Annotated in this window: 63 protein-coding genes and 1 riboswitch; of the genes, 45 read left to right on the forward strand and 18 right to left on the reverse strand. The window is 59.5% G+C overall.

Features of this window, described 5'->3' with window-relative positions; genetic code table 11:
* Positions 1-308 precede the first annotated feature (308 nt).
* From rpsJ to rplQ, 27 genes are all read left to right on the forward strand, one after another.
* Complete coding sequence (gene rpsJ / locus DOU54_RS04875) at positions 309-617, forward strand: 30S ribosomal protein S10 (RefSeq protein ID WP_003507767.1); 309 nt, start codon at positions 309-311, stop codon at positions 615-617.
* 168 nt (positions 618-785) lie between these two features.
* Complete coding sequence (rplC, locus tag DOU54_RS04880; RefSeq protein ID WP_004442604.1) at positions 786-1,427, forward strand: 50S ribosomal protein L3; 642 nt, start codon at positions 786-788, stop codon at positions 1,425-1,427.
* A gap of 12 nt (positions 1,428-1,439) precedes the next feature.
* Entirely contained in the window at positions 1,440-2,060 is a 621-nt protein-coding gene (gene rplD / locus DOU54_RS04885) for a 50S ribosomal protein L4 (protein WP_003495173.1), read from the forward strand.
* Complete coding sequence (locus DOU54_RS04890) at positions 2,057-2,350, forward strand: 50S ribosomal protein L23 (protein WP_003521003.1); 294 nt, start codon at positions 2,057-2,059, stop codon at positions 2,348-2,350. Before rplD ends, DOU54_RS04890 begins: the two co-directional genes overlap by 4 nt.
* A 43-nt stretch (positions 2,351-2,393) precedes the next feature.
* Positions 2,394-3,230 carry a 50S ribosomal protein L2 gene (rplB, locus tag DOU54_RS04895; protein WP_003521004.1) on the forward strand — a complete coding sequence of 279 codons (837 nt, stop codon included), beginning with the start codon at positions 2,394-2,396 and terminating at the stop codon, positions 3,228-3,230.
* Positions 3,231-3,245: 15 nt separating this feature from the next.
* A complete protein-coding gene (gene rpsS, locus DOU54_RS04900) occupies positions 3,246-3,524 on the forward strand; it encodes a 30S ribosomal protein S19 (RefSeq protein WP_003507772.1) in 279 nt (92 codons plus the stop codon).
* A gap of 2 nt (positions 3,525-3,526) precedes the next feature.
* On the forward strand, positions 3,527-3,916 hold the full coding sequence (gene rplV / locus DOU54_RS04905) for a 50S ribosomal protein L22 (RefSeq protein ID WP_003521005.1): 390 nt from the start codon (positions 3,527-3,529) through the stop codon (positions 3,914-3,916).
* Entirely contained in the window at positions 3,916-4,647 is a 732-nt protein-coding gene (gene rpsC, locus DOU54_RS04910) for a 30S ribosomal protein S3 (RefSeq protein ID WP_004442600.1), read from the forward strand. Before rplV ends, rpsC begins: the two co-directional genes overlap by 1 nt.
* A gap of 38 nt (positions 4,648-4,685) precedes the next feature.
* A complete protein-coding gene (gene rplP / locus DOU54_RS04915; RefSeq protein ID WP_003495190.1) occupies positions 4,686-5,099 on the forward strand; it encodes a 50S ribosomal protein L16 in 414 nt (137 codons plus the stop codon).
* Positions 5,100-5,111: 12 nt separating this feature from the next.
* Positions 5,112-5,312 (forward strand): 50S ribosomal protein L29, encoded by a 201-nt coding sequence (gene rpmC, locus DOU54_RS04920; RefSeq protein WP_003495193.1) that lies wholly within the window; start codon positions 5,112-5,114, stop codon positions 5,310-5,312.
* Between the two features lie 11 nt (positions 5,313-5,323).
* A complete protein-coding gene (gene rpsQ, locus DOU54_RS04925; protein WP_003495195.1) occupies positions 5,324-5,560 on the forward strand; it encodes a 30S ribosomal protein S17 in 237 nt (78 codons plus the stop codon).
* 234 nt (positions 5,561-5,794) lie between these two features.
* Positions 5,795-6,163 (forward strand): 50S ribosomal protein L14, encoded by a 369-nt coding sequence (gene rplN / locus DOU54_RS04930; RefSeq protein ID WP_003495199.1) that lies wholly within the window; start codon positions 5,795-5,797, stop codon positions 6,161-6,163.
* Positions 6,164-6,175: 12 nt separating this feature from the next.
* Complete coding sequence (gene rplX / locus DOU54_RS04935; protein ID WP_003521006.1) at positions 6,176-6,484, forward strand: 50S ribosomal protein L24; 309 nt, start codon at positions 6,176-6,178, stop codon at positions 6,482-6,484.
* On the forward strand, positions 6,477-7,031 hold the full coding sequence (gene rplE / locus DOU54_RS04940) for a 50S ribosomal protein L5 (protein ID WP_003495201.1): 555 nt from the start codon (positions 6,477-6,479) through the stop codon (positions 7,029-7,031). Before rplX ends, rplE begins: the two co-directional genes overlap by 8 nt.
* Before the next feature lie 33 nt (positions 7,032-7,064).
* Positions 7,065-7,370, forward strand: a complete 306-nt coding sequence (gene rpsN, locus DOU54_RS04945) for a 30S ribosomal protein S14 (protein ID WP_004442591.1) — start codon at positions 7,065-7,067, stop codon at positions 7,368-7,370.
* A 12-nt stretch (positions 7,371-7,382) separates the two neighbouring features.
* Positions 7,383-7,781, forward strand: a complete 399-nt coding sequence (gene rpsH / locus DOU54_RS04950; protein WP_004442588.1) for a 30S ribosomal protein S8 — start codon at positions 7,383-7,385, stop codon at positions 7,779-7,781.
* 43 nt (positions 7,782-7,824) lie between these two features.
* Positions 7,825-8,358 carry a 50S ribosomal protein L6 gene (gene rplF, locus DOU54_RS04955; protein WP_003495204.1) on the forward strand — a complete coding sequence of 178 codons (534 nt, stop codon included), beginning with the start codon at positions 7,825-7,827 and terminating at the stop codon, positions 8,356-8,358.
* Between the two features lie 12 nt (positions 8,359-8,370).
* Positions 8,371-8,733, forward strand: a complete 363-nt coding sequence (gene rplR, locus DOU54_RS04960; RefSeq protein ID WP_003507787.1) for a 50S ribosomal protein L18 — start codon at positions 8,371-8,373, stop codon at positions 8,731-8,733.
* A gap of 119 nt (positions 8,734-8,852) precedes the next feature.
* Entirely contained in the window at positions 8,853-9,422 is a 570-nt protein-coding gene (rpsE, locus tag DOU54_RS04965; protein WP_004442585.1) for a 30S ribosomal protein S5, read from the forward strand.
* An 11-nt stretch (positions 9,423-9,433) separates the two neighbouring features.
* On the forward strand, positions 9,434-9,640 hold the full coding sequence (rpmD, locus tag DOU54_RS04970) for a 50S ribosomal protein L30 (RefSeq protein ID WP_003495212.1): 207 nt from the start codon (positions 9,434-9,436) through the stop codon (positions 9,638-9,640).
* Between the two features lie 16 nt (positions 9,641-9,656).
* Positions 9,657-10,136, forward strand: a complete 480-nt coding sequence (gene rplO, locus DOU54_RS04975) for a 50S ribosomal protein L15 (protein WP_003521009.1) — start codon at positions 9,657-9,659, stop codon at positions 10,134-10,136.
* 328 nt (positions 10,137-10,464) lie between these two features.
* Complete coding sequence (gene secY / locus DOU54_RS04980; protein ID WP_004442582.1) at positions 10,465-11,805, forward strand: preprotein translocase subunit SecY; 1,341 nt, start codon at positions 10,465-10,467, stop codon at positions 11,803-11,805.
* Positions 11,802-12,392 (forward strand): adenylate kinase, encoded by a 591-nt coding sequence (locus DOU54_RS04985; RefSeq protein WP_003507790.1) that lies wholly within the window; start codon positions 11,802-11,804, stop codon positions 12,390-12,392. The genes secY and DOU54_RS04985 overlap by 4 nt, the downstream gene beginning before the upstream one ends.
* A gap of 299 nt (positions 12,393-12,691) precedes the next feature.
* A complete protein-coding gene (rpsM, locus tag DOU54_RS04990) occupies positions 12,692-13,060 on the forward strand; it encodes a 30S ribosomal protein S13 (protein WP_003516122.1) in 369 nt (122 codons plus the stop codon).
* 138 nt (positions 13,061-13,198) lie between these two features.
* On the forward strand, positions 13,199-13,588 hold the full coding sequence (gene rpsK / locus DOU54_RS04995) for a 30S ribosomal protein S11 (RefSeq protein ID WP_003495225.1): 390 nt from the start codon (positions 13,199-13,201) through the stop codon (positions 13,586-13,588).
* 195 nt (positions 13,589-13,783) lie between these two features.
* Positions 13,784-14,794: a DNA-directed RNA polymerase subunit alpha gene (locus DOU54_RS05000; RefSeq protein ID WP_003495228.1), complete on the forward strand. Its 1,011-nt coding sequence runs from the start codon at positions 13,784-13,786 to the stop codon at positions 14,792-14,794.
* A 118-nt stretch (positions 14,795-14,912) separates the two neighbouring features.
* Positions 14,913-15,338 carry a 50S ribosomal protein L17 gene (rplQ, locus tag DOU54_RS05005; RefSeq protein WP_003521014.1) on the forward strand — a complete coding sequence of 142 codons (426 nt, stop codon included), beginning with the start codon at positions 14,913-14,915 and terminating at the stop codon, positions 15,336-15,338.
* A gap of 82 nt (positions 15,339-15,420) precedes the next feature.
* Here the strand turns inward: rplQ and DOU54_RS27110 are convergent, their stop codons facing one another.
* The 3 genes from DOU54_RS27110 to msrP are packed head-to-tail and all read right to left on the reverse strand — an operon-like array spanning position 15,421 to position 17,347.
* A complete protein-coding gene (locus tag DOU54_RS27110) occupies positions 15,421-15,741 on the reverse strand; it encodes a hypothetical protein (RefSeq protein WP_004442573.1) in 321 nt (106 codons plus the stop codon).
* On the reverse strand, positions 15,738-16,403 hold the full coding sequence (gene msrQ / locus DOU54_RS05010) for a protein-methionine-sulfoxide reductase heme-binding subunit MsrQ (protein WP_113381311.1): 666 nt from the start codon (positions 16,401-16,403) through the stop codon (positions 15,738-15,740). Before msrQ ends, DOU54_RS27110 begins: the two co-directional genes overlap by 4 nt.
* Before the next feature lie 2 nt (positions 16,404-16,405).
* Positions 16,406-17,347 carry a protein-methionine-sulfoxide reductase catalytic subunit MsrP gene (gene msrP / locus DOU54_RS05015; RefSeq protein ID WP_037092978.1) on the reverse strand — a complete coding sequence of 314 codons (942 nt, stop codon included), beginning with the start codon at positions 17,345-17,347 and terminating at the stop codon, positions 16,406-16,408.
* Positions 17,348-17,659: 312 nt separating this feature from the next.
* On the opposite strand from msrP, the gene ilvD reads away from it, so the two are divergent.
* Positions 17,660-19,495: a dihydroxy-acid dehydratase gene (gene ilvD, locus DOU54_RS05020; RefSeq protein WP_006697627.1), complete on the forward strand. Its 1,836-nt coding sequence runs from the start codon at positions 17,660-17,662 to the stop codon at positions 19,493-19,495.
* 451 nt (positions 19,496-19,946) lie between these two features.
* Positions 19,947-20,948: a serine hydrolase domain-containing protein gene (locus tag DOU54_RS05025; protein WP_107339401.1), complete on the forward strand. Its 1,002-nt coding sequence runs from the start codon at positions 19,947-19,949 to the stop codon at positions 20,946-20,948.
* A gap of 5 nt (positions 20,949-20,953) precedes the next feature.
* Here DOU54_RS05025 and DOU54_RS05030 read toward each other — a convergent pair whose 3' ends face one another.
* Positions 20,954-21,304: a lysozyme inhibitor LprI family protein gene (locus tag DOU54_RS05030; RefSeq protein WP_004442563.1), complete on the reverse strand. Its 351-nt coding sequence runs from the start codon at positions 21,302-21,304 to the stop codon at positions 20,954-20,956.
* Between the two features lie 169 nt (positions 21,305-21,473).
* Between DOU54_RS05030 and DOU54_RS05035 the strand changes: the two genes are divergently transcribed.
* Entirely contained in the window at positions 21,474-22,880 is a 1,407-nt protein-coding gene (locus DOU54_RS05035; protein ID WP_022556525.1) for a DegQ family serine endoprotease, read from the forward strand.
* The gene (locus DOU54_RS05040; protein ID WP_022556524.1) at positions 22,877-24,193 is read left to right on the forward strand and encodes a replication-associated recombination protein A; all 1,317 of its coding nucleotides are present in this window, start codon (positions 22,877-22,879) and stop codon (positions 24,191-24,193) included. Before DOU54_RS05035 ends, DOU54_RS05040 begins: the two co-directional genes overlap by 4 nt.
* Positions 24,194-24,272: 79 nt before the next feature.
* Here DOU54_RS05040 and DOU54_RS05045 read toward each other — a convergent pair whose 3' ends face one another.
* Positions 24,273-24,587 (reverse strand): DUF1883 domain-containing protein, encoded by a 315-nt coding sequence (locus DOU54_RS05045; RefSeq protein WP_004442557.1) that lies wholly within the window; start codon positions 24,585-24,587, stop codon positions 24,273-24,275.
* Between the two features lie 252 nt (positions 24,588-24,839).
* On the opposite strand from DOU54_RS05045, the gene DOU54_RS05050 reads away from it, so the two are divergent.
* The 5 genes from DOU54_RS05050 (at position 24,840) to DOU54_RS05080 (ending at position 31,207) form a co-directional block, all read left to right on the forward strand.
* Positions 24,840-26,654 carry a methyl-accepting chemotaxis protein gene (locus DOU54_RS05050; protein ID WP_113381312.1) on the forward strand — a complete coding sequence of 605 codons (1,815 nt, stop codon included), beginning with the start codon at positions 24,840-24,842 and terminating at the stop codon, positions 26,652-26,654.
* A gap of 174 nt (positions 26,655-26,828) precedes the next feature.
* The gene (locus DOU54_RS05055; RefSeq protein ID WP_113381313.1) at positions 26,829-28,097 is read left to right on the forward strand and encodes an extensin-like domain-containing protein; all 1,269 of its coding nucleotides are present in this window, start codon (positions 26,829-26,831) and stop codon (positions 28,095-28,097) included.
* Between the two features lie 498 nt (positions 28,098-28,595).
* Positions 28,596-29,417, forward strand: coding sequence for a sulfite exporter TauE/SafE family protein (locus DOU54_RS05070; RefSeq protein WP_004442551.1), 822 nt, complete (start codon positions 28,596-28,598; stop codon positions 29,415-29,417).
* Between the two features lie 105 nt (positions 29,418-29,522).
* Complete coding sequence (locus DOU54_RS05075) at positions 29,523-30,449, forward strand: ABC transporter ATP-binding protein (RefSeq protein ID WP_077986243.1); 927 nt, start codon at positions 29,523-29,525, stop codon at positions 30,447-30,449.
* Positions 30,446-31,207 (forward strand): ABC transporter permease, encoded by a 762-nt coding sequence (locus tag DOU54_RS05080; protein ID WP_004442548.1) that lies wholly within the window; start codon positions 30,446-30,448, stop codon positions 31,205-31,207. The genes DOU54_RS05075 and DOU54_RS05080 overlap by 4 nt, the downstream gene beginning before the upstream one ends.
* Positions 31,208-31,286: 79 nt before the next feature.
* Here the strand turns inward: DOU54_RS05080 and ribB are convergent, their stop codons facing one another.
* From ribB to DOU54_RS05100, 4 genes are all read right to left on the reverse strand, one after another.
* A complete protein-coding gene (ribB, locus tag DOU54_RS05085) occupies positions 31,287-31,928 on the reverse strand; it encodes a 3,4-dihydroxy-2-butanone-4-phosphate synthase (protein ID WP_004442547.1) in 642 nt (213 codons plus the stop codon).
* A gap of 120 nt (positions 31,929-32,048) precedes the next feature.
* A riboswitch (FMN riboswitch) is annotated at positions 32,049-32,198 on the reverse strand.
* A 158-nt stretch (positions 32,199-32,356) separates the two neighbouring features.
* Complete coding sequence (locus tag DOU54_RS05090; protein ID WP_113381314.1) at positions 32,357-33,064, reverse strand: TIGR02281 family clan AA aspartic protease; 708 nt, start codon at positions 33,062-33,064, stop codon at positions 32,357-32,359.
* On the reverse strand, positions 33,061-33,252 hold the full coding sequence (locus DOU54_RS05095; protein ID WP_004442545.1) for a DUF1289 domain-containing protein: 192 nt from the start codon (positions 33,250-33,252) through the stop codon (positions 33,061-33,063). Before DOU54_RS05095 ends, DOU54_RS05090 begins: the two co-directional genes overlap by 4 nt.
* Before the next feature lie 19 nt (positions 33,253-33,271).
* Positions 33,272-34,057, reverse strand: a complete 786-nt coding sequence (locus DOU54_RS05100) for an adenosylcobinamide-GDP ribazoletransferase (RefSeq protein WP_113381315.1) — start codon at positions 34,055-34,057, stop codon at positions 33,272-33,274.
* Positions 34,058-34,210: 153 nt separating this feature from the next.
* Between DOU54_RS05100 and cobT the strand changes: the two genes are divergently transcribed.
* A complete protein-coding gene (cobT, locus tag DOU54_RS05105; RefSeq protein ID WP_113381316.1) occupies positions 34,211-35,245 on the forward strand; it encodes a nicotinate-nucleotide--dimethylbenzimidazole phosphoribosyltransferase in 1,035 nt (344 codons plus the stop codon).
* 8 nt (positions 35,246-35,253) lie between these two features.
* Positions 35,254-35,658: a diacylglycerol kinase gene (locus DOU54_RS05110; protein WP_004442540.1), complete on the forward strand. Its 405-nt coding sequence runs from the start codon at positions 35,254-35,256 to the stop codon at positions 35,656-35,658.
* Positions 35,659-35,718: 60 nt separating this feature from the next.
* Here the strand turns inward: DOU54_RS05110 and pdhS2 are convergent, their stop codons facing one another.
* On the reverse strand, positions 35,719-37,254 hold the full coding sequence (gene pdhS2, locus DOU54_RS05115) for a two-component system sensor histidine kinase PdhS2 (protein ID WP_035211364.1): 1,536 nt from the start codon (positions 37,252-37,254) through the stop codon (positions 35,719-35,721).
* A 108-nt stretch (positions 37,255-37,362) separates the two neighbouring features.
* Between pdhS2 and DOU54_RS05120 the strand changes: the two genes are divergently transcribed.
* From DOU54_RS05120 to DOU54_RS05135, 4 genes are all read left to right on the forward strand, one after another.
* Positions 37,363-37,956, forward strand: a complete 594-nt coding sequence (locus tag DOU54_RS05120; RefSeq protein ID WP_113381317.1) for a thermonuclease family protein — start codon at positions 37,363-37,365, stop codon at positions 37,954-37,956.
* Positions 37,949-38,605, forward strand: a complete 657-nt coding sequence (locus DOU54_RS05125) for a uracil-DNA glycosylase family protein (protein ID WP_162749613.1) — start codon at positions 37,949-37,951, stop codon at positions 38,603-38,605. The genes DOU54_RS05120 and DOU54_RS05125 overlap by 8 nt, the downstream gene beginning before the upstream one ends.
* 67 nt (positions 38,606-38,672) lie before the next feature.
* The gene (locus tag DOU54_RS05130; protein WP_003507846.1) at positions 38,673-39,161 is read left to right on the forward strand and encodes an Lrp/AsnC family transcriptional regulator; all 489 of its coding nucleotides are present in this window, start codon (positions 38,673-38,675) and stop codon (positions 39,159-39,161) included.
* A 285-nt stretch (positions 39,162-39,446) separates the two neighbouring features.
* The gene (locus DOU54_RS05135; RefSeq protein ID WP_004442522.1) at positions 39,447-40,412 is read left to right on the forward strand and encodes an aliphatic sulfonate ABC transporter substrate-binding protein; all 966 of its coding nucleotides are present in this window, start codon (positions 39,447-39,449) and stop codon (positions 40,410-40,412) included.
* A 242-nt stretch (positions 40,413-40,654) separates the two neighbouring features.
* Here DOU54_RS05135 and DOU54_RS05140 read toward each other — a convergent pair whose 3' ends face one another.
* From DOU54_RS05140 to DOU54_RS05160, 5 genes are all read right to left on the reverse strand, one after another.
* Entirely contained in the window at positions 40,655-41,479 is an 825-nt protein-coding gene (locus tag DOU54_RS05140; protein WP_037092968.1) for a class I SAM-dependent methyltransferase, read from the reverse strand.
* An 84-nt stretch (positions 41,480-41,563) separates the two neighbouring features.
* Entirely contained in the window at positions 41,564-41,830 is a 267-nt protein-coding gene (locus DOU54_RS05145; RefSeq protein ID WP_004442513.1) for an usg protein, read from the reverse strand.
* Between the two features lie 169 nt (positions 41,831-41,999).
* Entirely contained in the window at positions 42,000-42,830 is an 831-nt protein-coding gene (locus DOU54_RS05150) for an ABC transporter permease (protein WP_004442510.1), read from the reverse strand.
* Positions 42,827-43,630 carry an ABC transporter permease gene (locus DOU54_RS05155; protein WP_113381319.1) on the reverse strand — a complete coding sequence of 268 codons (804 nt, stop codon included), beginning with the start codon at positions 43,628-43,630 and terminating at the stop codon, positions 42,827-42,829. Before DOU54_RS05155 ends, DOU54_RS05150 begins: the two co-directional genes overlap by 4 nt.
* A gap of 112 nt (positions 43,631-43,742) precedes the next feature.
* Positions 43,743-44,516 carry an ABC transporter substrate-binding protein gene (locus DOU54_RS05160; RefSeq protein WP_004442506.1) on the reverse strand — a complete coding sequence of 258 codons (774 nt, stop codon included), beginning with the start codon at positions 44,514-44,516 and terminating at the stop codon, positions 43,743-43,745.
* Positions 44,517-44,863: 347 nt separating this feature from the next.
* Here DOU54_RS05160 and DOU54_RS05170 point away from each other — a divergent pair, with 347 nt between their 5' ends.
* Complete coding sequence (locus DOU54_RS05170; RefSeq protein WP_113381320.1) at positions 44,864-47,062, forward strand: OmpA family protein; 2,199 nt, start codon at positions 44,864-44,866, stop codon at positions 47,060-47,062.
* 285 nt (positions 47,063-47,347) lie between these two features.
* Here DOU54_RS05170 and DOU54_RS05175 read toward each other — a convergent pair whose 3' ends face one another.
* The gene (locus tag DOU54_RS05175; RefSeq protein ID WP_004442502.1) at positions 47,348-48,271 is read right to left on the reverse strand and encodes a pseudouridine-5'-phosphate glycosidase; all 924 of its coding nucleotides are present in this window, start codon (positions 48,269-48,271) and stop codon (positions 47,348-47,350) included.
* A gap of 28 nt (positions 48,272-48,299) precedes the next feature.
* On the reverse strand, positions 48,300-49,241 hold the full coding sequence (locus tag DOU54_RS05180; protein ID WP_112635826.1) for a carbohydrate kinase family protein: 942 nt from the start codon (positions 49,239-49,241) through the stop codon (positions 48,300-48,302).
* 246 nt (positions 49,242-49,487) lie between these two features.
* Here DOU54_RS05180 and recA point away from each other — a divergent pair, with 246 nt between their 5' ends.
* On the forward strand, positions 49,488-50,576 hold the full coding sequence (gene recA, locus DOU54_RS05185; RefSeq protein ID WP_004442498.1) for a recombinase RecA: 1,089 nt from the start codon (positions 49,488-49,490) through the stop codon (positions 50,574-50,576).
* A 15-nt stretch (positions 50,577-50,591) separates the two neighbouring features.
* On the opposite strand, the gene DOU54_RS05190 is transcribed toward recA, so the two are convergent.
* A complete protein-coding gene (locus DOU54_RS05190; protein ID WP_113381321.1) occupies positions 50,592-50,813 on the reverse strand; it encodes a hypothetical protein in 222 nt (73 codons plus the stop codon).
* On the opposite strand from DOU54_RS05190, the gene alaS reads away from it, so the two are divergent.
* Positions 50,812-53,475 (forward strand): alanine--tRNA ligase, encoded by a 2,664-nt coding sequence (gene alaS, locus DOU54_RS05195; RefSeq protein WP_006698767.1) that lies wholly within the window; start codon positions 50,812-50,814, stop codon positions 53,473-53,475. The two genes, DOU54_RS05190 and alaS, sit on opposite strands and share 2 nt — an antisense overlap.
* Positions 53,476-53,603: the final 128 nt, after the last annotated feature.

Consider the following 53,603-nt stretch of genomic DNA (forward strand, 5'->3'; position numbering starts at 1 on the left):
CGACCGTTGAAATTCAGGCTGGCGGCGGTGCGAACAGCACCGCCGCCGGACTTTTGGTAAAAAGCCTGGCGGCGTTGCATTTTTAGTGCTTGAAAAATTCGGTGAAAGCGCGTAAACGCGCACTCACATTCACCGCTGGATTCGCAAGCGATTGCGGAACGCGATGTTTTTAGCAATACAGACTACTGAAATGATTGGGGTGCGACGCGCATTCCTCTCGATTTTTGAAAATCTGCGGCGCCACGATCAATAGAAGTTCATGTGTTTCCGCGTGCGGAAACGAATAACAAAGAACAAGGACAAGACGAATGAACGGCCAGAATATCCGTATCCGCCTCAAGGCGTTCGATCACCGGATCCTCGATGCCTCTACCCGTGAAATCGTGTCGACCGCAAAGCGCACCGGCGCCAGCGTTCGCGGCCCGGTTCCGCTCCCCACCCGCATCGAAAAGTTTACTGTCAACCGCTCTCCCCACGTTGACAAGAAGAGCCGTGAACAGTTCGAAATGCGGACGCACAAGCGTCTTCTCGATATCGTTGACCCCACCCCGCAGACTGTCGATGCCCTTATGAAGCTCGACCTCGCTGCTGGCGTTGACGTGGAAATCAAGCTCTAAGACCCGGCCCGAACCATTCAAGGTAAGGGCTGAAATAACAAGGAAGGTACGTGGAGCAATCCAACGACTTCCAAACCGGAGACCGGAAACATCGTGAGATGTCGAAGGGCACTCCTTAACAAAGGCCAGAGAGGGTTTTCCCTTCAAGGCTCGCAAGAGGATGAACCAATGCGTTCAGGTGTGATTGCACAGAAAGTGGGTATGACACGCGTCTATAACGACGCAGGTGAACATATCCCTGTAACAGTATTGCGACTGGATAACGTACAAGTCGTTGCCCAGCGCACGGAAGACAAGAATGGCTACACCGCAGTTCAGCTCGGTGCCGGCCAGTCCAAGGTCAAGAACACGACGAAGGCGCTTCGCGGTCACTTTGCCGCTGCCAATGTCGAACCGAAGGCAAAGCTCGTCGAGTTCCGGGTTTCCCCCGAGAACCTGATCGACATCGGTGCAACACTGACCGCAAATCATTTTCAGACCGGCCAGCTGGTCGATGTCACCGGAACCACGATCGGTAAGGGTTTCGCCGGTGCTATGAAGCGTCACAACTTCGGTGGTGGCCGCGCTTCGCACGGTAACTCGATCTCGCACCGTGCGCACGGTTCGACTGGTTCCAACCAGGATCCGGGTCGCGTCTGGAAGGGCAAGCGCATGGCTGGTCATATGGGCCAGACCCGCGTTACGACCCAGAACCTCGAAGTCGTTTCGACTGATGAAGACCGTGGCCTCATCCTCGTGAAGGGTGCAGTTCCCGGCTCGAAGGGTTCCTGGATCATCGTCCGCGACGCCGTCAAGTCGGCTGCGAAGTAAGGGAGCCTTATCATGGAATTGAACGTCAAGACCCTCGAGGGAAAAGACGCCGGCAAGGTTTCTCTGTCGGATGAGATCTTCGGCCTCGACCCCCGCCAGGACATTCTGGCCCGCATGGTTCGCTGGCAGCTTGCAAAGAAGCAGCAGGGAACCCACAAGTCCAAGAACCGGTCGGAAGTTTCCCGCACCGGCGCGAAGATGTACAAGCAGAAGGGTACGGGCCGCGCTCGTCACCATTCGGCTCGCGCACCGCAGTTCCGCGGCGGCGGCAAGGCCCACGGCCCGGTCGTTCGCAGCCACGCCCATGACCTTCCCAAGAAGGTTCGTGCGCTCGCCCTGCGTCACGCCCTGTCTGCAAAGCTGAAGGCTGAAGAACTGATCATCGTCGATCAGCTCGTCGCGTCCGAAGCAAAGACCAAGGCTCTGCTGGGCAGCTTCGCTTCGCTTGGCCTGACCAACGCTCTCGTTATCGGCGGCGCCGAACTTGATGGCAACTTCAAGCTCGCTGCTCAGAACATCCCGAACGTGGACGTTCTGCCGGTACAGGGCATCAATGTTTACGACATCCTGCGCCGTGGCAAGCTGGTGCTTTCCAAGGCTGCTGTAGAGGCTCTGGAGGAGCGGTTCAAATGACGGATCTTCGCCACTACGATGTGATCGTATCTCCTTCGATCACGGAAAAGTCGACGCTGGTATCCGAACAGAACCAGGTCGTATTCAACGTCGCCAAGAATGCTTCCAAGCCTGAAATCAAGGCTGCCGTGGAAGCTCTCTTCGGCGTCAAAGTCACGGCTGTGAACACGCTTATCCGCAAGGGTAAGACCCGTCGTTTCCGTGGGTTCGCCGGTAAGCTGAAGGACGTCAAGAAAGCCGTCGTCACGCTCGCCGAAGGTCAATCCATCGACGTGTCCACCGGACTCTAAAGGTTAGGCCCAAGCGGGCAAAGACCCAAAAGGGAACAATAAAATGGCATTGAAAAGTTTCAATCCGACCACGCCGAGCCAGCGCCAGCTGGTTATCGTGGACCGCGCTTCGCTCTACAAGGGCAAGCCGGTAAAGGCTCTCACCCAGGGCCTCAGCTCCAAGGGTGGCCGTAACAACCAGGGCCGGATCACCGTCCGTTTCCAGGGTGGCGGTCACAAGCGGACCTACCGTCTGGTTGACTTCAAGCGTCGCAAGTTCGACGTTGAAGGCACCGTTGAACGTCTGGAATACGACCCCAACCGCACCGCGTTCATCGCGCTGGTTACGTATACCGACGGCGAACAGGCTTACATTCTCGCGCCACAGCGTCTCGCTGCTGGTGACAAGGTGATCGCCTCCGACAAGGCAGTGGACGTGAAGCCCGGCAACACCATGCCGCTTCAGTACATTCCGGTCGGTTCGATCATCCACAACGTCGAGATGAAGCCGGGCAAGGGCGGTCAGATCGCTCGCTCCGCCGGTACGTATGTCCAGCTCGTCGGCCGCGATGCCGGCATGGCCATCCTGCGTCTCAACTCGGGCGAACAGCGTCTGGTGCACGGCTCCTGCCTCGCATCGATCGGCGCTGTTTCGAACTCTGACCACGCCAACATCAACGACGGTAAGGCCGGTCGTTCCCGTTGGCGCGGCAAGCGTCCGCACGTTCGCGGCGTCGTCATGAACCCGGTCGACCACCCGCACGGTGGTGGTGAAGGTCGCACGTCGGGTGGTCGCCATCCGGTTACTCCGTGGGGCAAGCCCACGAAGGGCAAGCGCACCCGTTCGAACAAGTCGACCGACAAGTTCATCATGCGCTCGCGCCATCAGCGTAAGAAGTAAGAGAGGTAGTCACTAATGGCTCGTTCAGTATGGAAAGGTCCGTTTGTTGACGGCTATCTTCTCACCAAGGCTGAGAAGGTGCGCGAGAGCGGACGTAACGAAGTAATCAAGATCTGGAGCCGTCGCTCCACGATCCTGCCGCAGTTCGTTGGTCTGACCTTCGGCGTCTACAACGGCAGCAAGCATGTGCCCGTCTCCGTTAACGAAGACATGGTCGGACACAAGTTCGGTGAATTCTCTCCGACCCGTACCTATTACGGTCACGGCGCGGACAAGAAGGCAAAGAGGAAGTAATCATGGCGAAGGCTAAGACCGAACGCCGGCTGAAGGACAACGAGGCTCAGGCCGTTGCCCGTACGCTCCGCGTCAGCCCCCAGAAACTGAACCTGGTTGCCGCTCTTATCCGTGGCAAGAAGGTTGATCGCGCTCTCGCCGAGCTCGAATTCTCCCGCAAGCGCATTGCAGGCACCGTCAAGAAGACGCTGGAATCTGCAATTGCCAATGCGGAAAACAACCACGACCTCGACGTCGACGCTCTCGTCGTCGCCGAGGCCTATGTTGGCAAGTCCATCACCATGAAGCGTTTCCACGCTCGTGGCCGTGGTCGTGCTTCCCGCATTGAAAAGCCGTTCGCTCACCTCACGATCGTTGTTCGTGAAGTCGAGGAAAAAGGGGAGGCCGCATAATGGGTCAGAAAATCAATCCGATCGGCTTCCGCCTCGGCATCAACCGTACCTGGGATAGCCGCTGGTACGCTGACACCGCAGAATACGGCAAGCTGCTGCATGAAGACCTGAAGATCCGGGCTTACCTGATCAAGGAACTCAAGCAGGCCGGTATTGCAAAGGTCGTCATCGAGCGTCCGCACAAGAAGTGCCGCGTCACGATCCACTCGGCTCGTCCGGGTCTGATCATCGGCAAGAAGGGTGCAGACATCGAGAAGCTTCGCAAGAAGCTTTCCGAGATGACCAACTCCGAAACGCACCTCAACATCGTTGAAGTGCGCAAGCCGGAAATTGACGCGACGCTGGTTGCCCAGTCGATCGCTCAGCAGCTCGAGCGCCGCGTGGCTTTCCGCCGTGCGATGAAGCGTGCTGTTCAGTCCGCAATGCGTCTTGGCGCCGAAGGCATCAAGATCACCTGCGGCGGCCGTCTTGGCGGTGCTGAAATCGCTCGTACCGAATGGTACCGCGAAGGTCGCGTTCCGTTGCACACGCTGCGTGCGGACATCGACTACGGCACGGCTGAAGCTGAAACCGCATTCGGCATCTGCGGCATCAAGGTCTGGATCTTCAAGGGCGAAATCCTTGAGCACGATCCGATGGCTTCTGAGCGTCGCGGTCTCGAAGGCGACGCACAGGGCCCTGCAAGCCGTGAGCGTGGCGATCGTGGCGATCGTCGTCGCGAAAACGCTTGATTGACGCTGGCGAAAGATAAGCTCGGAGAAGTAAGAAAATGTTGCAGCCAAAGCGTACTAAGTACCGTAAGCAGTTCAAGGGACGCATCAAGGGCGTCGCCAAGGGCGGCTTTGACCTGGCATTCGGTGAATTCGGCTTGAAGTCGCAGGAACCGAACCGCGTCAATGCACGCGAGATCGAAGCGGCCCGCCGCGCGATCACGCGTTACATGAAGCGCGCAGGTCGCGTGTGGATCCGCGTATTCCCCGACGTTCCGGTTACGGCAAAGCCGACCGAAGTTCGTATGGGTAAGGGCAAGGGTTCGGTCGATTACTGGGCATGCAAGGTCAAGCCCGGTCGTATGATGTTCGAGATCGACGGTGTGTCCGAGGAGATCGCCCGTGAGGCGCTTCGTCTCGGCGCTGCCAAGCTCTCGGTCAAGACGCGCTTCGTACAGCGCATCGCAGAGTAAGGAGCAAGGCACATGAAAGCCGATGAAGTTCGCGGCCTCAGCGCCGACCAGCTCAAGGACAAGCTCGCCGATCTGAAGAAGGAGCAGTTCAACCTGCGTTTCCAGAAGGCAACTGGTCAGCTGGAGAAGTCCTCGCGCATCAACGAAGTCCGCAAGGATATCGCCCGCGTTAAAACCATTGCCCGCCAGAAGGCGGCAGAAGCCAAGGCCTAAGGAAGAATAATATGCCGAAACGCATTCTGCAGGGCGTCGTTGTGTCCGACAAGAACGAGAAGACTGTCGTAGTTCGTGTTGAGCGTCGATTCGCTCACCCGCTGCTTCAGAAGACCGTTCGTCGTTCGAAGAAGTACAAGGCACACGACGAAAACAATCAGTATAAGGTCGGCGATGTCGTTTCCATCGAGGAATGCGCACCGATCTCCAAGGACAAGCGCTGGACGGTCGTTTCCGCCCAGGCTTAATTTCATCAGAATCGTGCCGGGTGTCTTGCACTTGGCGCGAATTCCTGTATGAAGCAGCGCAAGGACGCTCGTGACCCGGGCGTCTTTTGCTTTGATGCGCACGGAAGGTCCTTCGGGAAACCACCCTGTCACGATTTTTCCGCGCAAAAAAAGAGATATTCATAAGCTGGAGCAGGGGGCTCGCTCGGGAGAGTTTGCCCAACCGTTCCGGTAACAACAAGAAGGCGACCTGACATGATTCAGATGCAAACAAACCTCGACGTGGCGGATAATTCCGGCGCACGTCGTGTCATGTGCATCAAGGTGCTGGGCGGCTCGAAGCGCAAATATGCTTCTGTTGGCGACATTATTGTCGTTTCCATCAAGGAAGCTATTCCGCGCGGCCGCGTCAAGAAGGGCGACGTGATGAAGGCGGTTGTCGTGCGCACCGCCAAGGACATCCGCCGCGCTGACGGCAGCGTCATCCGTTTCGATAACAACGCAGCCGTTCTTATCGACAACAAGAAAGAGCCCATCGGCACCCGTATCTTCGGACCGGTTCCGCGCGAACTTCGCGCCAAGAACCACATGAAGATCATCTCGCTGGCTCCGGAAGTACTGTAAGGAGCGTATGCGATGCAGAAAATTCGTAAAGGCGACAAGGTTGTCGTATTGACCGGTAAGGACAAGGGCCGTACCGGCGAAGTAATCCAGGTTTTGCCGAAGGAAGACCGGGCCGTTGTGCGTGGCGTAAACATGGTGAAGCGTCACCAGCGCCAGACCCAGGCCCAGGAAGCCGGCATCATCAACAAGGAAGCATCCTTGCACATCTCCAACATCGCCATCGTCGACAAGGATGGCAAGCCGACCCGCGTTGGCTTCTCGGTTGTGGATGGCAAGAAGGTCCGCGTGGCCAAGCGTTCGGGAGAAGTGATCGATGGCTGATAAGTACGAGCCGCGTCTCAAGACGGAATACGTTTCCCGTATCCGTGGCGCCATGCAGGAGAAGTTCTCCTACGCAAACGTCATGATGATCCCGAAGCTTGAAAAGATCGTGATCAACATGGGCGTTGGCGAAGCGACTGCCGACTCCAAGAAGCCCACGATCGCTGCCGGTGACCTGGCTGCGATTGCCGGCCAGAAGCCGGTCGTTACCCGCGCTCGCAACTCGATCGCTGGTTTCAAGGTTCGCGAAGGCATGCCGATCGGTGCGAAGGTTACCCTTCGTGGCGCCCGCATGTACGAATTCCTTGATCGTCTGGTCAACATCGCGCTGCCGCGCGTTCGCGACTTCCGGGGCCTGAACCCGAAGAGCTTTGACGGCCGTGGCAACTTCGCCATGGGCATCAAGGAACACATTGTGTTCCCTGAGATCAACTACGATAAGGTTGATCAGATGTGGGGCATGGACATCATCGTTTGCACGACGGCGACGTCGGACGACGAAGCTCGGGCTCTGCTTACAGAGTTCAACTTCCCGTTCCGTCACTAACCGTAACGACGAGCGTAGAAAAGGAACTCCGATATGGCGAAAACAAGCGCAGTTGAAAAGAACAAGCGCCGCCGCAAGTCGGTCGCCCAGCAGGCCAGCAAGCGCGCGGCCCTCAAGGCGATCGTGATGAACCAGTCCCTTCCGATCGAAGAGCGGTTCAAGGCCACCCTGAAGCTCGCTTCGCTGCCGCGTGACGGCTCGAAGACGCGTATCCGCAACCGCTGCGAAGTAACGGGCCGTCCGCGCGCGTTCTATCGCAAGCTCAAGATGTCGCGTATCGCGCTTCGTGAGCTGGGCAATTCCGGCAAGGTGCCGGGCATTGTCAAGTCGAGCTGGTAAGGAGACGGGCACATGACCATGACTGATCCTTTGGGTGATATGCTCACCCGCATCCGCAATGGTGCTGCTCGCCGTAAGTCTTCGGTAAGCACGCCTGCTTCCAGCCTCCGCGCACGCGTTCTCGACGTGCTGCAGTCTGAAGGCTACATTCGCGGTTATTCCAAGGTCGATTTCGAAAACGGCAAGTCCGAATTCACCATCGAGCTGAAGTACTACGAAGGCGCGTCCGTGATCCGTGAGATCGGCCGCGTTTCCAAGCCGGGCCGCCGGGTTTATGTCTCGGTAAAGTCCATTCCGCAGGTCGCGAACGGCCTCGGCATCACCATCCTTTCGACCCCGAAGGGCGTGATGGCCGATCACCAGGCTCGCGAACAGAACGTTGGTGGCGAGGTTCTTTGCTCGGTCTTCTAAGACTCGAGCAAGGATCTCCATAACGAACAGACAGGATTGAATAATGTCTCGTATCGGTAAAAAGCCCGTTCCGGTTCCCGCAGGTGTGACGGCCAATGTCGACGGCCAGAAGGTTACTGCTAAGGGCCCGAAGGGTGAACTGTTTTTCGTCGCTAACGACGACATTCAGCTGAAGCTCGAAGATAACGGCGTTTCCGTAACGCCGGCTAACGGCACCAAGGAAGCTCGTTCGAAGTGGGGCATGTCCCGCACGATGATCGAGAACATCTTCAAGGGTGTTAAGGACGGCTATGAGCGCAAGCTCGAAATCAACGGCGTTGGTTACCGTGCCGCCATGCAGGGCAAGAACCTGCAGCTGGCTCTCGGTTTCAGCCACGACGTTGTTTACGAGCCTCCGGTCGGCATCACCATTGCCGTTCCGAAGCCGACGGAAATCATCGTTTCCGGCATCAACAAGCAGCAGGTTGGCCAGGTTGCCGCGGAAATCCGCGAATACCGCGGTCCCGAGCCCTACAAGGGCAAGGGCGTAAAGTACGCTGAAGAGCGTATTGTACGCAAAGAAGGCAAGAAGAAGTAAGGATCACGCGAAATGGCTAGCAGGAAAGAAGCACTTGCACGTCGCGCGAGCCGTGTGCGCCGCCAGATCAAGGCGGTTGCCAACGGCCGCCCGCGCCTGTCGGTTCATCGCTCGTCGAAGAACATCTACGCCCAGATCATCGATGACGTTGCTGGCAAGACGCTTGCGTCTGCCTCCACGCTCGAAGCCGATCTGCGCGGCTCGCTCAAGACCGGCGCCGACGTTGCAGCAGCAGCTGTTGTCGGCAAGCTGGTTGCCGAGCGCGGCGTCAAGGCTGGCGTGAAGGATGTTGTATTCGACCGTGGCGCGTTCATCTATCACGGCCGTATCAAGGCTCTGGCAGATGCAGCCCGCGAAAGCGGCCTGAACTTCTGATTTTTTTCCGCCCGGACATCGATCCGGGCGGAATTTCACCGGACCATGCGGATCTCGTCTTCGGGGCCGCTGGTCTTTTCGTTTGCCGTTCCACCCGTAAAAGAAAAAGGACAAGGACAATGGCACAGGATAAAAGAGGTTCCCGCGAAGAGCGTCAGAACCGCGAAGAGCGCGATAGCGAATTCGTCGACAAGCTGGTCGCGATCAACCGCGTTGCAAAGGTTGTTAAGGGTGGCCGTCGTTTCGGTTTCGCCGCTCTCGTCGTCGTTGGCGACCAGAAGGGCCGCGTTGGTTTCGGTCACGGCAAGGCTCGTGAAGTTCCGGAAGCGATCCGCAAGGCAACTGAAAGCGCAAAGCGCGATCTGATCTTCGTTCCGCTGCGCGATGGTCGCACGCTGCATCACGACGTCAATGGCCGTCACGGCGCAGGCAAGGTTCTGCTGCGTTCGGCCAAGGCCGGTACCGGTATCATCGCCGGTGGTCCGATGCGCGCCGTTTTCGAAACGCTCGGCGTTCATGACGTTGTTGCAAAGTCGACCGGTTCTTCGAACCCGTACAACATGGTTCGCGCGACGTTCGACGCTCTGAAGCATCAGGTTCATCCGAAGGACATCGCTGCACAGCGCGGTCTGAAGTATGCGACCCTTCAGGCTCGTCGTGCCGCCTCCGGCAACGCTTCTGAAGAATAAGGAGCTGGATCATGGCCAAGAAAACTACTGAAGCCAAGAAGACTGTTACGGTCGAACAGATCGGCAGCCCTATTCGCCGCCCGGCAATCCAGCGTCAGACGCTGGTGGGTCTGGGTCTCAACAAGATGCATCGTCAGCGTACCCTGGAAGACACTCCGGCGGTTCGCGGCATGATCCGTGCGGTCCAGCATCTCGTTCGCGTCGTTGACGAGAAGTGAGACGGAGTAACCTATCATGAAACTCAATGAAATCAGAGACAACGAAGGCGCCTCCAAGGATCGTATCCGCGTAGGTCGCGGTATCGGTTCCGGCAAGGGCAAGACCGGTGGTCGCGGTGTGAAGGGTCAGAAGGCTCGTTCGGGCGTCGCCATCAACGGCTTCGAAGGCGGTCAGATGCCCATCTACCGTCGTCTGCCGAAGCGCGGTTTCAACAACATCTTCGCTTCCGAATATGTTGTCGTATCGCTCGGCCGCATTCAGACCGCCATCGACGCCAAGAAGCTTGACGCTTCCGCAACGATCGATGCTGCTGCTCTCAAGGCTGCCGGCGTTATCCGCCGCGCCAAGGACGGCGTTCGTATTCTCGCCGACGGCGAGCTGAAGGCTAAGGTCGCTTTCGAAGTGGCCGGTGCTTCCAAGCCCGCAATCGAAAAGATCGAAAAGGCTGGCGGCTCGATCAAGCTTCTCGCAGTTGCAGCAGAAGCCGCCGAGTAATATATAGACTTCAGGCGCCCGGGGCTTGTCGCTCCGGGCGTTTGCGCTCCCTGGCCACTGTTGCTTTCGATCTAAATCGATTTATAGAGCATCAGGGAAATCTCTTCGCGGTGTGCTTCCTTGGCCCCGCTTGCGGCAGAAAGTGCTGCAGGGAGAGCCTCACAGTTCTTGAACTTCCATAGGGGAGGGGATAGGACATAAAAAACAGGGTGAGGCATGATGGCGGCGCAGAGCCGCGTTTGTCCGAAGCCCGGTTTTGACCAGTATCTTTTAGACCTTTCCGCATCGGCCGGTTGCGCTGGCTGGCAAGGGTCATTCGGAGAAATTTATGGCTTCAGCAGCGGAACAACTGGCTTCGAACCTGAATTTTTCGACCTTCGCTAAGGCGGAGGATCTGAAAAAGCGTCTCTGGTTTACTCTTGCCGCACTTCTCGTCTACCGTCTCGGCACCCATATTCCGCTTCCGGGCCTGAACCCTGAAGCCTATGCGCAGGCCTTCCGTGGCCAGGCCAACGGTATTCTCGGTCTTTTCAACATGTTTGCGGGTGGCGCTGTCGAGCGCATGGCGATTTTCGCCCTCGGCATCATGCCTTACATCTCCGCTTCGATCATCGTGCAGCTCATGACCTCGGTCGTGCCTTCGCTCGAAGCGTTGAAGAAGGAAGGCGAAGCCGGCCGCAAGATCATCAACCAGTACACCCGTTACGGCACGGTGCTCCTCGGCACGCTGCAGGCCTATGGTATTGCGGTCGGCCTCGAAAGCGGTAACGGCCTTGTCGTTGATCCGGGCTGGTTCTTCCGCATTTCCACCGTCATCACGCTGCTTGGCGGCACGATGTTCCTGATGTGGCTCGGCGAACAGATCACCTCGCGCGGTATCGGCAACGGTATTTCGCTGATCATCTTCGCGGGCATTGCCGCCGGTCTGCCCAAGGCCCTGGCCGGCACGCTGGAACTCGGCCGCACCGGTGCGCTTTCGACCCCGCTCATCCTGACGGTCGTCGTCGTTGCAATCGGCGTCATTGCCCTTATCGTCTTCGTGGAGCGTGCGCAGCGCCGTCTGTTGATCCAATATCCGAAGCGACAGGTCGGGAACCGCATGTTCCAGGGCGATACCTCGCACCTGCCGCTGAAGCTTAACACGGCCGGCGTCATTCCTGCGATCTTCGCATCGTCGCTGCTGCTTCTGCCGGCAACGGCTGCAGGCTTTGCGGGTAACACTAACCTGCCAACCTGGGCGACCTCTATCATCGCCTCGCTGCAACACGGCCAGCCGCTGTTTATGGCGCTTTATGGCCTGCTGATTGCTTTCTTCGCCTTCTTCTACACGGCGATCGTATTCAATCCGAAGGATACGGCTGACAATCTCAAGAAGCATGGCGGCTTCATTCCGGGCATCCGTCCGGGCGAGCGCACTGCGGAGTACATTGATTACGTTCTGACCCGCATCACTGTGGTCGGCGCGATTTATCTGGTCTTTGTCTGTATCCTTCCTGAGACACTTATCGCACGTACGGGCATTCCATTAGCCCTTGGTGGTACTTCGCTTTTGATCGTTGTCAGTGTAACTCTGGATACGGTTGCGCAGATTCAGGGTCACCTGATCGCCCAGCAGTATGAAGGTCTGATCAAGAAGTCGAAGTTGCGTGGAGGAAAGAGGGGACGATGAGACTGATATTTTTGGGTCCGCCGGGTGCGGGCAAGGGAACCCAGGCCAAGCGGCTCACTGACAAGTACGGGATCCCCCAGCTTTCAACCGGTGACATGCTGCGCGCTGCGGTCAGCGCGGGCACCGAAATCGGCAAGCGCGCCAAGGCCGTCATGGACGCCGGCGGGCTGGTATCCGACGATATCGTCAATCAGATCGTTTCCGAGCGTATCGAAGCTCCTGACTGTGCCAAGGGCTTCATTCTCGACGGTTATCCGCGCACCGTTCCGCAGGCGAAGGCGCTTGCCGACAACATGCGCAAGAAGAACCTGGTGCTCGACGCCGTCATCGAACTCAAGGTGGACGAAGAGGCTCTGATTCGCCGAATCGAAAATCGCGTGGCTGAAACCATTGCCGCCGGCGGTACTGTTCGCTCTGACGATAATCCGGAAGCTTTCCGCAAGCGCCTGACGGAATATCGCGAAAAGACTGCGCCGCTGTCCGCTTATTACAGCGAGCAGGGCGAGCTGGTGACGCTGGATGGCATGGCAGATGTCGATGCCGTCACCGAGGCCATCGAGCGCGTTCTCGAGAAAGCCTCTGCCTGATCGAAGGAATGAATGGGTGAGGACTGCGGTCTTGCCCATCTTCCTTTTCGAAAGGCGGCTGATCCCTTGGATCGCAAAAGAATCTTGGCGGAGCCGGTTGCTTTTTTGCGCTGATTCCGTTAAACACCGCGCCAACTCGCGACATCCCAAGCGACTGGCGCGGATTTCCCTTAGGGAAGGGAGATCCGGGTTCGGTCGTTTTGACTTGTCACGGACATCAATTTGAACTGGCGGTCTTGTCGGCCGCTCGAATGGAATCACCACTTGCCGGATGGCAACTGGAACCAAGGAGAAAAGACGTGGCACGTATCGCTGGCGTCAACATCCCGACTGCGAAGCGCGTTGTTATTGCGCTGACCTACATTCACGGGATTGGTCCGAAATTCGCGCAGGAAATCATGGACAAGGTCGGTCTTCCGGCTGACAAGCGCGTTCATCAGCTGACGGATGCTGAAGTTCTTCAGATCCGCGAAGCCATCGACCGCGACTACCAGGTCGAAGGCGACCTGCGTCGCGAAACGTCGATGAACATCAAGCGTCTGATGGACCTCGGTTGCTACCGCGGCCTGCGTCACCGTCGTGGCCTTCCGGTCCGCGGTCAGCGCACGCACACCAACGCCCGCACCCGCAAGGGTCCGGCGAAGGCTATCGCTGGTAAGAAGAAGTAATTTTCCGGTTCTCCGGAAAGGGGAGGCTGGTGCAGTCCGCGCCAGCCTTTCTGAGTTTGGCGAAAAGCTCGGTTACGGGCTGATTGCCGGTGTAGCCGCTGGTGTTACGGCGGTGAAGAGATCAATGAAAGGTATAAAATGGCCAAGGAAGCCGCACGCGTCCGTCGTCGCGAACGCAAAAATATCACGTCTGGCGTCGCGCACGTCAATTCGACCTTCAACAACACGATGATCACCATCACCGACGCGCAGGGCAATGCTATTGCCTGGTCGTCCGCTGGTGCCAAGGGCTTCAAGGGTTCGCGTAAGTCGACCCCGTTCGCTGCCCAGATCGCTGCTGAAGATTGCGCGAAGAAGGCTCAGGAACACGGCATGAAGTCGCTTGAAGTTGAAGTTTGCGGTCCGGGTTCCGGCCGTGAATCGGCACTTCGCGCCCTGCAGGCTGCCGGTTTCATGATCACTTCCATTCGCGACGTGACGCCGATCCCGCACAACGGTTGCCGTCCGCGCAAGAAGCGCCGCGTCTGACGCGACCGTGGTTCGGAAATTCCGCCTTACCTCAGGTCTGGCGGAATTTTCGTGTATCTGGCGTGTGCGCGTCGATTTCGATCGGCGGACTTGCGCTCAAGAACCCACCGATGAACCGCTGAATTTGGTTCCTCTCGGTGTTTTCATGCTCGGTCCGTCACGATTGGATGGTGGCGGCGAACGGAAGGTTTAAAGATGATTCAGAAGAACTGGCAGGAACTTATCAAGCCGAACAAGGTCGAGTTCACCTCGTCCAGCCGCACCAAGGCAACGCTCGTTGCCGAGCCGCTGGAGCGTGGTTTCGGTCTTACCCTCGGCAACGCGCTGCGTCGCGTTCTGTTGTCTTCTCTGCGCGGCGCCGCTGTTACGGCCGTGCAGATCGACGGTGTCCTGCACGAATTCTCCTCCATCCCCGGCGTTCGGGAAGATGTGACGGATATCGTGCTCAACATCAAGGAAATCGCCATCAAGATGGATGGCGACGATTCCAAGCGCATGGTCGTGCGCAAGCAGGGCCCGGGTGCCGTGACCGCTGGTGACATCCAGACGGTTGGTGACATCGAGATCCTGAACCCCGACCACGTGATCTGCACGCTCGACGATGGCGCTGAAATCCGCATGGAATTCACCGTCAACAACGGCAAGGGTTACGTACCGGCTGAGCGCAACCGCGCGGAAGATGCCCCGATTGGCCTCATTCCGGTGGACAGCCTCTATTCTCCGGTCAAGAAAGTGTCCTACAAGGTTGAAAACACCCGTGAAGGCCAGGTTCTCGACTATGACAAGCTGATCATGACGATCGAGACCAACGGTTCGGTTTCCGGCGAAGACGCCGTTGCCTTCGCCGCTCGCATTCTTCAGGACCAGCTGGGCGTCTTCGTCAACTTCGACGAGCCGCAGAAGGAAGCAGAAGAAGAATCGGTTACGGAACTCGCGTTCAACCCGGCGCTTCTCAAGAAGGTCGACGAGCTCGAGCTGTCGGTTCGTTCGGCAAACTGCCTGAAGAACGACAACATCGTTTACATCGGCGACCTGATCCAGAAGACCGAAGCCGAAATGCTCCGCACGCCGAACTTTGGTCGCAAGTCGCTGAACGAAATCAAGGAAGTTCTCGCTTCCATGGGTCTGCACCTCGGCATGGAAGTGCCGGCATGGCCGCCTGAGAACATCGAAGATCTCGCAAAGCGTTACGAAGACCAGTACTAACAAACAAGAAGGCAGACCTCAAAGACTGCCTTTCCCCGTCAAACAGCAGGTAAGTCACCTGCATGTGCCAGGAAACGGCAGGCCTTAAAGAAGGAACCTGCGTAGAAGGAGAATAGCAATGCGCCACGGTAATTCAGGCCGCAAGCTCAATAGAACCGCCAGCCACCGCAAGGCAATGTTTGCCAACATGGCTGCTTCGCTCATCACCCATGAGCAGATCGTCACCACGCTTCCGAAGGCGAAGGAAATTCGCCCGATCGTTGAGAAGCTCGTCACTCTCGGCAAGCGCGGCGACCTGCACGCTCGTCGTCAGGCGATTTCGCAGATCAAGGATCAGGACGCTGTTCGCAAGCTGTTCGACGCGATCGCAGCACGTTACGCAAACCGTAACGGCGGCTACCTGCGTATCATGAAGGCCGGCTTCCGCCAGGGCGACAATGCCGCTCTCGCCGTCATCGAATTCGTCGAGCGCGACGTTGACGCCAAGGGCGCAGCCGACAAGGCTCGCGTTGCCGCTGAAGCTGCTGCTGCCGAAGCTGCATAAGGTTTGATGCCTTTCGGGTGTCATGAGTTAAAATGCCGGGCGAGAGATCGCCCGGCTTTTTTGTTTGCGTTGTTTTCTGTGTTTAAGGCTGGCGATCGGGCGAATATTGGCTGATTTGACGAATAAGATCGGCAAGTGGCGCCATCAGGGCGACACGGTCCGAAGCATGATGAGCCAGCCAAAGCTTTTGCAGGTCTTCTTCATTGATCTCGCCATTCTCAATGTGTTCGAGAAGCTTTGATAGTGCGTTCCGATGACCGCTGTTCATCGTCCGGGCAATATCAGTGGGGGCGAGAGCCATCCCCATTGCCATGATGCTGAAAATCTCTGAAACAGCCGCTTGACTGGAGCCGGCAATTTTAGGGCGTTGCGAGGTTTTCGGGTTTTGGTCCGTCGGTTTCATGTTTTTGACGGGCGTTGCTGTGCATTGCCAACGGCGCGTCTTCCCCGCTTCCGCGCCATGATCGTCGGCCGCACCAGCCGATAGCCGAGCAATACCACCATGGTGCTGATATAAAACACCGGCTCCAGCGTGATCGATTTTCGCGCCAGCACGAAATGCAGCACGCCGACGATGAGGACGAGATAGACGAGTTTATGCAGCGTGTTCCAGCGGCTTCCGAGCTTGCGGATGGACCACCGGTTGGAAGTGAGCGCCAAGGGCAGGAGCATGACGAGCCCCGCCATGCCGAACATGATATAAGGCCGCTTCAGGATATCACCAGCGATGGAACTGAAGACGAGGCCACGGTCCAGCACCAGATAGACGGTAAAGTGCGCCAATACGTAATAAAAGGCAATCAGGCCCAGCGCCCGACGATAGGCGATGAGGTTGATGTTGAAGAGATCGCGTAGCGGCGTCACCAGCAGGCCTAGACAGAGGAAGCGAAGCGCCCAGATGCCAAGGAGGTGTTCGAAATCCTTGACCGGGTTGAAGCCGAGGCCTCCGGTTGCGGCGAGGTAGAAATACCAGACGCCGGGAGCAAGGCCGATGACATACAGCGACCAGATGGCCGCCGGTTGGTAACGCTTCGGCAGAGAGGGTAAGGTGAAGGCGAAAGCCATGGTCAATAATTCGCCTTCAGGTCCATGCCGGCGTAGAGGCTCGCTACTTCATCGTAGCCATTGAACATCAGGGTAGGGCGGTTCTGGGTGCCAAAGAAGCCGCCTTCGCCGATGCGCTGCTCCGTCGCCTGGCTCCAGCGGGGATGGTCCACATGTGGATTGACGTTGGAATAGAAGCCGTATTCGCGGGCGTTGGAATTTTTCCAGGTCGTTTCCGGCTGTTTCTCGACAAGCGAAATGCGGACGATGGATTTGATGCCCTTGAAGCCGTACTTCCACGGCACGACAAGCCGGATCGGTGCGCCGTTCTGGTTCGGCAACGTCTCGCCATAAAGGCCGACGGCAAGGATGGTCAGGGGATGGCGGGCTTCATCGAGGCGCAAACCTTCGACATAGGGCCATGAAAGGGGCTGGAACAGGCCGCTCTGTCCGGGCATTTCCTCTGGCCGCACCACCGTCTCGAAGGAAACATATTTCGCGCTGCCCAGCGGTTCGACTTTGTCGAGCAGGCTTGTAAGTGGGAAGCCGATCCATGGAATGACCATCGACCAGCCTTCGACGCAGCGCATGCGGTAGGTGCGTTCCTCAAGCTGATATTTCATCAGCTCTTCGATGCCGAATTCCTGTGGCTTGGAAACGAGGCCATCCACTTTCACGGTCCAGGGTGTGGGTTTGAACTTGCCGGAATTTTCCTTGGGGTCGGATTTGCCGACGCCGAATTCGTAGAAGTTGTTGTAGCTGGTGACGGCATCAAGCGGCGTGAGTTTTTCATCCAGCTTGTAAGCGCCGGGTTTCGCCGCGAGCGGAGCAGCAACCGCCTCACGGCCCGCAAGCCCTATTGCCGCAAGGCCCGCCGCTGTGCCGAGGAAGCCGCGTCTGGAAAGGTAGATGTTTTTCGGCGTGATTTCGCTTGCCGAAATATGGGGCGGACGATAGGCGGGCATTGGAACCTCCACAAAAGCCGGGTGCATCGGCGATAAATCGATTATGATAGCCAATACGGCCGCTGCACAGATATGTTTCAATCTGCTGCGGAAAAACAGCGCCGGGCAGACGGAAATCGCGCATTTGTGATAGGCCGTCGTCCGCTCGCCCGCGTTAAGGGAAAGGCGTACCGTACCGAACCGTACTGTTTTGCCCTAAGGTGACAGTGACAGCGCTTGCGGTTTGCGTTAGAAACACCGCAAAATAGGGCAGAGGCAGCTTCCACCGCGTTGCGGGCAGGCGCGCTTCGCCCCGAGATTGAGGAAAACACCATGCCAGCCTATCGCTCAAGAACGACAACCCACGGCCGCAACATGGCGGGCGCGCGCGGCCTTTGGCGCGCCACCGGCATGAAGGACAGCGATTTCGGCAAGCCGATCATCGCTGTCGTCAATTCCTTCACGCAGTTTGTGCCCGGCCACGTCCACCTCAAGGATCTCGGCCAGCTGGTTGCCCGTGAAATCGAGGCGGCCGGCGGTGTTGCCAAGGAATTCAACACCATCGCGGTCGATGACGGCATCGCCATGGGCCATGACGGCATGCTTTATTCGCTGCCCTCGCGCGAGATCATTGCTGACTCGGTCGAATATATGGTCAATGCCCATTGCGCCGATGCCATGGTGTGCATTTCCAACTGCGACAAGATCACCCCCGGAATGTTGAATGCTGCCATGCGCCTCAACATCCCCGCCGTCTTCGTGTCCGGTGGTCCGATGGAAGCGGGCAAGGTTGTCCTGCATGGCAAAACCGTCGCGCTCGATCTGGTCGACGCCATGGTGGCTGCCGCCGATGACAAGATTTCTGACGAGGACGTCAAGGTTATCGAGCGATCGGCCTGCCCGACCTGCGGTTCCTGTTCCGGCATGTTCACCGCCAATTCAATGAACTGTCTGACCGAGGCGCTGGGCCTGTCTCTGCCCGGTAACGGCTCGACGCTTGCCACCCATTCGGATCGCAAGCGACTTTTCGTCGAGGCCGGTCATCTGATCGTCGATCTGGCCCGCCGTTATTACGAGCAGGAAGACGAAACCGTTCTGCCGCGGACCATCGCCAACAAGGCGGCGTTTGAAAACGCCATGTCGCTGGATATCGCCATGGGCGGCTCCACCAACACGGTGCTGCATATTCTGGCTGCCGCGCACGAGGGGGGGGTGGATTTCACCATGGAAGACATCGACCGTCTTTCCCGCAAGGTTCCGTGCCTTTCGAAGGTCGCGCCCGCCAAGCAGGACGTTCACATGGAAGACGTTCACCGCGCTGGCGGCATCATGCGCATTCTCGGCGAGTTGGAGCGCGGCGGTCTGATCAACCGCGATACCTACACGGTGCATGAAGCGACGCTGGGTGACGCCATCGACCGCTGGGACATCACCCGCACCAACAGCGAGACGGTGCGTGAATTCTTCAAGGCGGCCCCCGGCGGCGTGCCGACGCAGGTTGCCTTCAGCCAGTCCTCGCGCTGGGACGATCTGGATACCGACAGCGACAATGGCGTCATTCGCTCGGTCGAGAAACCATTCTCCAAGGATGGTGGTCTTGCCGTGCTTTACGGCAACATCGCGCTCGACGGCTGTATCGTGAAGACGGCAGGTGTTGATGAGTCCATCCTGAAATTCAACGGCCCGGCGGTCGTTTACGAAAGCCAGGACGCGGCGGTTAAGGGCATTCTCGGCAACGAGGTCAAGGCGGGCGACGTCGTCGTCATCCGTTATGAAGGTCCTAAGGGCGGCCCGGGCATGCAGGAAATGCTCTATCCGACCAGCTACCTGAAATCCAAGGGCCTCGGCAAAGCCTGCGCGCTGATCACCGACGGTCGCTTCTCTGGTGGCACCTCAGGCCTTTCCATCGGCCACGCCTCGCCGGAAGCGGCACAGGGCGGCGCCATCGGCCTCGTGCGTCAGGGTGACCTGATCGAGATCGACATTCCGAACCGCACGATCAACCTGAAGGTTTCCGATGCGGAGCTGGCCTCGCGCCGGGCCGAGCAGGAAGAGAAGGGCTGGAAGCCGGAAGCACCGCGCAAGCGCAATGTCACAACGGCGCTGAAGGCCTATGCGGCCTTTGCGTCGAGCGCAGACAAGGGTGCTGTGCGGATATTGCCGGAGTAATCCTGTCGCAGAGTGGGCTGGAAGGTTACGCCTGATGCGTCGCTTTCTTCCCGGAGTGCTCGAAGAGCAATACAAGCACGCTTCGTCACCCCGGAACCGATCCGGGGTCCAGCGCGATCAAGTCCTTGATCGCAAGAGACTCTTCTTACGGCGCAGACGAGCCGTGCCTGATGCCGGATCAAGTCCGGCAGGGCGGAGGAGAAAGCTCTCCACCTCCATTTAAGTTGAGCCGCTCTCTGAGCGGCTTTTTGCTGTCTGAATTTGGAGTGAATTCGGCTCACAAACAGATTCAATTACTTCGCGGGATGATTCCTGGTATCCCTTCAACGTTTTGTTTTTCCATCGTAAATGTGGAGCTGACTGCAGATTGTTTCTGGCGTGGCAGTCACATTGGAGTGATGTTCGTCCAGCGACCCTTTTCCAGAAAGCAGCGATGCCTAACTTCATCACCATGAAAAGACGAACCGCACTCGCCCTCATGGCATCGCTACCCTTCGCCTCACTTGCCCGTGCCCAGAGCGCCGGGAACAACGTCCGTTTCGATCCGTTGCTGAGGGAGGCGGATGCACTGTCCAGCCTCAAGACCGTCATTGTCAGCATCGATGGCGAGGAGATCGCTAGCCGCGCCTATCATGGTGCCGGTTTGAACGGCTCCACCAATATCAAATCGGCCTCAAAATCGATCATCTCCGCGTTGGTCGGCATGGCGATTGATCGCAAGATTCTCCAAGGTGCGGACCAGCCGATCGCGACCATTCTGCGCGGTGAATTTCCGCAAAACCCCGATCCCCGGCTGGAGCGGATCACCGTCGGTAACCTCCTGTCAATGCAATCCGGTCTGGAGCGCATGTCCGGGCCGAATTACGGCCGTTGGGTCGCCAGCCGCAACTGGGTGCGGATGGCCTTGGGGTCGGGTTTCGCCGGAGAGCCGGGTGGCGGCATGCTTTATTCCACGGCGTCGACACATCTGCTGTCGGCGATATTGACGAAGGCATCCGGCCGTTCGACGCTTTCTCTTGCCCGAGACTGGTTTCGGCCCCTGGAAGGGTTTTCCATCGGCGGCTGGGAGCGCGATCCGCAGGGCATCTATCTCGGCGGCAACCAGATGGCGATGACCGCGCGGTCGCTGCTGGCCTTCGGCGAGCTTTACCGCAGAGGCGGCGTGACACCCGGTGGTGAGCGGTTGATTTCACAGGACTGGATCGAGCAATCATGGCGACAGCGCACCAATTCGGTCTTCAACGGCGACGGTTACGGTTATTGCTGGTTCATCAGGGAGATGGCGGGCGAGACGGTCTATTATGCCTGGGGTTATGGCGGGCAGATGCTGTACATCGCGCCGGCAAAACGACTGTCCGTCGTGATGACCTCTCGTGAAGACGCGCCATCGGCCCGAACCGGTTATCGCGACCAGCTGCATGGCCTCATGGAGAACGTCATCCGCGCGGTATGATCGGGTCAGAGCGGCCGGTTGATGCTCTGAAATGCCTCGCCGAGACGTTTCATGCGCTCCTCATAGGCGCCGGTAAGGCAGGCAACGTCGGCTGCGCATTCCTGGCGCTTCTTCAGCCACTGGCTCTGCTCGTCGCGCAACGTGTCGCGGGCACCCATGGCCATCAGCTGGGTTAGGATATCGAAGGTGGTGGCCATCTTCACGTCCTGATCGTTCAGGGCGCGGTTGTCGCAGATGGCCTTTTCATCGGCTGCGAGATCGGATTTCGTGCAGTCGAAACTTGCAGCACCGGCCGTTGAGAGGAGCGAGGAAGCAAAAAGGATGCCGCAGGCGAGGAGGGGCTTTTTCAAATGCATGGCTTGTCTCTGTTAAGGACTGCTGGTGCGGATGAAACCAAAATACGCCTTTGCTGGTTCCATCAGCGGAAGCCGCCGTGCCTGAAACCCACGGTCATCATCTTGCCGCTCTTTGCTTTACAGGCTTTGACGTTATAACTCCATCATACTGATGACGATGAGGAATCACATGCGAAGCGTGTTGAAGTATCTGTCCACCGGCTTTCTCGCCGCGCTTATTCTCCTGCCAGCGGGTGCCCGGGCGCAGGACAACAGGACCGTGCCGTCCAGCCACACGGAAATGCAGCTTTCCTTCGCGCCGCTGGTCAAGCGCACCGCCGGCGCGGTGGTGAATGTCTATGCCGAACGCATCGTGCAGCGGCGGTTGTCGCCCTTCGCCGGTGATCCCTTCTTCGAACAGTTTTTCGGGCAGCAAATGCCGAACCGCACGGAAAAGCAGTCGTCGCTCGGTTCAGGCGTCATCGTCACAGCCGGCGGTCTCGTGGTGACCAACAATCATGTCATTGACGGTGCTGACGACATCAAGGTGGCGCTTGCGGATGGGCGCGAATTTTCCTCCAAGGTTCTCATGAAAGATGACCGGGTCGATCTTGCCGTGCTGCAGATCGATGCCAAGGAGCAGTTCCCGGTGCTGCCGCTCGGCAATTCGGACAAGATCGAAGTCGGCGATCTGGTGCTGGCGATCGGTAACCCCTTCGGCGTCGGTCAGACGGTGACGAGCGGCATCGTCTCGGGCCTTGCCCGCAACCAGGTGACGCAGGGCGATTTCGGCTTCTTCATCCAGACCGACGCCTCCATCAACCCGGGCAACTCCGGCGGCGCGCTGATGAATATGGCTGGCGAGCTGATCGGCATCAACACTGCCATCTTCTCCAAGGGCGGCGGCTCGAACGGCATCGGTTTCGCTATTCCGGCCAATCTGGTCCGGGTTTTTGTGGCTGCTGCTGAACGGGGCGATGCGAACTTCCAGCGGCCCTATATTGGCGCGACCTTCGATCCCGTCACTTCGGATGTCGCGGAGGCGCTTGGCCTGCATCGCGCCCGGGGAGCGCTGGTCGTCAGCGTTGTCAAAGGCAGCCCCGCGGAAAAGGCCGGCATAGAGCCGGGCCAGGTGGTGACTGCGGTCAACGGATTGGAGGTGGAGCATCCCGATGCGCTCGGTTACCGCCTGACCACGGCCGGCATAGGCAAATCTGCTGAACTGACCGTCATGGACAAGGGCAAGGAAAAGAAGCTGACGATTGCACTTGACATTGCGCCCGAAACCGCTCCCCGCGACGAACGGCTGATCGAAGGCCGCAATCCGTTCGCCGGCGCGACCGTTGCCAATCTTTCGCCGAAGCTTGCTGACGAATTGCGCATGCCCTCGCAGGTCACGGGTGTCGTCATCACCGATGTGAAGCGTGGCTCGCCGGCTTATCGTGTCGGTTTTCTGCCGAAAGATGTGATCCTTTCATTGAACGGCGCAGATATCGGCTCCACGGCCGCTGTCGAAAAGGCGCTGGATGACAATCCTGGTTTCTGGCGGGTGGAAATCCTGCGTGACGGGCAGCGTATCCGGCAGTTCCTCCGATGAGCGACGATCTCTTCGCCCCGCAAGTGCCGGTGGAGGTCGCCAACCGGCGGCCTCTCGCCGATCGCCTGCGCCCGAAGACGCTGGCGGAAGTAAGCGGGCAGCCGCATCTGACGGGCGAGGAGGGCGTTCTGCGCCGCATGATCGATAGCGGCTCGCTGGGGTCGATGATCTTCTGGGGGCCGCCAGGCACTGGCAAGACGACGGTCGCCCGACTGCTTTCCGGCGAGGCGGGGCTGGCTTTCGAACAGATATCAGCGATCTTTTCCGGCGTCGCCGATCTCAAGAAGGTTTTCGAAGCGGCGCGTGCAAGGCGCATGAACGGTCGCCAGACCCTGCTTTTCGTCGACGAAATTCACCGTTTCAACCGTGCGCAACAGGACAGTTTTCTGCCTGTCATGGAGGACGGCACCATTATTTTGGTGGGTGCGACCACCGAGAATCCCTCGTTCGAACTGAATGCCGCTCTGTTGTCGCGGGCTCGTGTCCTGACATTTCGGTCGCATGACGAGGACAGTCTCAGCGAGCTTCTGAAGCGCGCGGAGGAGGCGGAGCAGAAGCCCCTGCCACTGACGGAGGATGCACGTGCAAGCTTGGTCCGCATGGCCGATGGCGACGGTCGCGCGGTGTTGACGCTTGCCGAAGAAGTCTGGCGCGCGGCGCGGAAAGATGAAACCTTCGACACGGAAGGGCTCACGCGCATCGTGCAACGCCGTGCGCCCGTCTACGACAAGAGCCAGGACGGCCACTACAATCTCATTTCCGCGCTGCATAAGTCGGTGCGTGGATCGGACCCGGATGCAGCACTTTATTATCTCGCCCGCATGTTTGATGCCGGCGAGGACCCGCTCTATATCGGCCGGCGGCTGGTGCGCATGGCGGTGGAAGATATCGGCCTTGCAGATCCGCAGGCGCTCGCCGTCTGCAATGCTGCCAAGGATGCCTATGATTATCTTGGTTCACCGGAGGGTGAACTTGCGCTGGCGCAGGCCTGCGTCTACCTCGCCACCGCTCCGAAATCGAATGCCGTCTATACCGCCTTCAAGGCTGCGATGCGCGCCGCGAAGGAAAATGGCTCGCTTGTTCCGCCCAAACACATCCTGAATGCACCGACCAAGCTGATGAAGGGCGAGGGATATGGTGACGGCTACCGTTACGATCATGACGAGCCGGACGCTTTTTCGGGTCAGGATTACTTCCCGGAAAAAATGGGGCGGACCACCTTTTACGATCCACCGGACAGAGGTTTCGAACGCGAAATCCGCAAACGTCTCGACTGGTGGGCGAAACTGCGTCGCGAGCGGGAATCGCGTTAGCCCTCATCTTCACAAAATGATTCAGGCGCTTGCCAAAAAGAGTCGCGAAACTGCGCTATCGCATTGTTTTTCAAATAAGTCAGGATGCCTTGCGCTGAGGCGCGGCCTGCGGCTGCGCCGGCAGCATCTTGACCGATGATTCCGCCAGGCCGTTATGCCCGTCGGCATCGATCACCAGATGCCAGTGCATCGTTTCGGGGATGGCGATCCGGATTGGCGACTTTTTCGCGACGCCGCCAAGATACTTGAAATCGAGCAATTCGGTGAAGCGCTGGAAATTCGCGCCCGTCATCAACCGGACATTGTTGATGGCCGAGAGAGATACTTCAATGATCGTGCCCGCCCGCAATTCCTTCAGGTCATAATGCGTGTAGCGGAAATTCGGCCGTGCCATCGCGCGCCTCCAAGTACCGGTATTGTGGCAAAAGAGGATAGGGAGGCAGGGTTAACGCTGCCTTTAAATTCGTGCGGTTTTCATCGAATTACTGGCTGTCCCGCCGGCGGCCAATGGCGATGGTGAGTATTTCAGGCCGTGTTCGACGCCCATGAAGATAATACCAACGTATAATGGGCGTATTTAATCATAATAAATTTTTTCCCCTTAGCATCGGCTGGTCGAAGTGCACTCATCGGCGTTGGGGGGAATATGAAAAACGTCACTATATCTATGCGCCTATATGCGCTCGTCGCATTGTTTCTGGCAATCCTGACCGCAGCGCTGACATTCAGCCTGTTCGAAACCTTTGGCGAGATGGAACGCGAGCGCAAAGCCGGGCTTGCGGCGATGAACGAAACGGCCGTCGCTATTCTCGATCAATATTATCGCCTGGAACAAAGCGGCAGCTTGACGCGGGAGGCGGCACAGCAGCAGGCCAAGGTCACAATCGCGGCCATGCGGTATGGCAACGGCAGCGGTTATTTCTGGATCAACGATATGCACCCCAAAATGGTGATGCATCCGATCAAGCCGGAAATGAACGGAACCGATCTTACCGCCAACAAGGACCCGAACGGCAAGGCGCTGTTCGTTGAGTTCGTGAATACGGTCAAGGCGGGCGGTCAGGGTTTTGTCGATTATTACTGGCCGAAACCGGGTGCCCCGGAGCCGGTGGAGAAATTCTCCCATGTCGCCGGTTTCGCACCCTGGGGCTGGATCGTGGGTACGGGCGTTTATGTCGACGACCTCGAAGCGGTGTTCTGGAGCGACGCGTATTTCAACATCGGCCTGTGCATCTTGTCCGGCCTTGTCGTCATTGCCGTGGCCGCGGCCGTCGTGCGTGGCGTCACTCGACCGATCGATCTCATCCGGCAGAGCATGAAGCAGATCGCCGATGGCGACGGCACCGCCGAAATCCGCTTCGCCGATCGCCGGAACGAAATCGGCGCGATTGCCAAGACGTTGCTGGTGCTGCGTGACAGCGTCAATGAGCGCAGCGCCCTGCAGGCGCGTGAGGCCGACCAGCAGCGGGCGCTGGAGGAAGCGCGTCGCGGCAACGAGATGGTCCTTCGTTCCGCATCCGAGCGGCAGGCCCATGCCATGGAGCGTCTGGGAGAGGCGCTCGAGGCGCTTGCCAATGGGGATCTGACTGTTGCGCTGACAGATATCGGCGACGACTACGAAAAGCTACGCACGGACTTCAATCGGGCCGTGGGTGCGCTCCATAGCGCCATCGAAGCGATTTCCCGGACCGGTCATGTCGTCAATGACAGCGCTGCGGATATCAGCGGCGCGACCGGCAATCTCTCGCGCCGGACCGAACAGCAGGCGGCGGCGCTGGAGGAAACGGCCGCAGCGCTTGACGAGATTACCGCCACGGTGCGCACCGCATCCGAACGGGCCAATGAGGCGCGGCAGATGGTGCAGGACACGAAAAGCAGCGCCGGCCGCTCAGGCGAGATCGTGCGCAACGCGGTCGATGCCATGGGCCGCATCGAGGAATCGTCAAAGCGGATCGGACAGATCATTTCCGTCATCGACGAGATCGCCTTCCAGACCAACCTGCTGGCGCTGAATGCCGGCGTGGAAGCGGCGCGGGCCGGCGAGGCCGGACGTGGTTTCGCCGTGGTGGCGCAGGAGGTGCGCGAACTGGCGCAACGCTCCGCCAATGCCGCCAAGGAGATCAAGACCCTTATCAATCGCTCGGCGGAGGAGGTCGGCGGCGGCGTCGCACTCGTCCGCTCCACGGGCGATGCACTGGAAGAAATCGTGGCGCTCGTAAACCGGGTCGAAGGTCACGTGAATTCCATCGCCACTGCGGCGCGGGAGCAGGCCACCGGCCTCCAGGAGATCAACACCTCCGTTAATCACATGGACCAGATGACGCAGCAAAACGCGGCCATGGTGGAAGAAACGACCGCCGCCAGCCAGACGCTCGCCGAGGAAAGCCGCCAGTTGCGCTCGCTTCTGTCGCGCTTCGAACTTGGACATGATACCGAGCGCGAGGTTTCGCGGGCGGCCTGACTTCAGGCGTCTCGATCTGATGAAGGGCGCGGTTCCGGCTGCGCCCTTTGTTTTGGGCTATCAGAACCAGCCATCCGTTATTTCCCGCAACCAATAAGGTTTCGTTTACCTCATTTCTTTAAAATTTGACCTGTATTGCCGCGGATTGCGGCCGCTGAAGGTACAGGTTCTCGTATGGCGTATGTTTCCCTTCCGCGTCGTCTTGTGACGTTGCTGATGATTTCCACGGTCATGGTGTCGTGTTCGGCGGAGGGCCTCGTGCCACCGGCGGAGGTGGACGGCACCACACGCGTGAGTGCAATCCGTTCCTCGCGGCAACAGGGCTATAGCGCGCCGGCAGGTGCCTTCCATCAGGTTGAGCGGGCCGGACAGAGCAACGATTATCCCACGGCCATATCGCAGCCGATGCCGGAGCCTTATGCTTCGCAGGATCCGCTGCTGCAAACGCGCCAGGCAGGGCAGGGTTATTCCACCCTCGATGCACAGCATCAGGCACGCATGGCGGCTGGCGGTCATGGCAATCTGCCGGTGCAGGCGACGCAAAGCCAGAAGATGCCCCCGCAGCAAATGGCCAGCAGCCAGATTGCCGAGGGCGAAGGCGGCGTGAACATGGATTCCATGCTCGGCGTGGAGCCGGTGCGGGGACTGGCGGAGGAGCAGGATGCCGAAATCGCCGAGGGGGCTTCGGCCCAGCCGGTGGTGGACGGCATCGGCACCGACAATCCGGTTGCGGTTTCTCCGGCGCGGCGCCAGTCCGGGCTCATTCCGCCGCCGCCACCCGGATCGTCCTCCCGCCGCCAGCCGGTGGAAGAGGTGGCCATGCTCATGCCGAATGATCCGACCTTTCGCGGCGGACTTCAGAGCGACCGGTCCATGCCGCCCGGCATCATGCCGTCTTCGGAGGTTGCGTGCCGCGCCGAGCTTCGCCGTCTGGGTGTCGCTTTTCGTGACGTCGCCCGTATTGCCGACGGGCCGACCTGCGGCATCGATTACCCGATCGAACTCAGCGGTCTCGCCAGCGGCGTCGCAGTTCGTCCGGCGGTGAAGCTCAATTGCCAGGTTACGCTTGCCTTTGCGAAATGGGTGAAGTTCGAACTCGTACCGTCCTCGCGTTTCCGCTATCTCTCCGGCGTCGGCCGCATAACGCCGATGGGTGGTTATTCCTGCCGCAAGATGAATTCCCGTTCCAGCAATCCGTGGTCGGAACATGCGCGGGGCAACGCCATCGATATCGGCACCATCACGCTGAAGAACGGCAAGGAAATCGATGTCCGCAAGAAGAGTTTCTTCGCTTTCCGCGAAAAGGCACTGCTGAAGGCCGTCAGATCGGATAGCTGCAAATATTTCTCCACCGTTCTCGGGCCGGGCAGTGATCCCAACCACTGGAACCATTTTCACTTCGACCTGCGTACCCGCAAGTCAGGTTACAGGCATTGCGATTAAGTCGCGCCGTTGGAGGTTGGCGGCTGAGTTTGAAAGCGTCTCCTTTGTCATGCTCGGGCCTGTCCCGAGCATCTGCAACGCCGCTATTGGCGATACGTCGGCAGATACTCGGCACAAGGCCGAGGATGACGTCGAACACGGAGTGCGGCTTGTCATAGGGCTGCCGCCGATGACATAGGCGCCGGATCTTTGGATATGGTCGGAATGACGAAGCTTGAGGATGTTTTGCTGCCGCTAGCTCGATAATCGCCCGCCACATTCCCACAAAAAAAGACCGGCCCGAAGGCCGGTTGAAGAAGACAGCCTTATCGGGGGGATATCGGCGTCTTTGCAAGGGCATGAAATGGGAAGCGATCCCACAGAACGGTCCATCCGGCGCGGATTTGCGGCAAAAGGCGTCGCGCCGTACTGACCTGCGGCCAACATGGCTTGCCGCCCTTTTCTGATACGCTATGAGCGTCACATGTTTGTGACAACGGCCTTCGGGAGCCTGCCTTCATGCCCCCAGTTTCAGAGATAATGATCTTCGCTGCGGCACTTGCTGCTGCGGGTGTGGTTGCGGGCCTTCTGGCCGGCCTGTTCGGTATCGGCGGCGGTGCGGTGCTGGTGCCGGTTTTTTACCAGGTCTTCGGACTTCTGGATGTCCCTGAGGCCGTGCGCATGCATCTTTCTCTCGGAACGTCTCTCGCCATTATCGTGCCGACGTCCATCCGCTCGTTCCTGACGCATCGCCAGAAGGGCGCCGTCGATATCGAGCTTCTGAAAGGCTGGGTCGTCGCCGTGCCGCTTGGCACCGTTCTCGCCTCTATCGTTGCAGCCTATGCCTCGAGTGTGGCGCTGCGCCTGATCTTTGCCTTCATCGCGCTCGCGCTTGCCTTCCGGATGATCTTCAACCGGGCGAGCTGGCATCTCGGTTCCGATCTGCCGCCAAACCCGGCCCGTTTTCTGGTGGGCACCGGCATCGGGCTGTTTTCCGGGCTGATGGGCGTGGGCGGCGGGGTGATGAATAACACCTTCATGACGCTTTACGGGCGCAGCATTCATCAGGCGGTTGCCACCTCTTCCGGTGTCGGCGTGTTGATTTCGCTGCCGGGCCTTGCGGGTTACATCTGGGCCGGCTGGGGCGATGCGGGGCTGCCACCATTTTCCACCGGCTTCATCAACTGGATCGCCGTGGTGCTCCTGATCCCCATTACCCTTGTCGTCGCGCCCTATGGTGCACGGCTGGCGCATGCGCTCAGCAAGAAGCAGCTGGAGCGGGCCTTCGGCTTGTTTCTGGTTTTCGTCGCAGCGCAGTTTTTCTATAGCGTCTACGGCTGATTTTCCGCTCCCGCCGAACGCAGTGTTCAGTCCGCCGGTCTGGCATTTGCAACCTCTGCGGTCTATATGGCGTTCATCTTACTCGGTTTTTCGAAAGAATTCGCCATGAATGCCATTGTTTCGATACGGAATCTGACCAAATCCTACGCAAATGGCTTCCAGGCGCTCAAAGGTGTCAGCCTCGATATCCGGGAGGGGGAGATACTCGCTCTTCTCGGCCCCAATGGCGCCGGCAAGACGACACTGATCTCGATCATCTGCGGCCTCGTCAATCCGGGCGACGGTTCGGTGCTGGTTGGCGGGCACGATGTGGTGAAGGATTTTCGCCAGACCCGCGCCCTCATCGGCCTTGTGCCGCAGGAACTGACGACCGACCAGTTCGAGACGGTTTGGAACACCGTCAGCTTTTCGCGCGGACTGCACGGACAGAAGAAGAATCCGGAGCTGATCGAACGCATCCTCAAATCCCTGTCGCTCTGGAACAAGAAGGACAACATGCTGCGGGAGCTTTCCGGCGGCATGAAGCGGCGTGTGCTGATTGCCAAGGCGCTGGCGCACGAGCCGAAGGTCCTGTTTCTCGATGAGCCGACGGCGGGTGTGGATGTGACCCTGCGCCGCGACATGTGGAATGTGGTCTCCGAGCTGCGCGCCAAGGGTGTCACCATCATTCTCACCACGCATTACATTGAGGAGGCGGAAGAAATCGCCGACCGGGTGGGTGTCATCAATGGTGGCGAATTGCTGCTGGTGGAAGAAAAGACGGCATTGATGAAGAAACTCGGCCGCAAGCAGCTTTTTCTTGAGCTTTCCCAGCCGGTGGAGACTTTGCCGGAAAGTCTCGCGCCCTTCGGCCTCACGCTTTCCGAAGATGGCTGCACCATCACCTATGAAATTGAGGATAATGGCGAGCAGGGACGCATTGCCGATGTCCTGAGCGCGCTTTTCGCCGCCAACATCCATTTCAAGGATATTTCCACGCGGCAGAGTTCGCTCGAAGATATCTTCGTTTCGCTGGTGGGAGGCCAGAAATGAATTTCGAAGCCATCAAGTCCATCTACCTGTTCGAAATGGCGCGCACCCGCCGCACCCTGCTGCAAAGCGTGGTCTCTCCGGTCATTTCCACCTCGCTCTATTTTATCGTGTTCGGCACAGCGATCGGTTCGCGGATTCAGGAGGTTGGTGGGGTTTCCTATGGCGCTTTCATAACGCCCGGCCTCATCATGCTGACGCTTCTGACGCAGTGCATCGGCAACGGCTCCTTCGGCATCTACTTCCCGAAATTCACCGGCACGATCTATGAAATCCTCTCCGCACCGGTGGCGATGACGGAAATCCTTGTCGGCTATGTCGGAGCGGCGGCGACAAAGGGGTTGATGATCGGTACGATCATCCTGATAACCGCGTCGTTCTTCGTGGATATCAGCATCGCCCATCCGTTCATGATGATCCTGTTTTTTGTGCTGACGGCTGTGAGTTTCAGCCTGTTCGGCTTCATCATCGGCATCTGGGCAACGAATTTCGAGCAGTTGAACCTCATTCCCATGCTGGTGGTGCCGCCGCTGACCTTCCTCGGCGGCAGCTTCTATTCCATCGACATGCTGCCACCCTTCTGGCAGACGGTCAGCCACTTCAATCCGGTGCTTTATCTCATCAGCGGCTTCCGCTGGAGTTTCTATGAGATCGCTGACGTCAATCCCGTCATCAGCCTGGCGATGATCACGCTGTTTCTGGCGCTATGCCTCGGTGTTGTCGGCTGGATGTTCAAGACAGGGTATCGGCTGCGCAACTGATCCAGAAACGCTTTCCTGAAAATTGGACGCCCGGTCTGCGCCGGGCGTTCTCGTATTCAAAGCACAACGCGAACGCAGGTCAGGCGACCTGCTTCTGCGCCACTTCCTCGACAACCTCACCCTCGAGATAGGAAACGAGGTCCTTGATCGTCACGACCAGCAGGCCGTGGCGCTCGGCGAAGACTTCGAGTTGGGGCAGGCGGGCCATGGTGCCGTCGTCATTGGCGATTTCGCATATCGTGCCGGAGGGGAACTTCCCGGCGAGACGGCAGAGATCAACGGCGGCTTCGGTATGGCCCGTGCGTCCGAGAACGCCCTGCGGGTTGGCGCGCAGCGGGAAGATATGGCCCGGGCGAGCGAAATCTTCGGGGCGCGAGCCTTCCGATACCAGCGCGCGCACGGTCTTTGCGCGGTCGGCGGCGGAAATGCCCGTCGTGGTGCCAGGAATGTAATCCACCGACACGGTGAAGGCCGTCTTGAGGGATTCGGTATTGCGCGACACCATCAGCGGAATGTCTAGCGCGTCGAGGCGCTCTCCGGGCATGGCCACGCAGATCAGCCCCCGTGCATGGTTCATCATGAAGGCGATCTGCTGGGGAGTGATGCTGTCGGAGGCGGCGATGATATCGCCTTCGTTTTCGCGATCTTCGTCGTCAACCACAATCACCATCTCGCCGCGTGAAATGGCGTTAATGGCGTCTTCAATTCTGGCAACTGTCATTCTATTTCAAGCCTTTCAAGGGTTATGCCGTTTTGCGGCATTTTCGCGCTTCGAGAAGCGCCAAATATCCCTTGGGCGAACAATGCAATACGAAGCCCGCTAACGCGCAGGCGTCCCATGCCTTGTCCTCTTCCATCCGGACTATACCGTCGGCTCCGGCCTCTCACCGGATCTGCTGACCTTCCGGCTTTGGAAACCGGAAGCGCTCGCGGGCTCCGGGAAAGTCCCGATACCGCCGGTGGGGAATTGCGCCCCGCCCTGAGAACAGCAACAACTTAAATTATCAAATGCGAGGGAATCAAGGGGCAATGGCCCGCCGCAGCCCTTGTGCGTGAAAAGAATATCCCGATTGCAGACGCGACGAGGAATTCCTTTCCGGTACCAAGACGTGAGAAAACTCCCCGAAATGAATCTCGAGGGGGCAGTGCTCACCGATCCCGCAACCGCAATTCGTCGGTCTGCATCTGCAGCGAACCAAGCGTCGACAAAAAGCTCATGCCAAGCAGGCTCTGGCCCAATTGGCCATCCTGGGCGACGAGGGCGGGGATGTTGCGCCGCACGATCGGGCCAATGCTGATTTCCGACAGCGTAACGGGTGCTGCTGCCGTGCGGCCATTGGCGGTCATTACCGGTACGGTATAGCGAAGATCTGTGGTGTCGATGCCGATTGCGGTCGCATCCGCATTTGCGAGCACCACGGAGCTGGCGCCTGTATCGACCAGCATGTGGATCGTCCTGCCCTCAATCCCGACATTCGCTTCGAAGTGGCCGCTCATGGATTTGTGCAGCACGATTTCCTGCTCGCCTGCCGATGTTGTCACCACGACGGCGCGGCCGGGCATCAGACCGCCGAGCAGCCGGTCGCCGAAGGATTGCAGGTCGTAGCGATAGAGATAGAGCGAGACGAGGCCGAGGATGATGACGAGCCAGACGGCGAGCTGCCGGATGACGGTGCCGAAGTTGCCGCGTCTTCCCGCCAGAATGCCGGCCGACAGCAGCCCTGCGATGGGCAGAAGATAAAGGACCTGGGCAAACTGATCATTATCGATGCCGAGCGTTCGGCCACCATTGTGATTAACGACGAGCAGGCCAAGGCCGACGGCCAGCAGAAGGAGAACGATGGTCAGTCTGTTCATGCGGTATGTGTCTCCTTGGCGGACTCGGACAGATTTGCCAATCTTTGCGGCAGCGCGCGCATGATCGAGCGGCGCGTCTCGTCGCTATAACCCGTCCAGCCGCCGATTTCATCCAGCGTGCGGCCGCAGCCTATGCAGAGAGTGTGGGTCGTGTCGAGGCGACAGATCTGGACGCAGGGTGTTTCCATGGTGATCTATATCAGGCCCTCATGCCGCAAGGGCAAGTGCGACGAGAATCACGATCTCCGTGATCTGCTGGCAAGCCCCAATGGTATCCCCGGTATGGCCGCCAATCTTCCTCTCGCACAGCCTGCCGAACAGCATGGCCGCGATGACCGCCACCGCCAGCACAAGCGCGATCTCAAACAGTGGCAGCGCGTGCAGCGTGAACAATATGAAGAGAAGAAGCCCGGCGGCCAGCGCGATGTTGCGTTCGCTTTCTCCGGGCTGGCCGGCATTGACGGCGATGCCGGAGGTCTTGGCGGCGGGCAGGGACTGCCAGTGCCACACCATCAGCGCGCGGCTCGTGACAAGCGCTGCAATCAGACAGGCGGCAGCGGTTTTGTCCGGCAGGGTTATGATCAGCGAGGCGAGTGCAGTGGCGCGGAGCGCGAAGGAAAGAACCATGGCAATGGTGCCATAACTGCCGATACGGCTGTCCTTCATGATTTCAAGCATACGCGCCTTGTCCCTGCCGCTGCCGAAGCCATCGGCCGTGTCGGCAAGCCCGTCCTCATGCAGCGCGCCTGTCATGAGCGCCGTCAGGCCGATGGCGAGCCACCCGGTGAGCTGCGGAGAGGCATCGAAGCGCGCAAACACGACAACCAGGAAAGCGGCGGGCAGGGCGATCAGCAGTCCCGCGGCGGGGAAAGCACGGGCGGCCCGGCCCATCGACACGCCCGAGTCGTCTTCGAAGAATCGCGAAGGGACGGGCAGGCGGCTTAGAAAGGCGAGGGAATGCATGACATCTGTTATAAAATCCCGGGCCTTCATGCTCTCTCCGTTGCAGTCGCTGCATTTCCGGTTGTTCCGCGGCGCATCCGCTATTATGAGAGGCGCAACAAAGACCGATTTGCCGGAAAACACAAGTTTCCGGACGCATGAGCCGATGCGAAAGCCAGACCGGCTATGAGAGAGACTGATATCATGAGCATGAGCGGATTGCCCTTCGATGATTTCCGCGCGCTGTTGCGCGAGCTTCCCGGCCCGGACACGCACGCGCTTGTTGCGGCGAAGGAGCGCAATGCGCAGCTGACGAAACCTGCCGGTTCGCTCGGCCGTCTCGAAGAAATCGCCATGTGGCTTGCCGCCTGGTCCGGCCGTTCGCCTGCCGTCAACCGTCCGCTGGTGGCAATCTTCGCCGGCAATCACGGCGTGACCCGCCACGGCATCACGCCCTATCCGACGTCTGTGACCCAGCAGATGGTGGAAAATTTTGCCGCCGGTGGCGCGGCGATCAACCAGATCTGCGTGGCCAATGATCTCGGCCTGAAGATTTTCGATCTGGCGCTGGATTACCCGACTGGCGATATCACCTGTGAACCGGCGCTTTCGGAGCGTGACTGCGCCGCCACCATGGCCTTCGGCATGGAGGCGATTGCCGGCGGCACCGATCTTCTCTGCGTCGGTGAAATGGGCATCGGCAATACCACGATAGCGGCTGCGATCAATCTTGCGCTTTATGGCGGTGCGGCGGAAGAATGGACCGGTCCGGGCACCGGTTCGGAAGGTGACGTCATGGCCCGCAAGATTGCGGCGGTGAAGGCGGCGGTAGAGTTCCACAAGGACCACCTGTCCGATCCGCTGGAAATCATGCGTCGTCTCGGCGGACGCGAAATCGCGGCGATTGCAGGTGCCATTCTTGCTGCGCGCGTGCAGCGCATTCCCGTGCTGATAGATGGTTATGTGGCAACGGCCGCCGCGGCGCTGCTGAAGGCTGCCAATTCCTCTGCGCTCGATCATTGCCTTATCGGCCATGTCTCGGGTGAGCCCGGCCATCTGGCAGCCATCGAAAAGCTTGGCAAGACGCCGCTTCTGGCGCTTGGAATGCGTCTTGGCGAAGGCACCGGTGCGGCCCTTGCCGCCGGCATCGTCAAGGCCGCCGCCGCCTGCCATTCCGGCATGGCGACGTTTGAGGCAGCGGGTGTCGACACACGCATCACCGCGCCCACCAATCATTGAGGCTGAAGATGGACGCGACGCCGCACATGCCACCGCCAGAACCGGTCTTTCGTAAAGAAAAGGGCTGGCGGCATCTGTTCGCTGCCGCGCGCTATTCCCTGCAGGGGCTCGGTCGGCTTTGGCAGGAAGCTGCCTTTCGTCACGAAGTTCTTGCCTTCTGCGTCGGGCTTGGCCTGCTTCTGGTCGTGGGCGCGCCGTTTGCGCATCTTCTCGTTTTCACGGTGTTGATGCTGCTTTTATTCTCGGTGGAAGCGCTCAATACCGCCATCGAGGAACTGGTGGACCGCATTTCGCCGGAAATTTCCTCCGTGGGCCGGCACGCCAAGGATCTCGGCTCCTTTGCCGTCTTCTGCCTGCTGATGGCGAACGGATTTTTCGTGCTGTATTCGCTGGTGACGACGCTGTTCTTCTGAGGTTGCCAGCTTCAAGGCATTTCCAGGTGGAAAGCCGGGCGACGCCTTCCTGTGGGCGCCTTAAGCGAACGACCGTCGGCGTGGCTGGATGGCATGGGTTTCTTCGACCGCCGGCAGGCTCTGGAGCACGCGTTTCGCGGGCAGGATGGCGATGCCTTCCGTGCCCTCACGCAGTTTGGATTTCAGAATGAACTGGCCGTCATGCTTGGCGAGGATGGCCTGAACGATGGGCAGGCCAAGGCCTGTTCCCTGCTCGGCGCTCTTGATCGCGATTGATCCCTGACCGAAGGCTGACAGCACCACCGGAATTTCCTCCTCTGGAATGCCTGGGCCATTGTCCCTGATCGACACATATTGGCCGCCGCCGGCCGTCCAGCCCGCCTTTACGAGAATTTCTCCACCCTGCGGGGTGAACTTGACGGCGTTGGACAGCAGGTTGAGGACGACCTGGCGGATCGATTTTTCGTCCGCCCAGACCTGCGGCAGGCTGTTTTCAAACTGCTGGGAGATCCTGATGTTCTTGGCGCGGGCGCGAAGCTGGATCATGCCGATGCAATCTTCGGCGATTTCCAGCATCGAGATCGCTTCTTCGTTCAGGTCATAACGGCCCGCCTCGATGCGCGACAGGTCGAGGATTTCGTTGATGAGATCGAGCAGATGCTGGCCGGAGCGGTGGATATCGCCGGAATATTCCTTGTAGAGCGGATTGTTGAGCGGCCCCAGCACCTCCGAAGACATGACCTCGGAGAAGCCGAGAATGGCGTTGAGGGGCGTGCGCAGCTCGTGCGACATGGAGGCGAGAAAGCGCGACTTGGCCAGATTGGCCTCTTCCGCGCGTCGCCGCGCCTCGTCGGAAACCGAATTGGCGACTTCGAGCTCGGCGATCAGGTCGTCCTTTTCAGTCTGCGAGGAGAGGAGCTTGATGCTGGTCTGGTAAAGCCGGCTGGTGATGCGGTGGCAGAACAGGATCGCCATGCCGAACATCAGCGCAAGACCGACATCGAATGGATCGCGCGAGAAGACAGAGGTGACGCAGAGAGCCGCCAGCACCGGTAGGAAAGTCATGAAGGTTGCCCGCCGCAGCATGAAATTGGCCGTGGCGGTGAGCGAGAGCGCGATCAGCAGCGTCGAGCCCTTGAAGAAAAGCACGAGCGTCGGGTCATTACGCGTTGGCTCCGCCAGCGCGAACATCGCCCAGATGCACCCGATGACGATCTGCATTCCGAGAAAAAGATTTTTCCAGTGCAGGAGGTTTTCGGCGGTGATCTCTTGTTTTGCAGCCCGTTTGGCGAGCATCAGCGAAATGGCGTGGAAACTCAATGCAGCCAGCGACCAGATGATGAGGCTGATATCGCGGGTTATGTAAACGCCGATGATGGAGGCAAGCACGATGAAAAGCGGCATGATCATCGCGCCCTGCAGGGTCTCGGCGATGTGCATGGTCAGCATCTCGCGTTCATAGGCGTCGCTTGCGCCTGCACCTTGCTGCAAGCGTTCACGCGTCGTCTTCACCGCGTCGAAAACCGCCTTGTTGCGATGTTTTTTCGAGCGGTCGACGATGATCTTGTCGGTGGACGTGCTGACGCTTTTACTCATTGTTACAACGCAGGGTGACATGAACCCTTGCAGACTACGCCCAAAATCTTAAGAAGATGCTGCCGTGAAAGGATTTGTTTGCCATTTCTGACAAGGGTTTGTTGTTACATGAGACGAAATGGAGGCAGGCGCGGGGGTTTTTCCGCAGTCCGCGACGGCGGCCTGTTCCTTGCTACGGTTTTTCTAGGGGTTCTGATTGCCGCCAAGCTTGATCATATCAACAGCGAAACCTATAGCGGCCGCTTCTTCGTGATTGATGGCGACACGCTCTCCAAGGGCAAGGAACGTTTCCGGCTGCTCGGCATCGATGCGCCGGAGCTTGCGCAGACATGTCTGCGCGGGGGCGAAAGCTGGCCATGTGGCGAGGAGGCGCGCCGTGTTCTGCAACGGCTGGCCGCGCCAGCGGATTTCTCCTGCTCCGGCAGTTCCAGAGATCGATACGGGCGACTGCTCGTCTATTGTTCCGCCGGCGGCAGGGATGTTTCGTCGGACATGGTGTCGGCCGGTTTTGCCGTCGCGTCGGGATATTTCCAGTTTTCAGGCGAGCAGGAAGCCGCGCGCAGGCAGGCGCTCGGCATCTGGGCGGGAGAATTCGAAAAGCCCTCGCAGTGGCGGAGGGATCACCGTGCCGCGGATATGGAAACGCCGGCGGCGGGTTTCCTCACCATCATCCGCCATCTTCTGGGGTGGGATCATGGCTGAAGGAGAGAGGGTTGGGCCAGTGCATGATGATGGGCTGGACGGGCTGCGCGGTGAGATTGCCCGCTGTCGTCTCTGTCGCGACATGCCGCTCAAGGGAATGGCTGACCGCCTGCCGCATGAACCCCGGCCGGTGGTCGTCATGTCGGCAAGACCACGCATTCTGATTGCCGGGCAGGCGCCAGGGCTGCGCGTGCATGAAACGGGCCTGCCATTCAACGATGCTTCCGGCGACAGGCTGCGCCAGTGGCTGAATGTCGACCGGGAGACATTTTACGATCCGGATCGTTTCGCCATCGTTCCCATGGGGTTCTGTTTTCCCGGTTATGATGACAAGGGAAGCGACCTGCCGCCACGGCGGGAATGCGCCCCGCACTGGCGCACGCGGGTCATGGCGGCGATGCCGCAGGTGGAGCTGATCCTCGCGATCGGCCAATATGCCCAGGCTTTTCACCTGGGTGAAAGACGATGCAAAACCATGACCGAAACGGTGCAAAACTGGCGCAGCTATCTTCACGCCAATTCCGGCCCCGGCATTCTTCCTTTGCCGCATCCGAGCTGGCGCAACACGGGGTGGCTGAAAAAGAACCCATGGTTTACGGAGGAGCTGTTGCCGGTTCTGCGAGAATATGTGGAAATGCGGCTTTGGTGAAACAATTTTCTGTTTTTCCGCAAAAATTAGTGTATTGAAAGGAAATTAATTCAGGAGGGTAGACGCATTGGATCGCCTAGACCGTAAGATTTTGCGCATTCTGCAAGAGGATTCCACGCTGGCTGTTGCCGATCTGGCGAAGAAGGTCGGCCTTTCCACGACGCCCTGTTGGCGGCGTATCCAGAAGATGGAAGAAGACGGCGTCATCCGCCGGCGTGTGGCCCTGCTCGATCCGGTCAAGGTCAATACCAAGGTCACGGTTTTCGTCTCCATCCGCACCGCCTCCCATTCCATCGAATGGCTGAAGCGCTTCTCCGAAGTGGTTTCCGAATTCCCGGAGGTTGTCGAATTCTACCGTATGAGCGGTGATGTCGACTATCTGCTGCGCGTGGTCGTGCCCGATATCGCCGCCTATGACGCTTTCTACAAGCGGATGATCGCCAAGATCGAAATCCGCGACGTCTCCTCCGCCTTTGCGATGGAGCAGATCAAATATACGACGGAACTGCCGCTCGATTACATGCTGCTGGATAATCCTAAATCCGGCGAAGAGTGATCCGTCGCTGGTCAGTTTTTGATCAACGCCCTTTCCGGCCGCCGGGGAGGGCGTTTTAATTCGTGGGTGGTTTTTTGGGCGCCGGTCGGGCCTGCCTGGGCTGATACTGTCGGAAGGTCCGTCCGGTAGCTGCCGCAGAGGCACGACAATTCTATTTCGCCGGTAACGGCAAATTCGCACATTCAATTCTCTCAACGCCGTCTGCGCGCAAACCAGGATTTTGATAAAATCGCTCGAATATCTACGCTTTTACTGTCGAAGGATGGAATAGCGAGGGATATCCATATGCTGACACGACGCGGAACATTGGGACTGATTGCAGGTGCGACCGGGGCGGTGTTTCTGCCGCATATCCGGCGCGCGAGCGCCGCAACCACGACGTTGCGGATTGGCTGGCAGAAGAATGGCGTGATAGCGCTCGCGAAGAGCCAGGGCGCGCTCGAAGCGCTGCTGAAGGATCGCGGCATCGAGGTCAAGTGGTCTGAATTTTCCTCCGGGCCGCCGCTTCTTGAAGCGCTGGGTGCCGGTGCGCTGGATATCGGCCCGACCGGCGATGTGCCGCCGCTTTTCGCGCAAGCCGCCGGCGGCAATCTGCGTTATGTTGGCACCTACAAGGCGGCGGCAGGCGGATCGGCGATCCTCGTGCAGAAGGATTCGCCGCTGAAGACGCTCCAAGACCTGAAGGGCAAAAAGGTCGCCTTCAAGCGCGGCTCCAGCGCCCATAACGTCACTGTGAAGGCGTTGCGAAAGGCGGGGCTGACCTTGGCAGACATCACGCCCGTCGATCTTGCCCCGCCGGATGCGGCGGCCGCCTTTCGAAGCGGCAGCATCGATGCCTGGTCGATCTGGGATCCCTATTTCGCCGTGGCAGAGAAAGAGCCGACGACGAGGGTACTCTCGACAGCCGAAGGCATCGTCGATCCGTGGAGCTACTTCCTCGCCAATGGCGATTTTGTTGAAAGTAATCCCGATCTCGTGCCGCTGATTCTGAAGGAACTGGCGAATGTGGGTGCGAAAGCGCAGACCAACATCGACGCGACAGCCAAGTCGCTGTCGGCCATCACCGGTGTCCCCGAGGATGTCACGAAGGTCTCGCTGACGCGCCCCGGTGCCGATCTCGGACGGGTCTCGCTGGTTCCGGATGAAGCCATCGCCTATCAACAGGCGCTTGCGGACGAGTTCTACGATCTGAAGATCGTGCCGAAGAAGCTCAAGGTGGCGGATATCGTCTGGCGCCCGAAGGCGAGTTGATGGGCGGAAAGTGGAGTCTCTTCAACCGGCTGGCGGATCTTGCTCAGAGGTTGATTCAGGCCGTTGGTGTTAAATGTGAGGCGATTGGATGCCGCTTGTTTCTTCTCCCCGTGGGGGAGAGGTTCGCGGCAGCGGGATGAGGGGGCGAGGGTAGAGATAGACCGAGAGCCAGCCCCCTCATCCGACCCTTCGGGCCACCTTCTCCCCGGCGGGGAGAAGAAAATTGCCTCAAGGTCACCGCATCAACCCTTGAGCTTCGCAATCACCAGATGACCGGGCGTCGGATTGCCGTCCTGCATGCGCACATTGATGTCGGTCACTTCAATCACCTCGAAACCGGTAGCCGCCAGTCGTTCGCGGACATAGGTTTCGGCATGGGCGAAACGCTGGTGCGGGCCGACCATGTAGGGGCGCCCGGCCATGATTTCTTCGGGCAGGGTCTCCGACGAGAAGATCAGCAGGCCGCCGGCATTGAGGTTTTCGGCGGCGCCGAAAAACAGCGGTTCCAGCGCGCCGAGATAGGGCAACACATCGGTGGCGGTGATGATGTCGAAGGGCTCGTCGTCATTGTCCTCGAGGAAATCCTCGACTTCGGCGACGTAGAGCGTCTCGTACAGGTCCTTTTCATGAGCGATCTCGACCATGTTTTCGGAAATATCGATGCCGGTGATGTCGTCAGCCATATCGCGCAGCGCTTCACCGGTGAGGCCGGTGCCACAGCCGAGATCGAGCAGGCGTTTGAAAGGGCCGAGATTGAGCGTCTGCAGCCGCTGGCGAACCATCATCGGCACGGCGTAACCCAGCTGCTCGACAAGAATGTCCTCGAAGGCTTCGGCATGCTGGTCGAACAGGGTTTCGACATAGGCGTCGGGCGCTTTGGACGGCTGTTCGCCCCGGCCCATGGCGGCAATGCGTACGGCTGCGCCACCGTGGTCTTCCGGATCGATGGCGAGGACCTCCTCATAGGCCTTCACCGCCGCGTCCACATCACCGGCCTTTTCAAGCGCGAGTGCGCGGTTATAGGCCTCGGCGAGCGCCTCTTCGTCGATCTTCTGGTTCTTGGTCATCGTGCCTTATCCGTCAGCGTCTTCAATTGACGTTTGCTGTAAGCCGCATCGGGGACCGGCGCAATGTTTATGTGGCGTGAGGGCTTAGTGGAGGATGAACTCCCCTTTGAGCGCGCGCCATTCCTGCGCCGAGATAACCTGCCGGTGCACATAGCGGACGGAGTGCAGGGGGCCGTCGAGCTTTTCCTGCCAGAACTTGAGGAAGCCGTGCATTTCAGGAAAATCGGGGGCCAGATCGTAATTCTGCCAGACATAGGTCTGGAGAACCAGAGGATGGTCTGGCAGGCGGTAGAATATCTGGGCGGTGGTGAGGCCGTAGCCTCGCAGCATCATTTCCATGTCCTTGTTCATGGTGGCGGTTCCCATATCGATGATGACCGATCACAGCGTTGCCGCTGTATCTTAGATGGGAACACGGCAGGGTTAACCCAACCTTGCCAAAAGAATGGATGCGTCACAAATTTGTTATATTTTTCAAAGTGTTGGCAGTACTCATTGATGAGTGCTGCCAACGTTGGGCTCAGCGCTTGAGGTGACGGGTCAAGCGGGCCTCCAGCCAGGCCCAGACATGGCGCAGCGTCTCGACGATCGCAAGGTAAAAGATCGCAGCCCAGAGATAGGCCTGATAATCGAAGGTGCGGGAAAAGGCGTAACGGGTCTGGCCCATCAGGTCGAAGACGGTGACGATGGAGACCACCGCCGAACCCTTGATCATCAGGATGATCTCGTTGCCATAGGGGCGCAAAGCGACGATCAGCGCCTGCGGCAGTATAATCTTTCGGAAGGTGATGAACTTGGAAATACCGAGCGACGCCGCCCCTTCGTGCTGGCCGCGCGGCACGCTCTGGATCGCCCCGCGCAGGATCTCCGCCTGATAGGCGGCGGTGTTGAGCGTCAGCGACAGGAGGCCACAATACCAGGCTTCGCGGAAGAACCACCAGAGATCGACGGCTTCCAGCGCCGGGCGAAAGCTGCCGAGGCCGTAATAGATCAGGAAAAGCTGCGCCAGGAGCGGCGTGCTGCGGAAGACATAGACGTAGGCATAAGCGAGCGCGCCAATGACGCGATTTTCAGACATGCGGGCAAAGGCGATCGGCACGGACAGGATGGCGCCGAGAATGATCGAGCTGCCGACCAGCGTGATTGTGGTGATGAGGCCATCGATATAACGGGGCCCATACCGTTCAAATTTGTCCCAATCCCAACCCTCGATCATCGCAAATAAAAGCCCGGCGGCGAGAAGCAGCCAGAGCGTAATGACAGCGATGCCGACGACACGGGAGATGTTCAGCGGTTTGTCCGCAACGATGGGCGCTGGGCGTGGCGGAATGAGTTCCTTGATATGGCTCATCGTCTGGCCTCCGACTTGCGCGACCAGCGATCTATGAAACCGATGCCGATGGATGAGAGGAGCGCGAGAATGAGGTAAAGCAGGCAGGCGATGCCGTAGAAAAAGAAGGCTTCCTTGCTGACGCGGGCGGCGATGCCGGTCTGGCGGATGATATCTGCAAGGCCGATGATCGATACGTAGGACGTGTCTTTCAGCAGGATGACCCACAGGTTGGTCATGCCGGGAAGGGCGATCCGCACCAGCTGCGGAATGATGATGAGCACCATGGTGCGGCTGCGGGGAAGTCCGAGTGCGTCACCCGCCTCATATTGCCCCTTCGGTATGGCCTTGAAGGCCGAGAGAAGCACCTCAGACGCATAGGATGAAAACACCACCGAAAGCGCGACCATGCCGGCAACGAAGGCGTTGATTTCGATGGGGCCGGTAATGCCGATGTAACCTGCCACGGATTGCAACAGCATCTGGATGCCGTAATAGACGATGAAGAGCGTCAGCAGTTCGGGCAGGCCGCGGAAGATGGTGGTATAAATTCCGGCGGCCAGCCGAAGCGATTTTTCTTCCGATTGCGCGGCGAGCGCGATCAGGAAGCCGATCAATAGCCCGACTGGCAGGGTGGCAAGCGCCAGCGAGATCGTGACCTTGACGCCGAAAGCGATTTCATCGCCCCAGCCCGCATCGCCGCAGGCGACGAGAGTGCCGTTTCCCAAAAGCGAGAAGAGACCGACCGGCCCGCAGAAGGGATCGAGAAGTGTCGAGACATAGGTCCAGAACGCACCTATGGCGGAAAATGCTCCGCTCATGCCAATTTTCCCCTGCGGTCTTAAGCCGCCGTGATTGTTATGGTGACGTTTTCAAACAAAAATGGCGGAAGGGCAAGCCTTCCGCCACGAGATTTCAACAGATCGAACCGGCTTACTCGCCGTAAACGTCGAAATCGAAGTATTTTTTGTTGATCTCCTGGTACTTGCCGCTGGCGCGGATGCCGGCAATGGCAGCCGTGAACTTGTCGGCCAGCGCCGTGTCGCCCTTGCGAACGGCAATGCCTGCGCCGTTGCCGTTGATGTCGACGTCGACCTTGAGCGGTGTCAGGATCTTGCAGCACTTGCCGGCATCGGTCTTCAGCCATTCCGACAGCACGACGATATCGTCGATGACGGCGTCGATACGGCCATTGGCGATGTCGAGCTTATATTCGTCTGCGGTCGGATACATCTTCACGTCGGAATCCGGGAAGTGTTTTTCAGCGTAGTTGGAGTGGGTGGTGGAGCCCTGTGCGCCGAGCGACTTGCCCTTGAGATCGTCGAGGGACTTGATCGGCGAATCCTTCGGCACGGCGATCGCCGGCGGCGTGTTGTAATATTTCTTGGAGAAGTCGACCTTCTGGAGACGTTCCGGGGTGATCGACATGGACGCGATGATGGCGTCGAACTTCTTGGCCTGAAGGGCGGGGATGATGCCGTCCCAGTCATTGGTGACGAAGGTGCACTCGGCCTTCATTTGTTCGCACAGCGCCTTGGCGATGTCGATATCGAAGCCGGTCAGCGTGCCGTCGGCTTCGAGATTGTTGAAGGGCGGGTAGGCGCCTTCGGTGCCGATGACGATCTTGTCCTGCGCGAGAGCCGCGCCGGAAAAGAGCGAGATGGCGGCAATCGATACGGCTGCGAGCAGACGGGTGGAAATAGGCATTTCGATCCTCTCTTTTGGTCGTTCATCCGCGGTCTGTTGTTGTTTTCAGTGCGGACGCCATGGGCGCCAAGGCGCGGCAGGACGGAGGATACCGCCTGTGGCCTTCAGCGCGGATGTGATTATTCATCCGCTTGGTCAAAAAATGCAACTGCAATATTAGCGACCTTCTTTGTGCCGCAGAGCCTCCACGAAAAGGCCTTGATCTGTTCATTTCCGGTACAGAAGGCTTTGGTCATCATGGGAACCGGAGCGTGTGTAAGGCGTTGAACAGCGCCTGCGTGCCAAGCCGGGCCCACGACGTCGCGTCATTCGCGACCCATAAAATGACGGCAGATGAGGAAGCACTGATGCTGAAAAAGAAAAACACATTGCTGACCGGGGTGGTTTTTCCACTCATGTCTCTCGCGATCGCGGTTGAGCCAGCAGCGGCAGGCTTTGCCGGCGCGGCCCGCGCCCAGGCGCCTGTTTCTCAAACCGCGCCCGGCCAGATAATCCTGGCGCAGGCGGAGCCGGCGCAGGAAAACCCCGAAGAAGAACTCAAGAAGAAGCGTCAGCGCGCCGAAGAGGCGCAGCCTGCCGAACCGAAGCGTGAGGAGCGCGCACCGGAGCCCCAGCGCGAGCCGGAGCCCAAGCGCGAAGCGCCGCCGGAACCACAGCAGCGTGAGGCCCGCCCGGAGCCTGCGCCGGCCGAGCAGCCGCAGGAGCGTCCCCGCAAGCCTGAACGGGCGCAGGAGCCGCAGGGCGAGGGTGAACAGCGCCCGGCTCGTCAGCGTGAGGCCGCGCCTGAAGCTGCGCCTGCCGAACAGCAGCCGAAGGAACGTCCGCGCAACCCGGAACGGGCCGAGCAGCCTGCAGGCGAGGGCGAACAGCGTCCCGAGCGTCCCCGTAAGGAGCGTGCGAAGGAGCCTGCGGCCGAACAGGAGCCCGCAGCTCGCCCTGAAAATGCCGAGCAGCCGGCCAAGTCCCGTGAGCCGGCACCCGCCAAAAAACCGGCAGTAGAGGAAAAGGCCCCGGAACAGAAAGCCGAACCGGCCGAAAAAGCCCTTCCCGAGAAAAAGCCTGCCGCTCCCGAGCCCGCCGCGAAGGAAGCACCTGTTCCGACAGAAGCGCCGACGCCCGCGCGCCCACCGGCACCCGAGGCCCAGCCAAACCCTGCACCTGGCCGCCAGCCTTCCGAACAGCCGCCGGTAGAAGGTCAGGGTAGAACGGAACCCGCAGCCCCGCTGCCAGGCGCGCCGACCCCGCCGCCGAGCGGTGCGACGACCGGGCAGGCGCCTGCCGGCGAACCAGTGCCGAACCAGGTTGCCGTTCCGCAGACGGAAGCCCCGCCGATGACGAAGGAGGAGCTGGACAAGGCCAAGGCGATCGCCAAGGACCCGTCCAAGACGGCCGACACCGTCATCCTGCCGGTCGACAAGGGTGCTGCCGTTCTCGACAGCGACAAGGAAGTGGAGCGCTCCGGCAACCGCCAGACCCGCGAGGAACGCCGTCGTGAACGCGAACAGGCCGGCGACTTCAAGGTCCCGACCTCCGACGCCGAGGCGCAGCGCGCCGGTGCTGCTGAAGGCAAGGCTCCGCCGCCACCCGTAAAGCTGGAAGCCATCACTTCCCAGCAGGGCGAGCGCATCGACCGCCGCCCGCAATATGAGCGGCCGGACGGTGTACGCGAATGGCAGCCGCGCGAGGGTCGTCCGCGTGATCGCGATGGCGATGCGCCGATCATCCTGCAGTTCGGTGACCGCGTCGTCGTTCGTGGCGATGACAACCAGCGCTTCATCCGCGATGGCGGCGAGCCCTATTACGAGCGCCTGCAGGGCGGCCGTGTCCGCGAAACCGTGGAGCGCCGGGATGGCACGCAGGTCGTGACGATCCGCAACCGTTATGGCGACGTGATCCAGCGTTCGCGCATTGACGATCGCGGCCGCGAATATGTGCTGTTCTACGCACCGGAGCTGATGGACGATCCGGACCGCGATTACGTTTATCGCGACCCCGGTCTCGATCTTCCGCCCATGCGTCTGCGTATTCCCGTGACGGACTACATCATCGACACGTCGAGCGATCCGGATCGCGATTATTACCGCTTCCTAGAACAGCCGCCTGTCGAGCCGGTGGAACGTGTCTATTCGCTGGATGAAGTGCGCTATTCGGCCCGTATCCGTGACAAGGTGCGCCGTATCGACCTCGATACGATCACCTTCGCGACCGGCAGCGCTGAAATCCCGATGGCGCAGGCTCGCTCCTTGCGCAAGGTGGCCGACGCAATCAACAAGGCGCTGGAAAAGAACCCGGCGGAAACCTTCCTCATCGAAGGCCATACCGATGCCGTCGGTTCGGATGAAAGCAACCTCGTACTGTCTGACGAGCGCGCCGCCTCCGTCGCCAACGTGCTGACCGACGTCTACGGCATCCCGCCGGAAAACCTCGCGACGCAGGGTTATGGCGAGCGTTACCTGAAAGTCCAGACACTCGGCCCGGAACAGCAGAACCGCCGCGTCACCATCCGCCGCGTGACGCCGCTGGTGAAGCCGGTCGCTCAGAACTGATCGGGTTCAAATAGAAAAACAAGGCCCGGAAGCGAAAGCTCTCCGGGCCTTTTTATTGCTTACGATGTCCCCAGCGCCGAGGCGTTTGGCAGAACTTGATCATCCGCAATCCGTCACCCCGGACCAGATCCGGGGTCCAGCGTGATCAAGTCCTTGATCACGAAAGACTCTTTCACGGCGCAGACGCGCCGTGGCGGGATGCCGGATCTGGTCCGGCATGACGGAGGTGAGGTTTTCGAACCCTGGCGTCACCCGCAAGCTTGAGGATGATCCCAACCCCGACGGTTAGCTCAGCGCCACCGCAATCTCAGCCGCAAGCTGCGCGTTGTTGCGAACCAGCGCGATATTTGTTTCGAGGCTGCGACCATCCGTCAGGCGGAAAATGTCACCCAGCAGATACGGCGTGACCGCCTTGCCGGTCACTTCATCCCGCTCGGCATGCGAGATGGCGCGATTGATGTAGATTTCCATTTCCTCGCGCGGAATTTCGTCAGCTTCCGGCACGGGATTGGCCACCAGCATGCCGCCATCGATACCGAGCTGTTCGCGGGTTACCTGGAAGTTGGCGATTGCGGCCGGGCTGTTGAGCGAAAGCGGGCTGGGCAGGCCGGAGGAGCGAGACCAGAAGGCCGGGAATTCTTCCGAACCGAAGGTGACGACCGGTACGCCGTTGGTTTCGAGGACTTCAAGCGTCTTTGGAATATCGAGAATGGCTTTCGCGCCAGCGCAGACGACGATGACGCCCGTCTTGGCAAGCTCGGTCAGATCTGCGGAGATGTCGAAAGTCTCTTCAGCACCCTTGTGCACGCCGCCGATGCCGCCGGTCGCGAAAACGCGGATACCGGCGCGGGCAGCGGCAATCATGGTGGCGGCAACCGTCGTCGCGCCCGTGCGGCGCTCGGCGATCGCAAAGGCGATATCGGCGCGTGAGACCTTCATGGCGTCGGTAGTCTGGGCAAGCGCCTCTAGCTGGTCTTTCTCGAGGCCAATATGCAGGGTGCCATGAATGACGGCGATGGTGGCCGGAACCGCGCCCTGATCACGGATGATCTGCTCGACGCTTTCCGCCATCTCGATATTGCCGGGGTAGGGCATGCCATGGGTGATGATGGTCGATTCAAGCGCGACGATCGGCGCACCGCGCTGCTTGGCGGCGGCAACTTCCTGAGAATAGACGATGGGCAGGAGAGGGGAGATGGGGCGGGTCATTTACATTGTTCCAGTTCTTAAAAGCGGTTCATGCCAGTATTTCAGCCTGGGGAACAAGCCCCAACATGGCTTCGACACTGTCTTTTGATAGGTCGTGCGCGGTGGCAAAGGGCGATTGCACGGTGATTGCAGCTGCCGCAGCGCCCCGTCTCAGGGCTTCGGCAATCGTCTTTCCTTCGGCAATGGCGGCGAGGTAGCCAGACGCCATGGCGTCGCCCGCACCGGTTACATCCTTCACTTCGCGGATGAGGGGCGGGTGGAGGATTGCTTTTTCATTTCCGTCGAAGGCCACGACTTCGCTTGCGCCGCGGGTGACGACGCCTCCGGAAAGCCCGGCCTTGCGCAGGATATCCGGCCAGTCACGAACGTCAGCGGCCGTCTCGCCGGTGAGCGCGCGCGCTTCCGCCTCGTTCATGAAGAGGATGTCGATGTCGGCCAGCGCCGCTTTCAGCTTCACGGCCTTGGCCGGCGAAATGGCTATGGCCGCCAGCGGCTTTTCGCAGGCGCGGGCAACGAGGCCAAGTGCAGCCAGCGTGTCCTCGGGCAGGTTGGCGTCGCAGAGCAGGATATCGCTTGCGGTGATGGCCTCCCGGACGGCGCGGACCTTGAGCCGGCGCGGCGTGAAGAGCTTGTAGAGGTCCATGTCGGCGAGCGCGATGACGAGGTTGCCGTCACGCTCAAGAATGGCGGTATAGCTCGGTGTGCGCCGGTCGAGGAAGGTGAACGGCGTGTCCTCCACGCCAGCCTGTCGTGCAGCCTCCGCAACGGCTTCTCCCGTCACGTCGCCGCCCCGCGGGGCGATGATCCTGACTTGAAAGCCGAGCCGGGAGAGATTGCGTGCAGCATTGAAACCGCCGCCGCCCGCCTCTTCCATCCAGGAGCCGGGGTTGCTGGCGCCCGGCGCCGTTTCAGTCTCGATCATGCCGCGCCTGTCGATATGCGCGCCGCCCAGAACGAGTATTTTCTTCACGCTTGCATTTCCCTCTCTGGCGGATGGTAAGGCCGGACGATTCGGCCTAAACTGACGTTTTCCTGACCTCGCCTCCGGTTTGCGGCAAGGGGCCGCGCACAGAAAAACGAAAGCAGAACAAACGACTTATCACTATTTGTTTTCAATATGCTGGCTCAGCCTTGTTAAATGAGAACAAATAGAGTACATACCGTTCCCATACTGCTACATTGCCTGTGCGGCTTCAATAACCTAAAGGTGGTTCGGATGGCACAAAATTCTTTGCGTCTCGTAGAGGATAAATCGGTGGATAAAAGCAAGGCACTGGAAGCGGCGCTCTCCCAGATCGAACGGTCGTTCGGCAAGGGATCGATCATGAAGCTCGGTTCCAATGAAAATGTGGTTGAGGTGGAGACCGTTTCGACGGGTTCGCTCAGCCTGGATATCGCGCTCGGCATCGGCGGACTGCCGAAGGGGCGCATCATTGAAATTTACGGTCCGGAAAGCTCGGGTAAAACGACGCTGGCGCTGCAGACCATTGCGGAAGCCCAGAAGAAGGGCGGCATCTGCGCCTTCGTTGACGCCGAACATGCGCTTGATCCGGTCTATGCGCGCAAGCTTGGCGTGGATCTGCAGAGCCTGCTGATCTCGCAGCCGGATACGGGCGAGCAGGCGCTTGAGATCACCGATACGCTGGTGCGCTCCGGCGCGGTCGACGTTCTCGTGGTCGACTCCGTTGCGGCGCTGACGCCGCGGGCGGAAATTGAAGGTGAGATGGGCGACAGCCTGCCGGGTCTTCAGGCGCGTTTGATGAGCCAGGCGCTGCGCAAGCTGACCGCTTCGATCTCCAAGTCGAAGTGCATGGTCATCTTCATCAACCAGATCCGCATGAAGATCGGCGTCATGTTCGGTTCGCCGGAAACGACGACCGGCGGTAATGCGCTGAAGTTCTACGCTTCCGTTCGCCTCGACATCCGCCGTATCGGCGCTGTCAAGGAACGCGAAGAGGTTGTCGGCAACCAGACCCGCGTCAAGGTCGTCAAGAACAAGATGGCGCCGCCTTTCAAGCAGGTGGAATTCGACATCATGTATGGCGAAGGCGTTTCCAAGACCGGTGAGCTTGTCGACCTCGGCGTAAAAGCCGGTATCGTTGAAAAGTCCGGTGCCTGGTTCTCCTATAACAGCCAGCGTCTGGGGCAGGGGCGTGAAAACGCCAAGACCTTCCTGCGCGACAACCCCGATACGGCAAACGAGATCGAGCTGGCGCTGCGCCAGAACGCCGGCCTGATTGCGGATCGTTTCCTGCAGAATGGCGGTCCTGATTCCGGCGATGACGGCGACGGTGACGAAGGCTGATCCTGCCGTCGAGCTTCAGGCATCCGTTGCCGGATCGCCTGTCTCGATGTGAATCGAATTGAACAAAATGGGCCGTGCGATTTCTGTCGTGTGGCCCTTTTTCTTTGTCGGTACGCCTTCGCTGACCTCGATGGCTGGACAGGGCAGGATGCGGACGATAAAAGCCATTGATTTTGCAATATAGCCATCATTTCCGATGGCGGTGATGGACTCCAGCTGTGAGCGGTGTGTGGGCATGAGCGGTGTAAATGAAATTCGGTCGACCTTCCTCGACTACTTCAAGAAGAACGGACACGAGATTGTGCCCTCCAGCCCGCTGGTGCCGCGCAACGATCCGACGCTGATGTTCACCAATGCCGGCATGGTGCAGTTCAAGAACGTCTTCACCGGTCTGGAAAGCCGTCCTTATTCTACTGCGGCATCTGCGCAGAAATGCGTGCGCGCTGGTGGCAAGCATAACGACCTCGACAATGTCGGTTACACCGCCCGTCACCACACCTTCTTCGAAATGCTCGGCAACTTCTCCTTTGGCGATTATTTCAAGGAAGAGGCGATCACCCACGCCTGGAACCTGATCACCAGGGAATTCGGCATCGACCGCAATCGCCTGCTGGTCACGGTTTATCACACCGACGACGAGGCCTTTAACCTCTGGAAGAAGATCGCCGGTTTCTCCGACGACCGCATCATCCGCATCCCGACCAGCGACAATTTCTGGGCGATGGGCGATACCGGACCCTGCGGCCCCTGTTCCGAAATCTTCTACGACCATGGCGATCATATCTGGGGCGGCCCGCCCGGCTCGCCGGAAGAGGATGGCGATCGCTTCATCGAAATCTGGAACCTCGTCTTCATGCAATATGAGCAGGTGACGAAGGAAGAGCGCATCGACCTGCCGCGCCCGTCGATCGATACCGGCATGGGTCTGGAGCGTATCTCCGCATTGCTGCAGGGCAAGCATGACAATTACGATACGGACCTGTTCCGCGCACTGATCGCCGCTTCCGTCGAAGCGACGGGTGTTCCGGCTGAAGGCGAAAAGCGCGCCAGCCACCGCGTTATCGCCGACCACCTGCGGTCGTCTGCGTTCCTGATCGCCGATGGCGTGCTGCCGTCCAATGAAGGCCGCGGTTATGTTCTGCGCCGCATCATGCGTCGCGCCATGCGCCATGCCGAACTGCTCGGCGCGCGCGAGCCGCTGATCTACAAGCTGCTGCCGTCGCTGGTGCAGCAGATGGGTCGCGCCTATCCGGAACTGGTCCGCGCCGAAGCGCTGATCTCCGAAACCCTGAAGCTTGAGGAAACCCGTTTCCGCAAGACGCTGGAACGCGGCCTGTCGCTGCTGTCGGATGCCACCTCGACCCTGCACAAGGGCGACATGCTGGATGGCGAGACCGCTTTCAAGCTTTACGACACCTATGGTTTCCCGCTCGACCTGACGCAGGACGCACTGCGCGCCCGCGAAATCGGCGTCGATATTTCCGGCTTCACGGATGCCATGGAGCGCCAGAAGGCGGAAGCCCGCTCGCATTGGGCCGGTTCCGGCGACAAGGCCACCGAAACGATCTGGTTCGAACTCAAGGAAAAACTCGGCGCCACCGAGTTCCTCGGTTACGACACGGAAACCGCCGAGGGCGTCGTGCAGGCCATCGTCAAGGATGGTAAGGCCGTCGAAAGCGCTGTGGATGGTGAGACCGTGCAGGTCGTCGTCAACCAGACGCCGTTTTATGGCGAGTCCGGCGGCCAGATGGGCGATACCGGCGTAATCTCCGGCGATAACGGCGCTTTTGCCGTTTCCGACACCCAGAAGCGCGGCGAAGGCCTCTTCGTTCATATGGGCACCGTCTCCAAGGGCGGCATCAAAGTGGGCGATGCCGTTCAGTTGACGGTCGATCATGACCGCCGCTCGCGTCTGCGCGCCAATCACTCCGCCACCCATTTGCTGCATGAGGCGCTGCGCGAAGTGCTGGGCACCCATGTCGCGCAGAAGGGTTCGCTGGTCGCGCCCGAGCGCCTGCGCTTTGACGTTTCACATCCGAAGCCGATGTCTGCCGAGGAGCTGAAGGTCGTTGAAGACATGGCCAACGAAATCGTGTTGCAGAACTCGCCTGTCGTCACCCGCCTGATGAGCGTCGATGACGCCATTGCCGAGGGCGCGATGGCGCTGTTCGGCGAGAAATACGGTGACGAGGTTCGTGTCGTCTCCATGGGCACCGGCCTGCATGGCGCGAAAGCCAACCGTCCTTATTCCGTCGAGCTTTGCGGCGGCACGCATGTGGCTGCGACCGGCCAGATCGGTCTCATCCGCATTCTCGGTGAAAGCGCCGTGGGTGCGGGCGTGCGACGCCTCGAGGCCGTAACTGGCCAGGGCGCGCTTGCCTATCTCGCCGAACAGGACGAGCGGGTAAAGGCGCTCGCCTCGTCGCTGAAGGTTCAGCCGGGCGATGTCCTGTCGCGCGTTGAAGGCCTGCTGGACGAGCGCAAGAAGCTGGAGCGTGAGCTCGCCGATGCCCGCCGGAAGCTCGCCATGGGCGGCGGTTCGGCGGATGCCGGGGCAAGCGACGTCAAGCAGGTCGCGGGCGTCAACTTCCTGGCAAAATCCCTTGCTGGTATCGATGCCAAGGATCTGAAGGGGCTCGCCGACGAGGCCAAGGCCAATCTCGGTTCTGGCGTCGTGCTGCTGATCGCCGTTTCCGAGGATGGCAAGGCAAGCGCTGTCGCCGCCGTGACGGAAGATCTGACGTCCCGTTTCAGCGCCGTCGATATCGTCCGCACTGCTTCCGCCGCACTTGGCGGCAAGGGCGGCGGCGGCCGACCGGACATGGCGCAGGCAGGTGGTCCTGATGGCGCCAAGGCGCAGGAGGCCATCGAAGCGGTGGCAGCGGCTCTGGCGGCCTGATCGACAGAAAAGAGAAGGCGGGATTTTGGCCCGCCTTTTTCTTGTGAATTTCCGTTTGTGGATGGTTCAGGGACTATTCTGCGCTGGGCAGCGCCAAGCCTGCTGGAGCATTTCCAGCCGAAGCGTGT

The sequence above is a fragment of the Agrobacterium sp. MS2 genome (genome assembly GCF_003261015.1).
Classification (GTDB): domain Bacteria; phylum Pseudomonadota; class Alphaproteobacteria; order Rhizobiales; family Rhizobiaceae; genus Agrobacterium; species Agrobacterium pusense.

Bases quoted from the DNA above. Each gene is read 5' to 3' on its own strand.
- rplR (WP_003507787.1), top strand. From the start codon at position 8,371: ATGGCTAGCAGGAAAGAAGCACTTGCACGTCGCGCGAGCCGTGTGCGC.
- rplC (WP_004442604.1), top strand. From the start codon at position 786: ATGCGTTCAGGTGTGATTGCACAGAAAGTGGGTATGACACGCGTCTAT.
- secY (WP_004442582.1), top strand. From the start codon at position 10,465: ATGGCTTCAGCAGCGGAACAACTGGCTTCGAACCTGAATTTTTCGACC.
- DOU54_RS04890 (WP_003521003.1), top strand. From the start codon at position 2,057: ATGACGGATCTTCGCCACTACGATGTGATCGTATCTCCTTCGATCACG.
- rpsC (WP_004442600.1), top strand. From the start codon at position 3,916: ATGGGTCAGAAAATCAATCCGATCGGCTTCCGCCTCGGCATCAACCGT.
- DOU54_RS05095 (WP_004442545.1), bottom strand. From the start codon at position 33,252: ATGGAAACACCCTGCGTCCAGATCTGTCGCCTCGACACGACCCACACT.
- rplQ (WP_003521014.1), top strand. From the start codon at position 14,913: ATGCGCCACGGTAATTCAGGCCGCAAGCTCAATAGAACCGCCAGCCAC.
- alaS (WP_006698767.1), top strand. From the start codon at position 50,812: ATGAGCGGTGTAAATGAAATTCGGTCGACCTTCCTCGACTACTTCAAG.
- DOU54_RS05125 (WP_162749613.1), top strand. From the start codon at position 37,949: ATGGCTGAAGGAGAGAGGGTTGGGCCAGTGCATGATGATGGGCTGGAC.
- DOU54_RS05160 (WP_004442506.1), bottom strand. From the start codon at position 44,516: ATGCCTATTTCCACCCGTCTGCTCGCAGCCGTATCGATTGCCGCCATC.
- rpmD (WP_003495212.1), top strand. From the start codon at position 9,434: ATGGCCAAGAAAACTACTGAAGCCAAGAAGACTGTTACGGTCGAACAG.
- recA (WP_004442498.1), top strand. From the start codon at position 49,488: ATGGCACAAAATTCTTTGCGTCTCGTAGAGGATAAATCGGTGGATAAA.
- rpsE (WP_004442585.1), top strand. From the start codon at position 8,853: ATGGCACAGGATAAAAGAGGTTCCCGCGAAGAGCGTCAGAACCGCGAA.
- DOU54_RS05025 (WP_107339401.1), top strand. From the start codon at position 19,947: ATGAAAAGACGAACCGCACTCGCCCTCATGGCATCGCTACCCTTCGCC.
- DOU54_RS05100 (WP_113381315.1), bottom strand. From the start codon at position 34,057: ATGAAGGCCCGGGATTTTATAACAGATGTCATGCATTCCCTCGCCTTT.
- DOU54_RS05155 (WP_113381319.1), bottom strand. From the start codon at position 43,630: ATGAGCGGAGCATTTTCCGCCATAGGTGCGTTCTGGACCTATGTCTCG.
- rplF (WP_003495204.1), top strand. From the start codon at position 7,825: ATGTCTCGTATCGGTAAAAAGCCCGTTCCGGTTCCCGCAGGTGTGACG.
- DOU54_RS05055 (WP_113381313.1), top strand. From the start codon at position 26,829: ATGGCGTATGTTTCCCTTCCGCGTCGTCTTGTGACGTTGCTGATGATT.
- DOU54_RS05120 (WP_113381317.1), top strand. From the start codon at position 37,363: ATGAGACGAAATGGAGGCAGGCGCGGGGGTTTTTCCGCAGTCCGCGAC.
- DOU54_RS05080 (WP_004442548.1), top strand. From the start codon at position 30,446: ATGAATTTCGAAGCCATCAAGTCCATCTACCTGTTCGAAATGGCGCGC.
- DOU54_RS05135 (WP_004442522.1), top strand. From the start codon at position 39,447: ATGCTGACACGACGCGGAACATTGGGACTGATTGCAGGTGCGACCGGG.
- rpsJ (WP_003507767.1), top strand. From the start codon at position 309: ATGAACGGCCAGAATATCCGTATCCGCCTCAAGGCGTTCGATCACCGG.
- rplV (WP_003521005.1), top strand. From the start codon at position 3,527: ATGGCGAAGGCTAAGACCGAACGCCGGCTGAAGGACAACGAGGCTCAG.
- DOU54_RS05145 (WP_004442513.1), bottom strand. From the start codon at position 41,830: ATGAACAAGGACATGGAAATGATGCTGCGAGGCTACGGCCTCACCACC.
- DOU54_RS27110 (WP_004442573.1), bottom strand. From the start codon at position 15,741: ATGAAACCGACGGACCAAAACCCGAAAACCTCGCAACGCCCTAAAATT.
- DOU54_RS05110 (WP_004442540.1), top strand. From the start codon at position 35,254: ATGGACGCGACGCCGCACATGCCACCGCCAGAACCGGTCTTTCGTAAA.
- DOU54_RS05035 (WP_022556525.1), top strand. From the start codon at position 21,474: ATGCGAAGCGTGTTGAAGTATCTGTCCACCGGCTTTCTCGCCGCGCTT.
- rpmC (WP_003495193.1), top strand. From the start codon at position 5,112: ATGAAAGCCGATGAAGTTCGCGGCCTCAGCGCCGACCAGCTCAAGGAC.
- rplO (WP_003521009.1), top strand. From the start codon at position 9,657: ATGAAACTCAATGAAATCAGAGACAACGAAGGCGCCTCCAAGGATCGT.
- DOU54_RS05075 (WP_077986243.1), top strand. From the start codon at position 29,523: ATGAATGCCATTGTTTCGATACGGAATCTGACCAAATCCTACGCAAAT.
- DOU54_RS05000 (WP_003495228.1), top strand. From the start codon at position 13,784: ATGATTCAGAAGAACTGGCAGGAACTTATCAAGCCGAACAAGGTCGAG.
- DOU54_RS05045 (WP_004442557.1), bottom strand. From the start codon at position 24,587: ATGGCACGGCCGAATTTCCGCTACACGCATTATGACCTGAAGGAATTG.
- ribB (WP_004442547.1), bottom strand. From the start codon at position 31,928: ATGACAGTTGCCAGAATTGAAGACGCCATTAACGCCATTTCACGCGGC.
- DOU54_RS05170 (WP_113381320.1), top strand. From the start codon at position 44,864: ATGCTGAAAAAGAAAAACACATTGCTGACCGGGGTGGTTTTTCCACTC.
- DOU54_RS05050 (WP_113381312.1), top strand. From the start codon at position 24,840: ATGAAAAACGTCACTATATCTATGCGCCTATATGCGCTCGTCGCATTG.
- DOU54_RS05140 (WP_037092968.1), bottom strand. From the start codon at position 41,479: ATGACCAAGAACCAGAAGATCGACGAAGAGGCGCTCGCCGAGGCCTAT.
- rplN (WP_003495199.1), top strand. From the start codon at position 5,795: ATGATTCAGATGCAAACAAACCTCGACGTGGCGGATAATTCCGGCGCA.
- DOU54_RS05030 (WP_004442563.1), bottom strand. From the start codon at position 21,304: ATGCATTTGAAAAAGCCCCTCCTCGCCTGCGGCATCCTTTTTGCTTCC.
- rplP (WP_003495190.1), top strand. From the start codon at position 4,686: ATGTTGCAGCCAAAGCGTACTAAGTACCGTAAGCAGTTCAAGGGACGC.
- msrP (WP_037092978.1), bottom strand. From the start codon at position 17,347: ATGCCCGCCTATCGTCCGCCCCATATTTCGGCAAGCGAAATCACGCCG.
- DOU54_RS05090 (WP_113381314.1), bottom strand. From the start codon at position 33,064: ATGAACAGACTGACCATCGTTCTCCTTCTGCTGGCCGTCGGCCTTGGC.
- rpsQ (WP_003495195.1), top strand. From the start codon at position 5,324: ATGCCGAAACGCATTCTGCAGGGCGTCGTTGTGTCCGACAAGAACGAG.
- rpsS (WP_003507772.1), top strand. From the start codon at position 3,246: ATGGCTCGTTCAGTATGGAAAGGTCCGTTTGTTGACGGCTATCTTCTC.
- rplD (WP_003495173.1), top strand. From the start codon at position 1,440: ATGGAATTGAACGTCAAGACCCTCGAGGGAAAAGACGCCGGCAAGGTT.
- rpsH (WP_004442588.1), top strand. From the start codon at position 7,383: ATGACCATGACTGATCCTTTGGGTGATATGCTCACCCGCATCCGCAAT.
- ilvD (WP_006697627.1), top strand. From the start codon at position 17,660: ATGCCAGCCTATCGCTCAAGAACGACAACCCACGGCCGCAACATGGCG.
- DOU54_RS05190 (WP_113381321.1), bottom strand. From the start codon at position 50,813: ATGCCCACACACCGCTCACAGCTGGAGTCCATCACCGCCATCGGAAAT.
- DOU54_RS05175 (WP_004442502.1), bottom strand. From the start codon at position 48,271: ATGACCCGCCCCATCTCCCCTCTCCTGCCCATCGTCTATTCTCAGGAA.
- DOU54_RS04985 (WP_003507790.1), top strand. From the start codon at position 11,802: ATGAGACTGATATTTTTGGGTCCGCCGGGTGCGGGCAAGGGAACCCAG.
- DOU54_RS05070 (WP_004442551.1), top strand. From the start codon at position 28,596: ATGCCCCCAGTTTCAGAGATAATGATCTTCGCTGCGGCACTTGCTGCT.
- rplE (WP_003495201.1), top strand. From the start codon at position 6,477: ATGGCTGATAAGTACGAGCCGCGTCTCAAGACGGAATACGTTTCCCGT.
- rplX (WP_003521006.1), top strand. From the start codon at position 6,176: ATGCAGAAAATTCGTAAAGGCGACAAGGTTGTCGTATTGACCGGTAAG.
- rpsN (WP_004442591.1), top strand. From the start codon at position 7,065: ATGGCGAAAACAAGCGCAGTTGAAAAGAACAAGCGCCGCCGCAAGTCG.
- msrQ (WP_113381311.1), bottom strand. From the start codon at position 16,403: ATGGCTTTCGCCTTCACCTTACCCTCTCTGCCGAAGCGTTACCAACCG.
- cobT (WP_113381316.1), top strand. From the start codon at position 34,211: ATGAGCATGAGCGGATTGCCCTTCGATGATTTCCGCGCGCTGTTGCGC.
- DOU54_RS05150 (WP_004442510.1), bottom strand. From the start codon at position 42,830: ATGAGCCATATCAAGGAACTCATTCCGCCACGCCCAGCGCCCATCGTT.
- rpsK (WP_003495225.1), top strand. From the start codon at position 13,199: ATGGCCAAGGAAGCCGCACGCGTCCGTCGTCGCGAACGCAAAAATATC.
- pdhS2 (WP_035211364.1), bottom strand. From the start codon at position 37,254: ATGAGTAAAAGCGTCAGCACGTCCACCGACAAGATCATCGTCGACCGC.
- DOU54_RS05040 (WP_022556524.1), top strand. From the start codon at position 22,877: ATGAGCGACGATCTCTTCGCCCCGCAAGTGCCGGTGGAGGTCGCCAAC.
- rplB (WP_003521004.1), top strand. From the start codon at position 2,394: ATGGCATTGAAAAGTTTCAATCCGACCACGCCGAGCCAGCGCCAGCTG.